The organism is Vibrio sp. V23_P3S9T160 (genome assembly GCF_963886625.1).
Taxonomy (GTDB): domain Bacteria; phylum Pseudomonadota; class Gammaproteobacteria; order Enterobacterales; family Vibrionaceae; genus Vibrio; species Vibrio anguillarum.
Genome location: NZ_CAWPDB010000011.1, coordinates 1 through 57,671, shown reverse-complemented (window position 1 = coordinate 57,671; position 57,671 = coordinate 1). Strand labels below are relative to the sequence as shown.

Here is a 57,671-nt window from a genome sequence, read left to right as displayed (position 1 = left end):
AGATATTGTGGTCACGGCACCCTCAATCCATGCCGTAGCGCCGATATTTGAACATGCGGCTAAAGGTTTAGCAGGCGCTCACGTCACCAGACAATCCCTTACTTGGCAAAACTCGTCATTGACATTTGTGGCACCGGACGAGCTGATTTTGCATCGGCCACAGTGTGATCTCCTATTGGTAGATGAAGCGGCCGCGCTGCCTTTATCAATGTTAAAAAACTGGGTTGAACACTATCATCGTGCGGTCTTTTCTACCACCATTCATGGCTACGAAGGGTGTGGGAGAGGGTTCACGCTTAAGTTTCAAACTTGGTTAGCGCACCATCGAGCTGGGACTCGAACTCTCCATTTAGATCAGCCGATCCGTTGGCGTCAGGGTGATCCGTTAGAAGCGTGGCATTACGATACTTTCCTCCTTCGCTATGATTTAGCTACATTGCCGACGATGACATCAGAACAGTTAGCGACACTTAAAATTGAGCATCTGGATAAGGCTCAACTCATTGCCAACCCGACACGCTTAGCCGCTATTTTTTCGTTATTAGTGAATGCTCATTACCAGACATCACCGAACGATCTATTTCATTTTTTAGCGGACGATAAAGTTCAGCTAGTTGCTGCAATGGTAGGCGAGGTTTGTGTCGGTTGTTTGCTGACAGTACGTGAAGGTGGGCTTTGTAACTCTTTAGTGGAAGAGATCCAACAAGGAAAGCGACGTCCTAAAGGTCATCTAGTTCCTGTTTGCTTAGCTAATCAAGTTGGTATTACGCAGGCAGCGCAGAGTGTTTGTCAGCGCATCATGCGTATTGCAGTTCATCCCGAATTACAAAATCAAGGGTTGGGCAGCCGCTTGATTGAAGCGTGCATGCTGGAAAATGATGCCGACTATTTAGCGACGAGTTTTGGCGTAACGAGCGATTTAATGGCTTTTTGGGCTAAGAACCAATTTGTTCCGATAAAACTAGGGAGCCACAGAGACAGTGCGAGTGGCTGTTTTTCCTTAATCATGGTTCAAGCGAAAAAATTGGATTGGTTAACTCGGGCAGAACAGATTTTCGAACAGCATTTCATTTTCTCTCTATCTGATTCTTTACAAAGTTTAGAGCCGGCTTTGGTTCGGACCATCTTGTCATTGGTCCGAGATCGTGTCGCATGCGCGGATTCAAATGAAGTTAATTTCCTACCTTATTCATTGCTGCGTTGTTACGCACAAGGCGGTGCGGATTATGAGAGTGTGAGTGTATGGATTCATCGGCTAATTACTTCATTGGATAAAGCTGCTCTATCACGATTATCTGATGTACTTATTGTCAAAGTATTGCAAAGGAAAAGCTGGCAAGAGTGTGCCAGTCAATTAAACCTCACTGGACGGAAAATGATTGAGGCTACCCTCCGTCATGACCTTAATCGACTATTAGATGATTTACACTGTAAAGTGGATCATTCAACGCAATGAACTGCAGCCAATTTACAGTGTAAAGCGTGAATAATGTAAGAGTAGACACTTTCTCCAGATGTACTGTGCTCGTCATATGACAAAAAAGTCCTACTACTTACGTCTTAAGAGTAGGATTTTTTGTTCTAGTCACAGAATAAAAAAATCCAAAATATATTAATGGGTTAACCATACGGTCACCCTTATTGTGAGGTTTTTATTTTTGTTCCTACCGTGTTCAATCATTTGCTTAATGAGTATTCCCTCCTACACTCAAGGTCAGGTGTTCTCCTAAAAATAGAATATAAATAGTACTTAAGGATGAGATATGAATTTTTTGTTGGCGGAGTCTTTGGAAATTTCAACGGTATTAGATTCCAAAGCAAACTATCTTCACTGGCTAAGCCTAGCTCCTCCTTTAACGATAGATGCATCACGAGTCAATAGCGTGGATGCTGCCGGTCTGCAACTGCTTGCTTCCTTATTTATGACAGCAGAGCGAGCTGGAATTGAGATCACTTTAGTTAATGCAACAAATACGCTCAATGAAGGTATTGCGCTACTGGCTTTAGAAAGCTTGTTCGCAGAGTAATGAGATTTTGTAAGGAAGGGGCTATGACAAAGATCCTCGCGGTTGATGATTCGGTTTCAATTCGTCAAATGCTAAGCCATACATTGAAAGATGCAGGCTATGAAGTTGAAACTGCTATTGATGGAAGTGATGCATTACGCAAGACACAACAAACCAAATTTGATGTTGTTATTTCGGACGTCAACATGCCAGTGATGGGTGGTTTTGAGTTAGTTAAAGCGATACGTGGTAATGCTCAATATAAGTTTATTCCTATTTTGATGCTAACCACCGAAACGAGTATGGAAAAGAAACAAGAAGGAAAACTCGCTGGAGCTACAGGATGGTTGGTTAAACCGTTCAACCCTGAGACGCTATTGAAAACACTAAAACGGGTCATATAGAACACCGTATTTTATTAAAAGCTTCATTCGTTAAACGACGTTAACTGGCAGGAAGAGCTATGGCTTTAGACATGGAACTGTTGCGCAAGATGTTTTACGAAGAGTGTCGTGAAAATCTTGAAGTACTTGAAAATGTACTGCTTAATCTTGACCCTAATCAGGTTGAGAAAGAGACTATTAATACCATTTTTCGGGCTGCCCATTCTATTAAAGGTGGCGCTGCGACCTTTAGTTTACTGGATATCAGTGAATTTACCCACTCTGTCGAAGCGTATCTTGACCTCGTCCGTAACGAAAAATCAACTCTCACCGCTCAAAGTGTGGACATTTTACTGAAAAGCGGCGATTGCATTCGCAATATGCTCGCGGGGTATGAGAGCCATGATGAGGTTGATAGTGAGCTTCAGCAGAGAGTTAGCCAGTCACTGCATGCTTTACTTACCGACAATTCAACGATTGATCATGAACTAGCAGACCATCACTCGCTTGACGCCGAAGATGAACAGACGTTATCGCTCTTAAAGGCTTCTGACAACGAGAACCACTTAGGCTGGAAAGTCGTTTTTATTCCGCATAGAGAACTTTATTTCAGTGGTAATGATCCACTTCGGTTGCTGCGAGAGCTTTATGAACTGGACGATCAGTGCAGGGCGGAAGCTCAGCTTGAGCACCTTCCCGAATTGGCGGAAATAGAGGCTGAGCTTTGTTATTTAAGCTGGACTATTTTCCTCAGTAGCCAAGTGCAAGAGAGTGATATTCGCGAAATTTTTGAATGGGTTGAAGATGAATGTGACTTAATTGTTGAACCTTTAGTACAAGAATCGACGACCCAAGGTATGATCAGCGAGAGTGAGGAATCTTCGACCGAGGTGCCACCTACGTTTCATGCGAACGCTGTTCCGCCTACCGCATCAGCAGAGCAAGTAGATCTCATAAAACCCATCGATCTCATAAAATCAATAGAGTCTACGCCCGCTGCTGCGTCTAAAGTGGCGAAAGCAGAATCCAGCGTAAGCTCTATTCGCGTCGATATTGAGAAAGTCGACAGCCTGATTAATTTGGTTGGGGAACTTGTTATCACCCAATCAATGCTGACCGAAATCGGCAACGATTTCACCATGGATAAATTAGAAAAGTTGCAAGCAGGCCTAGTTCAGCTTTTGCAAAACAGTAAAGATTTACAAGAAAATGTGCTCAATATTCGCATGCTGCCGATGAGCTTTGCTTTTAGCCGCTTTCCTCGCCTTGTGCGAGACTTGTGCGGCCGACTTGAAAAAAAAGTAGAACTGAACATCATTGGCGAGCATACCGAGCTCGATAAAACCGTCCTTGAACGTATTGTTGATCCATTGGTCCATTTAGTCAGAAATGGTATTGACCACGGAATTGAGCAGCCACACATTCGCCTTGAACAAGGCAAACCAGAAATCGGCACCATTGAACTACATGCTTATCATCAAGGTGGCTCGATAGTGATCGAAGTGAAAGATGATGGAGCGGGGATAAACTGTGAAAGAATATTTCAAAAGGCGCTAGAAAAAGGTGTATTACCTAAAGATACACGGCGTGAAGATATCACCGACAAACAGATCCTTAACCTTATTTTTGCTGCAGGGTTTTCAACAGCAGAACAAGTGTCTGATATTTCAGGTCGTGGCGTCGGTATGGATGTTGTAAAACGTAATATTGAAGAGTTGGGTGGGCATATTGATGTCGAATCCACGTTAGGTCAAGGCAGCCATTTCACTATCTGTTTACCACTCACTTTAGCCATCCTCGATGGGCAATTGATCAAAGTAGGCGGGGAAGTTTACATCATCCCACTGCTCACCATTATCGAATCTATCCAAATCAACCTAGCTAATGTGAAGTATGCCGCCGGTGGGGTTGAGCTGTACCGGCTTCGTGACGAAAACATTCCTATCTTACGTCTGCAAGATGAACTGGAAATGGGATCAAGTGGTGCTTTGCCCGATAGAATACTCTGTTTTGTTGAAGCCGCTGGGTGCCGCGTTGGTTTATTGATTGATGAGCTGCTAGACCAGCAGCAAGTGGTTATAAAGAGCTTAGAGTCAAATTACTGCAAAGTGGCAGGCATATCAGGAGCTACGATTTTGGGAGATGGTTCCGTTTCGCTCATTTTAGATATTCAAGGGTTAATCGCCACGTACTCGAATCGACGTTCAAGTTTATCTCCCAAGATTATTGCCGCTTAGTGAAGGTGACAGGGAAGAGCCATGGAATATGATTATTCACCAAATCATCAACAAGAGAATCAAACACAGAGTGTTTTGAATGCTGTTTATGAAGAAAGAAGCTGTGAGGCCGATTTTCTGAGTTTCCGGTTAGCGAATGAGTTATACGGTGTAGCAATTCAAGATGTTGAAGAGATTCGAGTATGGGAGCCACCTACGCCTATTCCTCGCGCGCCTAGCTTTGTGAAAGGTGTGATTAATTTACGCGGCATGATTGTGCCTATTATCGATCTGCGCCTTCGATTTGGTATGGAGGCTTGTGGCTACTTTCCCACGACTGTGGTGTTGGTACTTCGTAGCCTGCAACAAGAGCGGCCTCGTATTATGGGCTTAGTCGTTGATGCAGTGAGTGATGTGATTGGCCAGGGAGATAATGTGCTGTTTCCTGCCGTGGGGGAAACACCTGCCGCTGCGTATTCGCTCGGTTTGCTCAATGTTGGCGAAGAGGTCATGTCACTGCTCGATACCCAAGGGCTCCTTGATATGCACCGAATACTGAGTGAGGAACCCTGATGTCTAAACAAGAGTTTCTTAGTTTCGTGCTGGATAACGATGAGTACGCTGTGCCAATTCTTGAGGTCCGAGAAGTTCGCGGCTGGAGTGATGTGCGCTCTGTACCCAATGCACCGGATTACTTAGTTGGCTTACTCAATATTCGTGGTGAGTACGTACCGATTGTTGATCTTCGAATTCGTTTTCATCTGCCACCTGCACAGATTGGGGCCACGACAGTTGTTATCGTTTTGAATGACGCGCAACGCAATCCGCTCGGCATTATTGTCGATGGTGTTTCAGAAGTGTATGACTTAGCCGCTGAAGAGATAAAACCTGTACCAGCCTTATCCACCACGGTTGAACCACAATTTATGAAGGGAATTGCTAGTGTGGCTAACGGTCATTTGATCCTAATTAATATCGAGACCCTTTTTTATGTACCTGGGTTAAATCAGACATTCGTAGAAGACGCTATTTTGTGAGGGAATACTCATGGCATTTTGGAACCGCAAACCAGAACCAAAAAAATTTGTTGAGCAGATAGAAGATCCATTGGTCGATGAGAATGAAGGGCTCTCCAATCAGCAGCTTCTTTCTGCTCTTAATGCAGCAAAAACCGCATTGATGATGATTAACCGAGATTTTCAAATCACCTATCTCAATAAGCAGTCATTGATTCTACTCAAGCAGCATGAAGTGCTTTTTCAAAGTGTCTGGCCTGATTTTAAAGCTGAAGAGTCGTCATTGATTGGCTACTGCATCGATGGTTTTCACGTCAATCCACAGCATCAACGCCAAATGTTGTCGAATCCAGCCAACTTGCCTTTCACTACCATGATTACTATTAAAGGAGTGAAGATCGAGCTTAATGTTGGCGCCATTATTGATGAAGACGGTATTTATATCGGGAACACATTAGAGTGGCGTGATGTCACTCAAGAGATTGCAAAAGAGCAAGAAATAGGCCGCTTAGCTTCGGCAGTCGAGGGGATGACAACCAACCTAATGATGGCCGATAAAGAGGGTATTATTCAATACTTAAACCCTTCATTGACCAAGTTGATGCGTACAAGAGAAAGTGAGTTGAGGACAGTATTAACAAGCTTTGACGTCAATAATCTGGTCGGACAAAATATCGATATCTTTCATAAAAACCCGGGCCATCAACGTAGCATTATTGCTAACCCTGATCGTTTACCATTTTCATCCAACATCAAAGTGGGGGCGCTGCAATTTAATTTAACTTGTATTGCGATGCACAATCACAAAGGGGAATACATTGGCCCTGCATTGCAATGGATTGATATTACCGAACAACAAGATGGTCAATACCAAGTAGAGAGCCTCATTCAAAAAGCTATCGCAGGGCAGTTGAATGAACGAATTGATACCACCGTGTACAGCGGATTTATGCGGGAGTTGGGCGAGGGGATTAATAACTTGCTTGATACTTTAGTTTCACCGCTGGCCCAGTGTATTGACGTCATGAGCAAAGTGGCAGATGGCGATTTGAATACCAAGATGGAAGAGGGCAGCCAAGGTGAGTTTGGTCAACTGCAAAATGCGGTCAATACCTCGATTGCTAACCTGCGCGATATGGTTGAAAAAATCACCATTTCTTCTGCCAGAGTGGCTACGGCGTCAACGGAAATCGCGCAAGGCAATAATGATTTGAGCCAACGGGTGGAAGCTCAAGCATCCAATTTAGAAGAAACGGCCGCCAGTATGGAAGAGATGACAGCGACCGTGCGCCAAAATGCAGATAACGCCAAAGGTGCGAACGATCTAGCGAGTGATGCTGCCAAAAAAGCCAGTAAAGGTGGTGAAGTGGTGGGGCAAGCGATCTCGGCCATGTCGGAAATTAATCGTTCGAGTAAGAAGATTGCCGATATTATTGGAGTGATAGACGAGATAGCCTTTCAAACCAATTTGTTGGCTTTGAACGCAGCGGTAGAAGCGGCAAGAGCCGGAGAACAAGGGCGTGGATTTGCTGTTGTTGCTGGAGAGGTTCGAAACCTTGCGCAGCGCAGCGCAGCAGCGGCGAAAGAGATTAAAGGACTGATTAAAGATAGTGTTGAGAAAGTCGAAGAGGGATCGCGTTTAGTCGATGAGTCAGGAGCAACATTGAATGAGATTGTTGACGCTGTAGCAAAAGTATCTGATCTCATCGCCCAAATTGCATCATCAAGTATTGAACAATCGACGGGCATTGACGAAATCAATCGTGCAATTACAGCCATGGATGAGATGACGCAGCAAAATGCCTCTCTTGTTGAACAAACCTCTGCGGCCAGCCAATCGTTGAAAGATGAAGGGAAAGAGCTGATTAGCTTGATGAGCTATTTCACCACCGATGACAACATCAAAACGTTCGAGCCCAAAAGAACAGCCATCTCCGCCCATCAACCCAAACCCAAGGTCAAGAAAGTGGCAGGCATTAAAGCCACCAATAACGTTGCCAATTCTCGGATCAACCTCAATGAGGATGGAGATGAATGGGAAGAGTTCTAACAGATAGCCATCCAATCATGATGAACAATGACCAAGAATTTGAACTCACCGCAAAGGATTTCAAATTCATCCAGTGGTTTATGCACAAAACGGCTGGTATTTACTTGTCGGATGCGAAGCGAGCGATGGTTTACGGCCGTTTGAGCCGTCAGATGCGTCGACGGGGGATTCAGCGTTTCTGTGATTACAAGGAGCTTATTGAGCATAATGAGCAAGAGCGGATCCACTTCATCAATGCGTTAACGACTAACAAAACCCAGTTTTTTCGCGAGTATCACCACTTTGAGTTTTTAGAAAAAGTACTGCTCGATGAGTGGCGATCACAGGGCGTGCGTCATCCTAAAATTTGGTCTGCTGGCTGCTCTAGCGGTGAAGAGCCATACAGCTTTATTGCGTCGCTATACAGCAGCGGTTTATTTGATTTCGCGGACAATGTTGATATCTACGCAACAGATTTAGACACACAGGTTTTGGCACATGCGCAAGCGGGCATTTATACCGATGAGGCTGTGGTTACTATTCCACAGCACTATCTTAAAAAGTGCTTTGTAAAAGGGCGCGGTATCAAACAGGGAAAAATAAAAATCGCCAGTCAATTACAACGTTTTGTCCATTTTCAGCAACTGAATTTATTATCTCCTTGGACGCTACCTAAGAATTTAGACCTCATTTCGTGCCGAAACGTGATGATCTACTTTGATAAACCCACGCAGGAGGCTTTGATCGAAAGGTTCTATGAATGGTTGAAACCGAATGGGATTTTATTTTTGGGTCATTCAGAAAGTGTGGGGCGCTGTGCTGATGTTTTTCATCATCTCGGCCACACCATTTACGTGAAAAAATGAGGAACAATTAATGACCTCGTTGGCGATGCATTTGGCAACCGACAATCGGAATTTCAGCCGATTTTATCATCCCCAACAAAAAGTGGATTGGGTAAAGGTTTTGCCCGGTGGGTTGTACTGTACGATGCGACAAGAGGTCATTTGTACCGGTTTAGGTTCTTGCGTTACCGCCTGTATGTGGGACCAAGCGGCCAAAGTTGGGGGGATGAACCATTTTTTATTGCCTTTTGATAATTATTCACAAATTGCTCACTGGCATCCTGATGATATTGCTTCAACCGCCTCTCGTTATGGTTGCTATGCGATGGAGCTACTGATTAATCAGTTGATCAAAATGGGGGCTGAGCGTCAGCGCTTACGAGTAAAACTCTTTGGTGGAGCACAAATGCTGGGTTTTAAAGCCATGATTGGCCAGAAAAACATAGATTTCATCAAAAACTATGTTGAGCAAGAAAGGCTTATTGTCGAAGCCAGTGACTTGGGGGGTGACGAACCGAGAAAAGTCATTTTCGAACCCATGACAGGTAAAGTGTGGCTAAAAAGAATTCCATTGACCGAAGTGAGCCGGTTAAGTTTTCAAGAAAAGGTTTATGCCACACAGTTGGATCGTAAAGCGCATAAAGAGAGTGATGATGTGGAGCTATTTAAATGAAAAAAATCAAAGTGCTGATTGTCGATGATTCTCCCGTTTTTAGAGCACTGCTCTGCGAGCTGATTAATGCTGACCCTATGTTAGATGTCGTCGCAATGGCACAAGATCCTTACCAAGCCCGAGAGCTTATCAAGCAGCACAACCCTGATGTGCTAACGCTAGATATTGAAATGCCAAAAATGAATGGCGTGCAATTTTTAAAAAATATTATGCGGTTACGCCCTATGCCGGTAGTGATGATTTCAACCTTGACCCAGCATGGCGCTCAAGCCACGTTAGAAGCATTAGAGCTTGGTGCAGTGGATTACTTCCCTAAACCGTCAGTCGAAAACACGGCTGAAATGGCAAGTTATAGGGAGCTGGTGAACGACAAAATAAAAATGGCGGCAGGGGCAAATGTCGTTCAATCGCATCATTCTGCGGCGGTTAATCAGGTCGAACTGATAGCGGCTAGCCACCAAGAGGCGCGTTATCAGTTGATCGCTATTGGAGCCTCAACGGGCGGAACAGAAGCATTAAAAAGCATATTCTCTGTTTTACCAGCAGGGTTGCCACCGATCGTGATCACTCAACATATCAGTGCGATGTTTACTCGCCCCTTTGCAGAGCGTTTGAATCTTTGTAGCGCTGTAGAGGTAAGAGAGTTGTCCGCTAATCAAGCGCCTTTAGTGAATGGATGCGCTTATGTTGCTCCCGGAGATAAGCATCTGATGGTGATAAAAAAAGGCACTCACCTTTACTGTCAAGTTGACGATAGACCTGCGGTCAATCGTCATAAACCCTCAGTAGATGTGATGTTTGATACGGTTGCTGAAAATGTGGGAGACAAAGCCATCGGTATCCTCTTAACCGGGATGGGTAAAGATGGAGCGCAAGGCATGCTCAAAATGAAGTTGTGTGGTGCATTGACTTTAGCTCAAGACGAAAAAACATCAGTGGTGTGGGGAATGCCCAAAGCGGCAGTAGAGATTGGCGCAACACAGAATATCAAAGCGTTAAATGCCATACCACAATGGATTTGTGATGAGCTCTATCGCTAGTGTTGTCTCATTAAATAAGCTCAACATAGAGAATCAAGGAATGGGTGATGATAAATAAAACAGTGACACCAAAAGCAAAATATATTTTAGCTTTAGTTTTGCAGCTAATGGCCCTTTTTGCCGTCATGCTTCACTCCCCTAATTTATGGAGCATGGGGCTAATGATTTTTGCGGCAGCAATACCTTGGCTAGTATTGTCTATGAATTTTAGTGAACAAAACAAAGCTAAAGCTAACCAAAATAAGATTGAAGAAGAGTCCACTCTTGAAACGCAGCAACATCTACAGAGTATTGAAAAACTGTTCAAAGAGACGCTACCTAAAGTGAGTAGCCCTTTAACAATGCAGCACACCGTGATTGAAGGTTCAGTAGAGACATTAAATAACGCATTTTTTGGCTTGCAAGATATCAGCCAAAAACAGAGTCACGTCTCAAGTACCTTGGTCAATAACTTATTGGCAAACCAAGGCAGCGAATATGATCTCACCACCGTACTACCAAAGACTGAGGCGATTATTGATGGTTTTGTACAAATTCTGATTGATATTTCGGAGAAAAGTATTTCAGCGGTACACAGCATTCACGACATGTCAGAAAAATTGGATATGGTCTTTAAACTGTTAAATCAAGTGAGAAGCCTATCGGAACAGACCAACTTATTGGCGCTGAATGCGGCGATTGAAGCAGCGCGAGCGGGCGAGGCCGGGCGAGGCTTCGCGGTCGTGGCTCAAGAGGTGCGCGACTTGTCGGTTAAAGCAAGAACGCTGAATACTCAAATTGAATCAGAAATTAATGTTGCTCAACAAACAGTACAAAGAGCAAACAAAACCGTTGGCGAAATGGCATCGATAGATATGACTCACGTCATTGAATCGAAAGAGAAAGTGGACCACATGCTGCGTGGTGTCCAACAAGTGAATATAGAAATAGAGCAAGAAGTGCAAAAAATTCAAGAATTAGGACAAGAATTAACCCAGCAAGTGAGTAATGGCGTCCGTGCCCTTCAATTTGCTGACATTGTGGTTCAACAAAGTGATTATGCGCATGCGTCTATTGATTATTTGCAAGAAGCAAATGAGTTATTGAACGCTTTACTAACACAAAGCATGACTAAAGCAGCATGGGCAGAACAACTTCACCAATTGACAGAGCGCCTGCACAATCGAAGTGGTCCCGCCGCAATCCAAACTAATATGGACGAAGGCGAAGTCGAGCTTTTCTAGGAGGGAGTACGATGAGTATAGAAACTGAAATAGATAGCAATGCGAAACACATTACTATCGCGATTGATGGTGCTTTTGGCTTTAACCTAGTTAAAGAATTTCGTAATAGTTATTCACCCTATCGAGGTTTTAGATTCACCATTGATTTACGCAAGGTGGATTATATTGACAGTGCTGGTCTTGGCATGCTGCTCAATATGCAGAAATATCTTGAGCAAAGTGATGGCATGATCCGAATTACCAATACCTTACCCCAAATAAGGAAAATCTTACTGATTTCTCGGTTTGATAAAAAATTTAGTATCGAATAATGCTTAAGGAGTGAGCCGATGCGCGTAACGATTGTTGATGACCATAAATCGAATAGGGAGCTGTGTCGGTTTATCTTATTGCCTATTGCCGAGCATATCGATACCTTCGAAAATGGCGCTGATGCTGTTGAGGCGATGCTCGTCATGGACGTCTTACCCGACGTTATTTTGTTGGATGTGATGATGCCAGTTAAAGATGGCTTCACCACCGCAAAAGAGATCCGCGACTCTTTTCCAAATCACCATATCCCCATTATATTTTTGACCGTGCTTGATGATCATGATTCGTTTGAACGTTGCTTATCGCTGGGCGATGATTTTATTCTTAAACCAGTAGAGCGAAGCGTACTGCTCGCTAAAGTGCAGGCTCATTACCGTATTGTGAAAATGCATAATGAAGTCACTCAACAGCGAGATAAACTCAATTATTTCAACGAACAAGTACAATATGACTATGCCATCGCCGAATCCATTTTCACCAACTTAATGGAGGAGATGAGTGCAAAAGTCAGCAATATCTATGGCATCAGTTATATCTCCACACCTTCGACCATTTTTAATGGTGATCTCATCATTGTGGCGAACCGGCCCTATGGTGGCGTCTACATCATGATCGCCGATGCCACTGGGCATGGATTACCTGCCGCGATTTCAACGATCCCTGCTACGCGTACTTTTTTTTCAATGGCTGAAAAAGGGATGTCGCTTGGCGAAATGGTCGCAGAACTTAATAGTGCGCTAGTAAAGTTTTTGCCTGTTGGCATGATGCTTGCCGCCAGTGTATTTGAGATACGAGCCAACGGCTTCGAGGTTTCGTGGTGGGGAGGTGGTTTGCCTGATGGTTATTTACTGGATGAAGAGAGCAACATCGTTCGTCGTCTCGTTTCCACACATATGCCGTTGGGAGTTCTGGATGCTGATGAATTTGAAGTAAATTTAGTTCATCTCAAATTAAAACCTAACCAAACTATCCTCTGTTATACCGACGGTATTACCGAAGCGATGAATGAAAACGGGGAACAATTTGGCCAGTTGCGACTCGAACAAGTTTTGCAACGGAACGGTAAGACTCAGATTTCAGATTTGTACGATGAAGTATGCCAGTTTTCCAATCGTGGCCATGGTGATGATCTCTCAATTCTTTCAATGACATTTCCAATTACCAATAATAATGAAGTATTAGCGTCGCAAAAAAAACAGTTTCTTAGCCATATACCAATGCAAAGTCATCTCTTTTTTCCTGCTTCAATTCTTAAAAAGATTTCAATTATGGTCGAGATGCGTAACATTGTTCGCGGTTTTATCAGTGGTGGCGAGCATCTTGACCTCGTTTGCTCTGTATTGTCAGAACTGTTTGCCAATGCCATTGAGCATGGGTTATTAAAACTTAATTCTTCACTAAAAGATGACCCAGATGGATTTCTCACTTTTTACCAACGACGTGAAGAGTGTATGGATGAGTTAGATGAATCGTTATGGATTAAACTAGACATTGATTATGACCCAACGGTGGGACAATTGAGCTTTTCACTTGAGCATAATGGCGAAGGCTTTGATTACCAACATACGGTTGCAGACGGCAACTGTACACACGGTCGAGGGATTATTTTGGTCTCTAAATTGTGTGAGTCATTGGAATATTCAAAAGATGGTTGCACTGTTAAGGTGACTTACGCCTTTAACAGTAAACATGATTTTCCGATATTGTCTTAATACTGAACAGATTATTTACACTGTAAAATTCTGCGTAACTCATTCTTTCGTTTATTTTTAGGTTATGTGGTTCGTTTCATCGTGACTAAGTGATGTAGCCCTTAATTTGGTTGCCTAAAGATTTAGTCCATACTGTAAATTGTATACACTGCCATACGAACGGAATCTAACCATATGGGTTAAGTAGTATGTGGAAACGCTTAATTTCGCTTTCAGAGGACAAAAAACAAGTCATTGCCCAGTTGCCTGGGACGGAGTCCATCGACAAAAATTTTGACCAAGCAGGCTTGAAAGAAGCATTGTTTGAGTTATCTGCATCGACATTTTTCTTAAATGAAACTGAAGTTACCCGCTTTATCAACTGTGCAAAAGAGGGTAAGGGTGAAGCATTCTCTGGAATCACCATTGCAGAGAAAAAGAACGCTTCGGTTGAGATTGAATTTAGTGATCGAGATATGTTAGCCAGCATGGTCGTGACGGGTGCATATGGTGGCAGAGCATTGCGCGGTAGTGAGTTGGTGTATGCATTGGCTCATTCCCACGTGACAAAAGGCATCAACAAACTGGCTTTAAAGAAAGTGTTAATGGTAAGTAATACCTTGAAGCCAGGGGAAGTATACACTCAACCTGTTGCGCAGGGGCGCGAACCCATTCAAGGTAAAGACGCACAATTTGTTCCTTTGGTTGAGGATGTCAGTAAGCGCGTGTTAGCTCCGACCAAAAAGCAAGGACAGAACAAAATTGATATGCGCAACTTAGGTGAAACCATCACTGTTGGTCAAGATGATGAAGTGATGCGTCGAATTCCTGCAACCAAAGGAACGCCAGGCTATACCGTGCAGGGAAAAGTGCTGGATCCTAAACCAGGTAAAGACTCGGCCTTAGTTGCAGGAAAGGGGTCTTACATCTCACCCAATGATCCGAATGTGCTACTGGCCAGTCAAGCGGGCCTGCCTATCCTGAAAAGTAAAACGGTTGATGTCGATAACGCTTTATGTTTAAACAACGTCAGTGTAGCAACTGGCCACGTGAAATTTAAAGGATGTGTTGTCATCACGGGCGATGTCGAGCCTGGGATGATCGTGAGAGCGACGGGCTCAATCACCATCGGTGGGTTTGTTGAGTCTGCTGATGTTCAAGCCCAAGGTAATATTGATGTTGGTAAAGGCATTATTGGCCATACGGTGTTTGATGATGAAGCAAGAACATGCATTATCAAATCAGGAGGCTCTATCACGGCTAACTATGCTCAATTTAGCGAACTGCAAGCGGCAGATGACATCAATTTAGCGGTTCACAGCATGAGCAATGAATTACGCTGTGGCAATGATCTAAAAGTATTAGATAGTAAAGAGAAGCAAGGCACACTCAGCGGTGGTCACGCGAAAGTTGGTGGTAAGATCGTTTGCTTCAATCTAGGCGTTGAAGGCGATACCGCCACGGCTGTGCAGGCTTTTGCTCGTTATGCTGTGTATAAAGAACGGGTCGCGAAACACAAAGAGCATTATAAACAAGCGCAAGAAGCGACGATGGAAGTGATTCGCCGTGAGATTGAATTTAAGAAAAAGCCTAAAGCGGAACGCTCGGAAGAGGAACTGCTAAAAATTGATGAATTTAAGAAACAGACTAATGATCGTTTAGAAAAAGCAAAATTGGCGTTGGATATGCTGGGAGAGGAGTTTGAGCAATTGCTCGAAATGAATACGATCGAAGTCAAAAATAAAGTTTATACCCATGTTTCGGTGCAATTTGATGATGAGCGGATCATCACCAAGCGGGCTCATGGCGCTAGTATCTTCTCATTTAACCAGTATGAGATTAAATGTGCTTCGATGCTTGAAGATGAAGATGTCGGAGGGATCTAACATTCTTATCTCAGAGTGCTAAGCAAAAAACGAGGTATTTTGCCTCGTTTTTTGCTGATTATGCTATTTCTAGTAAGGTAGCTATTGCACTGATCTCACTTTGCCCTGTTTGAGATCGTTTAACACCATCGATTTAGGACCATCGGCAATGACACAGCCTTTCTCCATCACAATGACGCGATCAACCACATCGAGCATTGACGTTTTATGAGTAATTAATATTAACGTCTCACTTGGTGTCAATTGAGACAGTTGATGTTTGATGTGCATTTCAGAGCGATTGTCCATGGCGCTGGTGGGCTCATCAAGTAGCAAAACGGGTGGGCGTCCGAGCAGTGCACGAGCAATGGCTACCGCTTGCCTCTGACCACCAGACAACAACAAGCCGCCTTCACCCACTTGTCGTTCTAACCCAGCAGGGTCTTGCTGTGTGAACGCGGTAACTCCCGCTCGGTTGGCGGCATCCATCACATCTCTATCATCAACTAATGGACGCCCGAGCGTAATGTTATCGCGAATTGAACCGTAAAATAGGTTGCTGTCTTGAGGTACACAACCAATATTACGTCTCACATCAATGTGATGCAGTTGCGCGATATCGGTGTCATCAATACGAACATTCCCCTCGGTCGGTTGATATAACCCCATAATAAGGCGCTCTAAGGTGGTCTTCCCTGAGCCGATGCGGCCTATGATCGCTACTTTTTCACCCGGATGAATCGTTATACTTAAGTCACGTATTGATGCAACAGGCGCATTAGGGTAGTGAAAAGTGATTTTGTCTAGCTCAATTTTACCTTGCACAATCGGACGATGAATATAGCGTTTACCTTCTTCTTGCTCATCGGGCATTTGCATCACTTGCTCAATGATTTTTAAGGACGATTTGGCTTGGTTGTAGCGTGTTGAAAGTAATGATAGTTGCACCATTGGGCCAATCGCACGGCCGCTGAGCATGGTTGCGGCGATGAGCCCACCCATGGTTAAATCGCCGTTGGATATCAGATAGACGCCTAAGATGATCATACCAACATTCGCGGCTTGCTGAACAAACCCGGCAGTATTTTGAATACCATCAGTAATTCGACGGCTTTTAATGTTCCAGTTCGCCATGTGCGCGACCGCTTCTTCCCAGCGATATTGAAACTGACTTTGAGCGCCAAAGAGTTTCACCGTTTCAAGTCCAGCTAAACTTTCAATCAGGTTGGCGTATTTTTGTGATGCCAGTCGAGAGCCCTCTTCAATCGCCCGTCGTAGAGGTGCTTGGATGAGCAGAGAATAGATAGCAATGATCAGTACACCAGCGATAGGTACCAGCACTAAGCTGCCCGCCATTAGCCAGATCAGCACTAAAAAGAGCAGTGCAAATGGCAGGTCAATCAATGATGAGATGGTTGCTGAGGTAAAGAATTCGCGTATGGATTCGAACTCTTGTAAATGTCGCGCAAACGCACCGACAGAGGGAGGACGAGACTCCATTCTGATCCCCATCACTTTACTAAAGAGCTTGGAAGAGATCAGAATGTCAGATTTTTTGCCCGCCACATCAATAAAATAACTGCGAAGTAGTTTGAGGAGCAGATCGAATAAGAAGATCACAAAAATCCCGCTCGCTAATACCCACAAGGTTTCAAACGCAAGGTTAGGCACGACTTTGTCATACACTAAACGGCTGAACATTGGTGCCGCAATGGCAAACAAATTGATTAAAATGGAAGCGATCAACACATCACGATAAATGTGCTTTGACTGCCATAACGTACCCCAAAACCAGTGGCCATCACGGGTCTTTAATATTTCTGGTGAGCGCTCGTCATAGCGAAACTGTTTTTTCACCATGAAGTAGCGGCCAATATAGCGTTCAGTCAGTTCCTCTAAGGGAATAGCTACGGGGATTAGACCAGACTCCGCAGTGACGACCTCAGCTTCTTGATTCGCTTCGTTGATGCTGCTGAGCACACAGGCTTCACCGCCTTTTAAAATTAAGATAACGGGGAAAACCAATTTTGGGATTTGATCCAATGCTGAGCGATTTTCCTTGGCGATTAACCCCGCTCTTTCGGCTGCTCGAGGAAAGAGAAAAGGCGTCAGTTTCCCATCTGATAAAGGTAGGCCGTTGATCAGTGCTTCTGGGGAATTCGCCAATCCATAATAACGACTCACATAGATAAGCGAATTGAGTAGCGTGTCTTGCATTACATCTGACCTTTTTTATTTATCCACAATAAAGCCTTGGAAGACTTCTATAAAATGCTCGGAAAGGAAATCAAGTTGAGTTTGCGTTTCTACCCTTGACGCAATTGTGGTGATTCCTAAATTGTGTGCTGTGCGAGAAATCGACGTTAAGGTGAATTTTTGCTTTTCATCGTCGAGATGGTGAGTAAATAGATAATCGAGTTTCACGTATTTTGGACGGTACTCGTTGATGTAGTCTAATGATTGGAAATTCCGGCCATAGTTATCGACACCAAAGTCTGCGCCGGCTGCTCTTATGGCATTACAAAATAGCGCCGTATGGTGAGGGGCGTTGAGGAATGCGTTTTCCGGTATTTCAAAGTGTAGGTTCTCACAGATAGAGCGATGCTTCGCCAGAGTCTGAGTGACCCAACGAATAAAACTGGGTTGAGAAAGACTGCTTTGAGCGATATTAATGGCTAATGGTTCGGCTATCTCTCCCGTTTCGAGCTTGCGAATCATCGTTTCAATAACATATTCATCAAAAATATGGCTGGCATTGAGTTGGTCGAGTGCAAATAAGTATTGGTTAGCGCTGTAGCGTTTGCCATCGTGCTCAATCGCTGAAAAAACTTCGCGGTGGAAAGTTTGTCCCCAGCTATTATTGGCTGACTGCAAACGGAAACTGAACCAATCGTTATGGATAGCTTCTTCAACCAATGCTTTCCATTGCTGTTTACCCATCACAGTTTGTTTGGTTTCACTGCTGACAAAGCCGTAAATCAGCTCTGGATTTGCAGTTGCAATGGCTAGCGCGTTGTCGAGCAAGGAAAGTAACTGCGTTGAAGATTTTGGTTCTTTATTATGAACAACGCCTAAAGAGACTTTGGCTGATGCCATACCAGTCGGGTCGGCTAGAGTGTCTTGCACAAAATTCATAATACTATCGGCGATGATTTTGAGTTCACTCTCTTCCATGTTGGGTAAAATAAAGCCAAACTCTTCGGTAGAAATACGTGCCAGAGTCACATCAGGTGAAGTAATCGACACTTTTAGATGCTCAGCCAAATGGCGCACCATACCATCGCCTGCTTCATAACCCTTTTCTTCGTAAAGCTCTTTGATAAACTCTGCTTGCAAAATAGCAGCGCCACCTATGGCACTTTCTGATAGCCAACTACTGAGTTGACTCATGTAATAGGCGCGGTTGCCAAGTTGAGAAACTGGGTCAATATAAGCACGCTCACGCAGTTGCTGCGCTTCTTGCGCCTGAGCTTTGAACGCTTTTTCAACCTGCGCTGACATGCTATTGATACCATCAACTACATAAATCAGATCTTTGGTCGCTGGCCGCGGTAGCGGTTCACCAAAATGGTTGCGTGCGACTTGCTCCATTTTTTCGACAATCATCTGCAGCGGGCGTAAAGCGCGCTTCAGAATGAAAGCGATGGCGGCAAGGCCAATCACAAAAATAGCGCTAAACGCGATAAGTAGCCGAATCAGCGCCTTCCATAATTGCGCATAGGCCTCGCCAGGGTGGCTGACAATTTCGACTTCAGCAAGCTGCATCCAACCACTGGTTACCACGCGTTGATCATGGATCGGTGCAAACAGGTGTAAATTGGTAAACCATTGCGGAACGTTATTAGGTTTTACAGGGTAAGATCGCAGAATCTCTTCGTCATCGTCTAGAAAAATCAATCGTACGACTGAGTAAGAGCTGCCATCAAACAAGGCATTGATAACCGACTCAACCGCAATCTTATCTTTCTTCTCCAAATAAGGTGCCAGCGCCAAACCGACGGTGTTGATGGTGTTGTTGACTTCAGAGCGCTGCTGCTGCTCTAAGTTGTTGCGGGTCGTATTGAATTCAATAATAAAGACTGAGGTCATCAGCATAATGAAGACGGCAATCATTCCCGCGACAAGTTGTTTATATAGCGTCATATTACTTACTCATCGTAACTTACAATTGGTTTATTCAATTTTAGCGAGCGTTCCCGTTCACGTAAGTCATTCCAAAGACTTAATCGTGAAGAGTCTCCTGCAAGCTGGCCATTTTTGGATTTCATTAGCCATAAATTTTTACCGTTAAAGCTGTAGATCGGTAACAGATCACGGCGTGTTGATGCTGGCTTAATCTCAGGGTTTATATTGTCTAAAATTAAGGGCTCGGCATTGGGTGTTGAATAGTACGCAAGAACCATATGAAACTGATTTAATTCAATGGCTTTAACATACACGAGGCGCAACTTTTTATCATCGATACCCAGTTCAAGCAGGGAGAAGTACTTCGCAATTGTGAAATCTTCGCAATCCCCTGCGTTGCTTCCTAGAAACTCAAGTGGTGTCGCCCAGTAGTCATTTTTCCCCCATAAATCGATATCATTAACAAAGTACAGCTGATTGAAAAATCGATTTATTTCGGTCAATTTGTCACGTTCGGGAGCATTTTGGTGTTTGGCAATTTCTTTGCGCCATGTTTCGGCGCGTTTTCCCGCTCTTGTGCCATAGGTAAGCGCGACCGCATCGACCCACTGCTGCTCTTTGGTGTTGAGCGCTTGGGGGGATGAGGGCATAAATAGCAGTAAAACCAGTGGCAGCCAAAACTTCATCAAAAACCGTCAATCATGAATATATTAAAAAGCATAAGTGAACCTTATTCTCTTAGCGCATTTTTTTGTGCACTGAGTATGGGTTTTAGTAGATAATCCATCACGGTCCGTTTACCCGTAATAATATCAACAGAGGCCGTCATTCCTGAGATGATAGGCAGGTTAGCATCATGCCCTAAGCTGGTTTGATTGGTCCTTACTCGGACTAAATAATAGCTTTTGCCTTCTTCATCTTGAGTGGTGTCGGCACTGATATGCTCAAGTGTCCCTTCCAAGCCGCCATATTTGGTGAAATCATAGGCGCTGAATTTTACTATGGCAGGCAATTCTGGTCTTAAGAAGGCGATGTCTTGTGGGGCAATTTGCGCTTCAACAAGCAAGGTATCCTCTGTTGGGACTACTTCAACAATATCCATACCGGGCTGGATAACACCGCCAAGGGTGTTGACGTAAAGCGTCTTAATCGTTCCTGTCACAGGCGATAGCACAACAGTGCGATTTACCTTATCTTCAAGCCCAACGGCTGATTCTGTGATTGCTGAAAGTCTATCTTGGGCTTCGTTCAGTTTGTCTTGCTGCTGTGAGCGAAACTTTTGAGCCGCATCAATACGGTTGAGCACCGCTTCGCGAATCGCTGATTTTAATACTGGGATGTTAAGCTCGCTGGTGGTCATTTCACGGCGAGTATCGTTTACTTGGCGCTGTAGTTTCAGCAGCTCAATTCGTGGCACGACACCTTCGTCTGCTAAAGGTCTAGTGATCTCAAGTTCTTTATTCGCAAAATCATAACTTTGGCGCAAATTTTTCACGCGCGCTTGTATTTCAACCAACTCTTGTAGTTTCTGTTTGACTTGTTGATCTAAAAGAGAAAGTTGGTTGCGTAAGTTATTAAGATCTTGCCGGTAGGCGGCCCTTTGTCTATTAACTAAATCGGGTTGGTTGTCTGTTAACAGCGGTGGAAAGGCGAGTTTGTTATAGTCAATTTTGACGCTATTTTGCCAGTTGTCATCATCAATTTCTTCGTTAATCATCACGCTAGTAATGGAAGCGGATAGCTGTAGAACACTGGCGGTAAGGTTAGCGACTTGTTGTTCACGTTCGCGGTAGTCTGAGCGGAAACGAGTGTCATCAATTAATAACAGTTGTTGGCCTTTTTGCACTCGTTCACCTTCGCGAACCAATATCTGTTTGACTAAGCCTCCTTCCAAGTTTTGAACCACTTGAACTTGCGATGACGGAACGACTTTGCCTTGTCCAACTGTCACTTTGTCGACCTGTGCCCATGAGCCCCAGACGATGGCTAAGAGAAAAAAACAGACCATAACCCAGAGCATCACACGTGCACTGTTGGGCGTGTTCAGTAGCAGAGCCGCCGTTTTGTCGTCTACGTACTCCAATTCTGTCGAAGAGAGCTTGTTATAACTCTTGTTGCTCATCGCTTATCCTTTGCGCCTAATAGTAGTGTATTTCCCTTTTCTACTTAAAGCTGTAGAGGGAGACTACAACTGTAAGTTGTTTGGGTATATTTGCTTGATTTTATTACTTGTCTAGCAAAATGTTAAGGATTTGCCACTCATCATGAGATTACTATTCACCATTTGAATTGATTGTACTTCCTATTGCGTACGTTCTACAGAGTTTAGCTGTGAATTACTGATTTTGTTGAACCTGAGCACTCTTGAGTTATGACGATGATAGGCGCACAATCGTCAAAAATTTCATAAGGAGCAGAGATGGAACTTTCAGACATCCGCCGCGAATACATAAAAGGCGGTTTAAGACGCAAAGATTTGCTTTCAAATCCCATTGAGCAGTTTAACCTTTGGCTGCAACAGGCTATTGATGCCGGTCTTACCGATCCCACAGCGATGACAGTGGCAACGGTTGATGAAAATGGACAACCTTTCCAACGTATAGTGCTATTAAAAAATGTCGAAAAAGACAGTTTTGTTTTCTACACCAATTTAGGCAGTCGCAAAGCGCAGCATATTGAACACAACAATAAAGTCAGCTTGCACTTTCCTTGGCACCCATTAGAGAGACAAGTGCACATCACAGGAACGGCTGAAAAATTGTCGGCTTTTGAAAACATGAAATATTTTACTTCTCGTCCTAAAGATAGCCAAATTGCCGCGATAGCGAGTCGCCAGAGCAGCCGTATCTCAGCACGTGGTATTTTGGAAGGTAAATACTTGGAGTTAAAAAAGAAATTTGAACAAGGTGAGATCCCAGTTCCGAGTTTTTGGGGAGGATATCGCGTTAGGGTTGAATCGATAGAATTTTGGCAAGGTGGTGAGCATCGTTTGCATGATCGCTTCTTGTTTACGCAACACGATCAACAGTGGGACGCTGAACGTTTAGCGCCATAAGGCCCACTTGTTAAAAGTCAGTCGCAATGAATGCCTCATTTATATGGGGCATTCACTATTGAGTACCACGGATAATTGCGTTTTGAGCAAGGTCTTGGGGATGTTTGAGCCATAACCTTGGTCTAGAGCCATATCGATAAGTTGCTCTTTACTGTGGGCTGCAAATTTATGTCGCAATTTTGCTTCATAGCCTTCCACTGTTTTTATCGAAATCTTCATCACCCGAGCAATGTGTTTGGGCTTTTTTCCATAAAGCAGAAGAAAAAGAACCTCAGATTCTCTTGTGGTTAGGGGCCCGGAAATGGGCTCTAGAACACCCGCGGAATGCTGTGTGGTCGTTAAACCTGTTGCCCGACATATCCAATGTCCTACTTCCAAAATTGCGGTATCAGTTAGCTCTTGCCCGAAAAAAATTGTACCTTGAACCTCACCTTGTGCGTTGAACCATGGAGTTTTGGTGAAAATATGAGCGCGCCAAGAACCGTCAGCATAGGGGTGGATATCCAGCACTTTTAACGGTTTTTTTGTGGAGATTACACATCGATCTTGTTGCTGGAATTCTGCGGCGCAAGCGGTTGTCGGGCTTGGCATTTCAAAGTCAGTTAATCCAATGCACTGTTTTGCATCACTAACACCAATTAATTTGCCATAAGCATTGTTTGCGTAAACAAAAACCGAATTAAGATCTTTGCAACCCCAATATCCCGGAAGCTGTTGAAACAATGAAATTTGTTCTGCGCTGAGGAAATTGACCATAGCGGGTTCTCCTAACAATGATATTGATATAATACCAATGGCATGGCGGGTTGTAATCCATAGCGGTATTTGAACATAAAAAAAGCCAGCCTGAAGAAGGGCTGGCATAAATACAAGAATTGCTTCTTGTCGACGTGTAGAAGAGGTTCTATGAATGCTGCGAGGGTGTTGCAAATTCATAGGGATACCACATGGATATCAAATATCAAACGTGTTTGATATTCAACATCACTTTAGACGACGAGAGTGCAATAACAAAGGGGGGAATTCCCCCTTTGTTATATAAATGGCTGAGCTAGTTCAGCTTACCTAAAGTTCCCTAATGACCCTGAAGCCAACATAATTTGCAGAAGTAGCAGGAGCAATAAACAAATTACCATAAGCCGCCGACGTTGCAGGGGAGAAGCTCCATGCTCCACCTTTTGCTTGACCTCTTGAGTCATTTGTCCATTCCCACACGTTACCGACAACATCATAAAGGCCTAGGCCATTGGGAGCGAAAGACTTCACAGGAGAGGTACTTTTATTTGACCAAGGTGTACCACTCCAGCCAGTATTCGCTTTCCCAGTTCCGAAATCATCTCCCCACCAATAGTCTGTTTGTGTACCAGCGCGAGCGGCAATTTCCCACTCTTCTTCTGTCGGCAAACGGTATTTATAGCCAGTTTCCTTACTTAGCCAGCGAGTGTAGGCCTTCGCATCATTTTGGCTAATACACACCACTGGCGAGTTGCTCAACTGCTTAAAACCAGGGTCGCGCCAATAGCTACCTGCAATCGGAGTAATTTCAGATTCGGCGACTGCTGTGCACAGTTTTTGTAGCTCAGCATCAGTTTGGTAGGTGGTTTGATTCACAAAGGTTTCAAATTGACCCACAGTTACGGGGGTTGAACCAATTGCGAAAGCATGATCAAGGAAAACTTGTTTCGATGCGTGCTCGCCAATCAAATATTCGCCTGAGATCAAAGTGACTAACTCAGGAGCTTTAATATCCCCTTTGAGGGAATCAGCAAATTTATGTCCAGGTTTAAGTAGGTTGTCTTTTTCTCGTAGGTTCGCTCTTAATGTATGATCTGAGGTGATTTTCAGCTCTTGATTAAATGAGTAATACCCTTCTTTCTCAATCGTAATCATGTGCGGTCCCACTGGAAGCATCACTTCGACGGGAGTACTACCATAGTTTACATTGTCGATAGAGACTTTATCACTGTATTGGTTCGAGCGAATCGATAGGGTAACCCAAGCAATTTCTTTCTGTTTTTCTGTATTGGCTGAGTATTCGCCTGGGGCGAAACAGTATTGTGATTCGACATTCAGCAACCGACATGGTGTGTTTTCATCCGGTCTTGCATCAAGCTGAACATCTAGTACGGCTTTGTACTTATTGCCATTGTAGAAACCTGAATCTACGGTTTTATGGCGCAGTACATGAATATTAAAAGAGACATTGGCCAGATGTTGTTGGACGAGCTTGGCCTCACTTGTGGCCTCTATTAACTTGGTTTGATACTGGTTTACCGCTTTCTGGAGCGCTAAGTCAGTGGTCTGTTTCGAGCATTGAGCCAATGTCATATCGGCACTACAAGCGTTAGTAAAGCTAACTTTCTCGGTGCTATTCTGTTTGAGTTCATCTCTTAAGCGCTCAACTCGCGCGCGTAATTTATGCTGTTCTAGCTCATTGATATTTTTGCTGACCGTGCTCTGCTCGGCCCTTTTTTGTGCCAGCAGTGCTTCTGACTCTTGGCGTTTTTGCTCAGCTTCTAAACGGTTTTTTTGATTCTGCTTTACATTAGCCCAAGCCGCTTGGTAGGCATTTTGTGAAGGCATGATGTCCAGTTCAGGATCATCAATCATTTTCATGTAATCGCGTTCTAAGTCAGTTTTTGCTTTTGCAAGTGCCTTATCAAGGAGTTGGGCTTGCTTTGTTAGCCTGTCTAACTCACTGTTGTGGTTGTTCACAACCACTTGTTGTTCATGGGTAGCCTTCTGGGCTGCCTGTAATTCGGACTGTTTAGTAAACAACGCATCATCAATGGCAATTACTGAGGAAGGCGTTCCTTCTGCCATCGTCGATGTTGCCACTAAGCAAGGCGAAAGTGCTAATAAGAGAGCGGGTAAACCTTGTCGCATTATTATCTACTTCAGTTAAGTTATTAGTTCATTGTGTCTATTCTAAACGAAAACACCATTTTGTCTGAAGTCATCTTTCAATAACTTAATGACAAAATGGCGTTTTAACCGCATCTTTGTGAATTACGACAGAAAAACAGAGTTTTTTTGAGGTAATTAACCCTCTTTATTCGGTCTTAGCTTTATCCAAACCGTATCATTGCCGTTAATTGTTAATACCCGGTTGTAGGTTTCGTAGCCATCTTTAGAGACGGTAACTTGGTGGCGGCCATTGGGCAAAACAATCTCAACAGGTGTACTGCCGTAGTTAATACCGTTGATGGTTACGGCATCGTTGTATTGATCCGACCTTACGGTCACATTTGCCCACTGTTTGTCATTTTTTTGCGTACCTTCAGACACGCCGCCTTTCAAACAGTATCGAGTTGACACGTTAAGCAGTTTACACGCAGCCACCGCTTCTGGTTTCGCTTGAAGCTGAGCTTGCATTTGGGTGAAGTATTCGTTGTTGCCTTCAAAACCACTGCGAATAATTTGGCTATCTTGTACATGGATGTTAAGTTCCACGCCTTTCAGGTTTTGCTTGGCAATGAGCGATTCGGTTAGGTCATCAAGCAACTTTGCCCGAAACGTTTTTACCGCTTTTTGTTTGGTAAGGTGCTGTCCCTGATTTGAACACTCACCGAGTGTCATTGTCGTTGAACAGGTGGTTTTATAGCCAGTTTCAAGAACACTACTTTCACGCAGTTCGGCTTCGAGACGTTTGACCCTAGCTTCAATGCGTGACTCTTCGAGGTTCGCATACTCATTACTGAGACGAGCTTGCTTTTGTTTTATTTGAGACAAGCGCATTTCAACTTCGGTCATCGCTTGATTATTCTCAAGGCCTTCAGCTTGGTTCTGCTTCACTGATGCCCATGTTTCTTGGTACTTCTTTTGAAACGAGGCTAAATCTGTGTCTGGATCATCTAAAAGACGGCTATATTGTTTGTCCAAAGCAGACTTGGCTCGATTGCGTTTAGCATCAAGTTCTTCACTTTCTCGTTTAATACGAACATGTTCATTTTTAAGTTGTTGAAGCTTAGCTCCCTCTGCTTCGTATTCTGCAGAAATCGCGTCGATTTCCGTCTGTTTAGTAGTCATTTTTTCATCGATAGCGGTGACAGGATCTACCTGAATAACTTCTTCCGCGTACACCGATGCAGATACCCAAAAAGGGCTTAGCGCAAGCAATAGCGCTGGGATGCGACGTGTGATCATAGGTCCCTGCAACAAATTAACGTTTAACCACAAAAGTGGGAAAGACAAACTTTTGACAGCTTTAATGGATAAGCTGTATTCATAATGCAAAATTTATTCCGAACAATAGCAAAATTCACTTAAATCTATTACTAGGTGACTGATTTTGTAAATTTTATAATTGTGCATCTTCATTTTGAGCTAATAGCGAAATATGCAAGTCTCTATTTTCGATCTATTTAGGGGTTTTGGGATTGAACACACATTGACCGTAATTTATGTGCACTTGATCATTGTTCCGTTTTGAAAAATCGATCTCATTTCACCCCTAAACTTAAGCTTCATATGCACTTTGATGTTTAATTTTTAAAAAAACACAGCTTTGTTTTCGCTCCTGATAGTTTTGTTATAACATCAGCTTCTAACCTCAACCATGATGCAGCAATATGAGTGACTTTTCTTCGGCTAAGCTATCTAACTATCAACAAAATGACAAAGTTTTGTCGCCTAGGCCGGCAGAGTTAGTGACATTACCCTCGTACATGGAGTGTCATGATCATAGTTATACCCAAGTCGTTATCGGATTAAAAGGCCAAGCTGAGTTTGAAGTACAGGGTGTAGGCAATTTGGTGGGGCCGGGGCAAGGTTGTGTCGTTACCTCTGGAACTGGCCATGCGTTTGGTGGTGTCGTTGGGCAGTCGGATATCTTAGTGCTTAACCTTCCAATCTCCTGTGGAGATGACCCTTTGCTTCTACAAAAAATGAATGAGTTGTCGAATGCGGATATTTACTTTCAGCTGGATGGGCAAATCCAAAAGCTGATCCAATTGCTAGTTAAAGAGATGCAATCGAGTCCTGATGATTTACTGTTGAGCCGTGCCTGCAATGACACCGTTATGGCATTACTGCAACGCCATATTTCTGTATTTGAAACGCATCGCAAAGAATCTCGTTTTGATCTTGAAGCGATTGATCGTTATATCGATCTGCACCTTGGTCGTAAAATTTCAGTCGCTCAATTAGCGGGCCGCGTTTATTTAGGTGAAAGCCAATTTCATATGTTGTTCAAAGAGCAAATGGGGATCACGCCTCATCAATATTTGTTAGGTAAACGAATTGATATGGCAAAAGATTTGATTGAGCAAGGTTGTTTGAGTTTTGGTCAAATTGCGGAATTAACGGGCTTTTCTGGACAAAGTACCTTCACTCATTCATTTACTCGCTTGCAAGGTATTTCTCCATCGCAATACCGAAAATTGTGTCGTCGCTAATTCTTTATATCCCTGCCTCTTTTTTGTTTGTAATTCCCACATCATTTTTATATTGCTTGCCTTGAACTATCGGCAACACGTGCACCTTTAGTTAAATTTTGGAAACAATGTTGCTATTTTCTGCTTTGTGCATGATGTCAATTGATGTGATTGTGTTTTTATTTTGTTAATAGCCAGAGTTTTTAGCAAAAAACTCGGAGTTTTTGACAAGTATTCTTCTCGCGCTCAAAATACACTGCCAGCCATTGCAGGAAACCCGACCTTTTTCGGGAGTGAGATTGAGGAAAACGCATGTTTACAGCAACAGATGTGTTGAATGCAGAGTTTATCGAGCAACCGCTTGATAAGCTGTGGTCGCTGATCTCTCCACTTTATATGGTGGACGAATCTCAATGGCTGAAGCAGTTATTACCGCTGGCAACAGCTACAGAATCAGAAAAATCGGCGATATTAAATAAAACAACCCAGTTAATCGAAGCGATCCGAGCCGACAAAAAAGCGGTGCAAATGATCGATGCCTTATTACTTGAGTACAGTTTAGATACGCAAGAAGGTATTTTGTTGATGTGTTTGGCTGAAGCTCTGATGCGCATTCCCGATGCGGAAACCGCGGATGCTTTTATTAAAGATCGCCTCAGCGTTGCAGATTGGAAATCTCATCTGAAAAATTCTGACTCTGTCTTTGTCAATGCGTCCACGTGGGGGTTGATGCTGACTGGTAAAGTGATTGGCCTTGCTGATGTGGATACGACTAGTCCAACGCAGGCGGTTAATCGTCTAGTGAATAAGCTTTCTGAGCCAGTGATTCGTAAGGCGATGCACCAAGCGATGAAGGTGATGGGCCACCAATTTGTGCTAGGCCGAACGATTGAAGAAGCACAAAAAAATGGCCGTCCTATGCGTGATAAAGGCTATACATATTCATTTGATATGCTCGGCGAAGCGGCGTTAACCACGGCCGATGCCAATAAATATTTCAAAGATTATTTGATGGCGATTGAGGCGGTTGGCCGCGAGAAATATGGCTTATCAACCAGCCCGGCACCGTCCGTATCAATCAAGCTTTCTGCATTGCATCCGCGTTATGAAGTGGCTAATCAAGAGCGCGTGCTGAGCGAGCTTTATAGCACACTGCTACAGCTTTTAGCCCGTGCTATCGAGCTGGATGTGGCGATCACTATTGATGCAGAAGAAGCAGACCGTTTAGAGCTGTCATTAAAGCTATTTGAAAAGATATATCGCAGTGAACCCGTGAAAGGGTGGGGGAAATTTGGTTTAGTTGTACAAGCTTACTCTAAGCGCGCTTTACCCGTTTTAGTTTGGCTTAATGGGTTGGCGAAACAGCAAGGTGATGTGATCCCACTGCGTTTAGTCAAAGGGGCGTATTGGGATAGCGAAGTGAAGTGGTCTCAGCAAAGTGGCTACAGCAACTATCCGGTATACACACGTAAAGAAGCTACTGATGTAGCCTATTTGGCTTGCGCTCGTTTTCTTTTAAGCGAGGGCGTTCGTGGCCATATTTTCCCTCAATTTGCCAGTCATAATGCACAAACCGTGACCGCGATTGCGGTGATGTCACAACACAAAGATTTTGAGTTCCAGCGTCTGCATGGCATGGGTGATGCTCTTTATCATCATGCAATGAAAGCCTATCAACAATCGGTGCGAATTTATGCTCCAGTAGGTAGTCATAAAGACTTACTGCCTTATTTAGTTCGTAGATTGCTTGAAAATGGTGCGAACAGTTCGTTTGTGCATCGTTTAGTCGATGCCCGTTGTCCGATTGATACGTTAACGCAACATCCCGTCGATATGTTGCTCTCGTTTGATTCTTTACCAAATAACAAAATTCCTTTGCCACCGCACATCTTTACCGAGCGCGTTAATTCCTATGGTGTCAATATTGATATTGAAAGTGAGGCAACGCCTTTTGAAGCGAAAGTAGAATGTTGGCTCAGTAAACAGTGGCATGCTTCTCCTATAATCAATGGTGTTGCTCAGTTCGAAAGCATGATCAAGGCAGGGGTATCGCCGGAAGTTGTGACTGCGCCTTATGACCGTAGGAAGCATGTTGGACAAGTGGTATTTGCCAACCTTGATCATGTTTCCGAAGCTATCTCAATAGCGGAGCAATCCTTTGCTGCTTGGAAGCAAGAAGAGCACAGCGTTCGCGCGGGCAAACTTGATAAACTTGCTGATTTACTCGAAGAGAACTTGGCTGAACTGGTCGCCATTTGTCATCACGAAGCCGGGAAAACCATTCACGATAGCATTGATGAAGTCCGCGAAGCGGTAGATTTTTGTCGCTATTACGCCAAACAAGTTTCCGCGTTAACACCCTTTGAAGTGACGAGTTTTGATAATGAAAAGCGAAAAGTAAGCCGTGAAGGTCGCGGTGTTTTCGTGTGTATTAGCCCATGGAACTTCCCTCTTGCGATTTTTCTTGGGCAAATCACGGCAGCGTTAGTTGCGGGTAATACGGTCGTTGCCAAGCCCGCAGAACAAACCAGTTTGATTGCTTCGCGTGCCGTGGAACTGATGTTGGAAGCTGGCTTTCCTGCTGGCGTTATCCAATTGTTACCTGGACGTGGTGCAGAAATTGGCAGTGCGCTGACTTCTCACCCTGCCATTGCCGGTGTCGCGTTCACTGGATCAACGGCGACCGCACAACGTATCAATCAAGCTCTTGCTCAACGTGACGCCGCGCCAGTGCCGTTGATTGCAGAGACGGGTGGGCAAAACGCGATGATCGTTGATAGTACGGCTTTACCCGAGCAAGTGGTGAGAGATGTGATTCGTTCTGCCTTTGCTTCGGCCGGGCAGCGCTGCTCTGCATTACGAGTGCTATTTGTTCAACAGGATATTGCCGATCGCATCATCAGCTTGATTCATGGTGCGATGAATGAGCTCAAGATTGGTATTCCTTACCTCCACAGTACAGATGTCGGCCCTGTTATTGATGAAAAAGCCAAACAAAAGTTGCTCTCTCACATTGAACAGATGACCAAGACACAGACCAAAGTTGCGCAATTAGAACTCAGTTCGGAGTGCCAACACGGCGATTTTGTACCGCCAGCGGCTTTTGAAATTTCAGATATTCACTGCTTAACCGAAGAGCAATTTGGGCCGATCTTGCATATCGTGTGCTTTAAAGCGCGTGAGCTGGCCGATGTAGTGCAGCAAATTAATCAAACTGGTTTTGGTTTAACCATGGGGATCCATAGCCGCAATGAAACGACGTATCGTTGGATAGAAAAACACGCCCGAGTAGGTAACTGTTACATCAACCGTGATCAAGTGGGTGCGGTGGTGGGCGTGCAACCATTTGGTGGGCAGGGGCTTTCTGGTACCGGACCAAAGGCAGGTGGCCCACATTACTTATACCGTTTTACTCAAACTGAATTTTCTCAGTAATAAAGGCTCAGGAGAATTAGCATGGTTCATCAAGTAACACGTTTTTCTGACGCTTTTTCAGCATGGGAAAATTGGAATATCACCGATTTTGATTCTAAATGTGAGTGCTTACTTTCATTTAAAAATCTACTAGAAAGCGCTATGCCACAACTGGCAACAGTGATTTCTTATCATCTTCATCAGGCATCGGCGCTGTTGGCGCATTCGCATCAATTGATCGGTCCTACTGGAGAAACCAATGAGCTATACACCGCAGGTCGGGGCGTGGCTGTGATCATCCAAGGTGAACACAGTGATAAAGCGCAACAGGCGGTGGCAGCTCAGCTTTGTGCCGCTCTTGTGGCAGGCAATAGCGTCGTCTTATGTAGTGACGATGCGATGTTGATTCGAACACTGCAAGCGGCATTTGAGCAGTCAACACTCCCTACTAATCTCATTCAGTTTACGTCTTTTGATGCTTATCATCCGTTGATGGCGTCGGACGTTCGAAGTGTAGGTTACGTTGGGAACACTTCGGTTGAGCGTAGCCTCAACCGTCAGCTAGCTGATCGTAATGGTGCGATTGTCAGCCTAGTTTCTGAAACGGACTTGAGCGCGATCCCCGTGGCTCATGATCCTCACTTATCGTTGCGCTTTATTACCGAGCGTACTCGCACAATAAATATAACAGCAGTGGGTGGTAATGCGACCTTGCTTGAGCTTGGTAGCGAAACCCATTAATCCTTTCTGTTTTATCCTCTTCTTCGGAAGAGGACATGGAAGGCGATCTTTTAAAGAGGACAAACACAATGGAAAATAGCTTTGCTATTACAACCACCTTTATCCTGTATCTTATTCTGATGCTGGCTATTGGTGTGGTTGCATACCTTCGAACGAAGAACTCCGCAGATTATTTCTTAGGAGGGCGATCACTGGGCCCTTGGCCTGCGGCTTTATCGGCGGGTGCATCTGATATGAGCGGTTGGTTATTGCTCGGTTTACCTGGTTACGCGTACGCCGCTGGTATTGAGGCTTTCTGGCTAGCGGGTGGCTTATTATTGGGCACATGGGCGAACTGGTTAGTGAATGCTAAGCGCTTGCGCACTTATAGCATCACTACAGATTCATTAACATTACCTGAATTTTTATCACGCCGCTTTAATGATAAATCTAAACTGATTCAAACCATTTCAGCCTTCTTTATTTTGCTGTTCTTCCTCTTTTATACCAGTTCTGGCCTTGTGGCTGGCGGTAAACTATTTGAAACGGTATTTGGTTTAGATTATTCAACCGCAGTTATTATTGGCACCATTTGTGTGGTGTCTTATACACTGTTTGGTGGATTTTTAGCCGTTTCTTGGACTGACTTAGTGCAAGGCCTATTGATGGCAGCGGCATTAATGATTGTGCCCATCGCGGCAATCAACGGTGGTTTGGGTCAACTGAGTCAAGATCTATCCGCAATAAACCCAGAGCTATTGACGCTGTGGCATGATGTGAAAGGTGAGCCGTTAACGGGTGTTGCCATTATCTCATTAATGGCATGGGGGCTTGGTTATTTTGGTCAACCCCATATTTTGGCGCGCTTTAAAGCGTCTCGCTCAAATAAAGATCTCACCACAGCACGTCGTATTGCGGTCATTTGGACCGGTTTATCCATGGCGGGAGCCTTGTTGGTTGGCTTAGTTGGGCTTGTTTATGTGACGAACACCGGTTCGCTGGAGCTGGCAGATGGTGAAAAAATCTTCATGCTGCTAGTGAATGCGATTTTCCATCCAGTTATTGCAGGTATTTTGCTTGCGGCTATTCTTGCGGCAATTATGAGTACCGCTGACTCGCAATTATTAGTTTCTTCCTCTGCGTTAGCGGAAGATTTTTATAAGCAAGTCATCAAGCAAGATGCAACGTCGGAGGAGATAGTTCGTGTTGGCCGCTTTGCTGTGATTCTAATTTCTATCGTTGCGTTAGTGCTGGCCATGACACCAGATAGTTCCGTGCTCGGCTTAGTTTCGTATGCATGGGCGGGCTTTGGCGCCGCATTTGGCCCTGCAGTGGTATTGAGCCTTTATTGGTCTCGAATGAACCGCAATGGTGCACTAGCCGGCATTATTGTTGGTGGCGTGACAATTGTGGTTTGGAAACAACTGTCTGGCGGTTGGTTTGATGTGTATGAAATTGTTCCTGGGATCATTTTCTCTGTACTTGCGATCGTTGTGGTGAGCTTAGCGACAGCTGAACCCGAAGAGAGCGTGAGAGCACAGCACGTGACCTTTAAAAAGCAGCTGGTTGAACTAGATTGACATTCATACCGTTGTTCAATAGCTAGCCCCTTTCTGAGGGGCTTTTTTGTACAGGTTAGATTGTGTAGTGTGCTTAGCAGAAAATAAGGAGATTGGGATGGACGTTTTTTGAAGATAGCTCACGAAACACACACTAAAGTTTGAGAAAAATGAACCTGTAGGCGCAAAATGTGTCAATTATCAATAATGATGCAAATTGTAGGGATTATTGGACCATGTCAAAAGCTTATTGCACCTGTTGTCGTAAAGAGACACCACATAAAGTCGTGATGAAGCGCTGTCAGTCAGAACCTTGTTCAACGTGGCAAGGTGTTCAAAAGTTTTTTGCGCTCATTATACAAGGTGAACCTCATTACAAAATGGAAAAGCAAGGTTTTTGCCGAGTGTGTAATCACCCATCAACATTAAGCCACACTGACTTCTCACGCGTCCGCGTTCTCTAAATACTTCCAGCACTGCGCTAAGTTTTTTGGCGTAGTGCGCTTCTCGCTCAAAAGATAATTTTGCTTTTATTCGGCTGACTAAGTTTGATTTAGCGCACATTCACGTGCCGTTCTATTGCACGAGTGTCAAGTATTGGGAACTTAGGCAAAGTAATAATCCATAGTTGTAATACTCTCAAGCCCATTACTTTGGTGAACAAGCTTCAAGGAGCATTGCAATGCAATTGAGTTTAAAGAGAAAAATGGTGTTCTCTGTGGTTGCTGCTATTACATTGACAGCCGCTGCATTGGTTATGGTTGGCTATCAAACCTTTAAAACCGACAGCTGGAGAGCGATTGAGAGTGAAGCGCGTAATACATTACAGGCTCATGCAAAAGGGATTGGTGACTGGTTTAATGGCAAACAAAAAACGCTGCTAGGATTAAAAAACGAAATCGAGCGTAATCCACAATTAGACATTGTTCCTCACCTACGCCAAACCTTGGAGTCTGGTGAATTTGGGCTGAGTTATTACGGTAATGAACAGGGCGATATGATCCGCAATGACGGATCGCGTAACCAAAATGGTTATGATCCTCGTGAGCGTGGTTGGTATAAAGAAGCCAAAGTCGCGGGTAAACCGATCACAACCGCCCCCTACGTCAGCGTTACCATGCAAACCTTAGTGGTGACATTGGCAGAACCTGTCCGTCAAAATGGCCAACTGATTGGCGTCGCCGCTTCCAATTTAGCTTTGGGTAAATTGATCAAGGACGTCTTAGCTATTGAGGTTCCCGGGAAGGGCAATGCTATTTTGGTGAATACCAAGGGGCTAATTGTTGCCCATCCCAATCAAGAGCTTATTTTAAAACCTACCCAAGAAATGGCCTCACAACTGACCATTCAAAGCATATCAGAGGCGGCAAATTCTCAATTACCACTCTTTGTTGATATTGATGGTCAGGCCAAAGTATTGATGGCGCAAAGTATTGAACATACCGACTGGCTGTTGGTTATGGTGATGGACAAAACTGTTCTTGAACAGCCACTCAATGATATGCTATTGAAACAGAGTTTGATTGGCTTGATGATTTTAGTGATCTTGGCATTAGCGACCTCATGGTTCGTCGCTCGTCAGTTGAATGAGTTGAGTAATATTGCTCAAGCTTTGTCAGATATCGCCGAAGGTGATGGCGATTTAACCCGTCGTTTAGCCGTTCGCAGTGACGATGAAGTCGGTATCTTAGCGGATAAGTTCAATAAATTTGTCGATCGCATCCATGTCATGGTGCAAAGCGTGCGTGATGTTTCCGTCTCCCTTAACCAAGGAGCGACACAGGCCGCGAGCTCAGCCAGTCAACGTAGTGAACGGATTCGTACTCAACAAGATGAAATTACTATGGTTGCAACTGCGGTAACTGAAATGGCGTCTGCGACCGCTGAAATCGCGGGCAATGCTGATAATACCGCTAAAAATGCCAATGAATCGGTTGAGCTTGGTGCACAAGGCTATCGCCAGATGCAGCAAAGCAAACAGTCAATCAATCAGTTAGCACAAGAGCTTAGCAGTGCTGTGGGCATCATTGGTGAATTAGAAGTGCACGCTAATGAGATTTCAACCATTCTGTCGACCATTCGTTCGATTGCAGAGCAGACAAATTTGTTGGCCTTGAATGCGGCGATTGAAGCGGCGCGCGCCGGAGAGCAAGGTCGTGGCTTTGCCGTTGTAGCTGATGAAGTCCGAGTGCTTTCTCAGCGTACTCATGCCTCTACCGAGGAGATCCAGTCTAAAATTTCCGGTTTGCAAAAGGTAACGACCAATGCTGTTTCTGTCATGACGGAAAGCCATAAACTGGTCGAAACAAGTGTGCAAGATGTGAACCATACAGGAGAAAGCTTACACGCAATCAGCGAAGCCATTCAGATGATCAGTGATATGGCAACACAAATTGCATCAGCAGCAGAAGAGCAATCTTTGGTGACAGCGGATATTAATGGCAACACCGAATCGGTACGTGAAGTCAGCGACCAACTAGCCAGTGATGCGCAAAATGCAGTGCAACAAGCTCATGAAATGCACCGTTTAGCGAATGAGTTAGATAAAGAAATTTCTCGTTTCAAACTGTAATCATCTCAACGTACTCAAAGTAAAGAGGCGATAAATAGATTACAACCAAGAAAGTGGGTGCTTGCTCACTTTCTTTTCCTTTTTTCTCCTCAGTCTTTTTATTATAACGTTCCTCTATTCTATGTGATTTATATCACAATGCCTTGTGATGATAGGTTGGTTTAACTCTGTAAGCCATTATTGTATGCCATATCACTTCTTTTGAGAGCGCCGTGCAAAACCATGAGCCTAGACCGCATCGACCAACAGATCTTACGTATTTTGCACAGTAAAGGACGGCTTCCCGTTGTTGAGCTGGCAAAGTTGGTGAATTTAACCACATCTCCTTGTTCTGATCGTGTCAAACGCTTAGAAAAGGAAGGGTACATCAAAGGCTACCATGCAGAACTGTGCCCAGAAAAGTTAGGTCTGGATGTACAAGTGTTCATTCATATTCGATTGGATCAAACCAGTTTCTCTATTTTTGAGCGCTTTTCACAAGCAGTGGCGGACATCCCAGAAATTGAAGCATGTTATTCATTGTCCGGTGATTTTGACACCATGATCAAAGTGAGAGTGAAAGATATGAAAGCCTACCAAAGTTTTATGTCTGGCAAGTTGGGTACATTGCCGGGAGTGATTCAAACGCGCAGTGAATTTGTGATTGAAGAACATAAAGCCAGCTTTGGCATTAATCCTGAGCTCATTTCCAAGACGCTGCCTTAGTTGCGAATGAGGTGAAATACGGTGCAAGAAACAGAACAGCAACAGCCCTTAACTAAAGACGTTACGACACTTTTTACTAGATTAAAACAGCAGACAATAGCAGAGCCGTATCCTAGCCTTGAGCAAAGACGTATTTGGTTGCAGCGCTTAAAAAACGCGTTACTCAGTGAACAGGCCGCGCTCGTTGAGGCCTTAAATCGGGATTATGGTTATCGAAGTCGCTTTGATAGTACGGTTTGCGATCTGCTACCGGCCGTTTCACACATTAATTACACGCTAAAACACCTCAAATCGTGGACAAAATCGCAATCGCGTCATGCAGGTTGGCTATTACTGCCGTCGACAGTGAGCGTTCACTATCAACCCTTGGGTCTTGTGGGGGTGATTGTACCTTGGAATTTTCCTATCGTGCTCAGTATGGCTCCATTAGTCACCGCATTGGCAGCAGGTAATCGCGCTATGGTCAAATTGAGCGAACATACGCCCTGCACCAACCAAGTGTTGATGCGTATTTTTGCGACGGTCGATGAAGCGGTTGATATTGTAGAAGGCGGGGCTGACGTTGCCGCACAGTTCAGTGCGTTACCCTTTGATCATCTGTTATTTACGGGGTCAACACCGGTAGGTAAATTGGTTGCCCAAGCGGCTGCGAAAAACCTAACACCAGTAACGTTAGAGCTTGGTGGAAAATCCCCCGTGATCATTGCACCTGATGCTGACCTTGCGCGCAGCGTTGATAACATCATGCTTGGCAAAGCCATCAATGCAGGGCAGATCTGTGTTGCTCCTGATTATGTTTTACTGCCGGAAGGCAAACAACAAGCCTTTATGGAGCTCTATCTGCAACGCTTTAAGCGCTATTTTTCCACTAAAGATGGCTACGATACGTCACATATTATTAATCAAACCCAGTTTGATAGGCTGCAACAATACTTAGACGATGCTAAACAAAAAGGGGCCACATTGCATCCCGTAGAAGGCGATGCAAAAGCGGGAACGTATCAATTTTTGCCTTGCTTAGTGACGAATGTGAAGGTTGATATGTTGTTATCCCAACATGAGATATTTGGCCCCATACTGCCGATATTGAGCTATCACAGTTTGGATGAAGCGATAGCTTATATCAACGCTCGCCCACGTCCGTTAGCTTTATATTTAATGAGTGATGATCACGAGGTGATCAAACAGGTTAGTACACAAACGCATAGTGGTGGCCTAGCTGTGAACGATACTCTGTTACATGTGGCCGCCGATGATGCCCCCTTTGGCGGTATTGGCGATTCTGGGGTTGGGCACTATCACGGGATTGAAGGTTTTAAGACCTTTTCACACGCCAAAACCGTATTGTTTTCTAAGCGTTGGTTGCCACGTAGCCAGTGGATGCTGCGTTATCGTTTAGTGATGCTGGCAATATTACGCAGGCTATTTATTCGCTAATCAATGGACCACACATTTTTAATATCAGGCCATCCCCAGTTGGTCAGTGCAACGTCTTTGAGCACACCCTGAAAACGTAATGTTTGCTTATGGTGGAACAAAGGGACGAGGCAGTATTCGTTGATCAAACTCGATGCTAGCGGTTCCAACGCGATAAGGTAGTGTGTCAATGGTGTCGTTGATCGAATGTCGATTAACGCTTTGAGCAGCCATTGGCTCTCTGCAGGGCCAATGCAATGGTGCAACATTGGGTTGCCAAATAAGTGACTAAATGCACTGAAATGCCGGTTGTCATCTAAATTAATATTGGTGATAACTATGGTCTCGTACAATTTGCCTTGCTGGGCCAGAAAATTCAATTCTCGGTAGGAGTAAATGTTGACGGCAGCAGCCAGCCCCATCTCCTCTAAAATATGTTTCACACCGAAGGCGCAATGAATCAGTACCGTGTAGTCATAGACGGCAATCGAGATTTGATTTGGCAGGCTTGCTTTGGGCGCTGGTGGTCGCACCACAGGTTGCCATACTGGCAGTAGGTTACTGGCAACGACTGCGTCAAACTTAGCTGGTTGTTGTGCTAAATAGTGCTCTAGTTTTTCTCCAGATATCTCGGTAGCTAGGTAGCGTTTCTGATTTTCATTAAGAGGTGAATGAGCACCTTGATTGAACAAAATAAACATGCAGCCATCTTCCACTCTTGATGACTGATTAGAGGTGATGATCGCCAGTTCTTCAACGTTACTCAGCTCTACATCGTGGTGGCAAGAGATGTTTTGTAGCTGATTTTTTTGCTTAATGTGCATGCCTTGAGGGTACAACTCGTCTTCATTTAAAATCCAAATTGTAACGTGATCCGTTAAAGCTCGGCAGCCATAGAATTGGTCAAATGCGCTTAAAATGAGTTTGTGAGGTGAGTGATCTTGAACTTGAAATGGGCCACAACCTGTCACCATTGGGGAGTATGCATTGTTCACTTGGCTGGCTGGTTGAATTGAATATTTGACGCCAGAGAGCAACCCTGCAAATCCTAAATCAGATTGATTAAGAGAAAATACTACTTTTTGTGGTTGTGGTGCGCTTACATCAACCAAATGCGCGAGCTCTTTTTTGTACTCTTCCAAACTAGAGAGTTTGGCAAATAAACTCACGATCGTATTAGCATCAATCGGTGAGCCATCGTGAAACGCTAATCCGGGGCGAAGATAAAATACCCACTGAAAATGTTGCGCATCATACTCCCAGTGATGGGCTAATTCTGGATGAAAGCGTCCTTGTTCATCACACTGGATGAGGCAGCAATAGATTTGCCTGAGCAGAAATCGCTCACTACTACGTTGTATTTGATGGGGCACTAGCCGTTCAAATGGTCGTTTATACGTCAGTTGAATGTGTAAGCGACCTTCGCGAATAGATGCGCCGGAAGTACTTTGCAACAAACGCCCAAACACTACCTCATCATTATCTAGTATGGTTAAGGCTTTTTCATATTTCCCAGCCAAAATTTGCTCTTTCGCGAGCGTTTGTTTGATTGTGTCTAAATCGAGGTTCAGGCGCAGTATCGAGCGTTGGTTACGTCCGACTTTGGGTTGCCAATTGAGCCAACCTTGTTGCTGCATTTTAGCCACCAGATTTCGTGCATGACGCGGTGAGGTGAATAAACATTCTGCAACCTGTGTTAACGACACTTTAATCTCTTGACCCACACCAAGCACGGTCAGGCGTGTGTAATAACGTAATAAAGTAAGATCAGACACTCGCAAATCCTCTGGATGAAAGGGAAGAGATAGGCAGTTCAGTTCTTCGCACGGCCTTGCGCTTTGCCCTCCTTGATGGTCAAGTTGTTTGGGTATAGTAGCGAATTTATGAAGAACCAAATAAGAAATATTAATGATTATTTGTTCCTCATTTATTGATTTTTAGTTTTTAAATATCGTTTTAAGGCTAATTTCGATGATATGAGGAATTAAAAAATAAAAAATTCTCAGTTTTTGTATTCCTTGTTTTGATTCACAATCAACGCATCGATAGCTGAGGAGGTGAATGATGAACGACCCCATAACGACTGACACCAAACAGCCAACACCGCTGGCGATCTATTACCGCCAGCGTTTAGAAAAATCACGTAACCCTATAGAGGTAATGGCGATTTTAGCTCTGATTCATTTATGTCACTGGTGACCATGAATAAAGGCATCTTGCATACCCTAAACTCTTGAGTTAGCTATGCTCCTGTTACCCCCAACTGCATAATTGCAGGATGCCTTTCCTTTTCGATATACATCACTTTTTCTTCGTCCTACTTTTCATCTTTATCGTAAACGACTACCATGACATCGCTTTTTTAAAGCCAATTTATATTTTAAATTCTCAGGGCGGGGTGAAATTCCCCACCGGCGGTGTGTTTGTTTTTTCAGTTGAGAAGGCAGATGAGCCCGCGAGCGCTCGATGTATCGAGGTCAGCAGATCTGGTGAAAAACCAGAGCCGACGGTTATAGTCCGGATGAGAGAGAATGAAGAGACGCCAGTTAGTTCGCTAGCTGGTGCAATTTGTTTTGGATTTGATCCCTCATAGCAGCCCTGATTCTGGTGATTTTTTAGGAGTACAACCATGAATCAGCTATCTCTACTTGCCAAATTTGGCGACCCTATTACTCGTGTTGAAAACGCACTGTCTGCGCTTAAAGAAGGGCGAGGTGTGTTGTTGCTTGATGATGAAGATCGTGAAAATGAAGGCGATATCATTTATGCGGTTGAGTCACTGACCACACAACAAATGGCACTGATGATCCGTGAATGCAGTGGCATCGTCTGCCTATGTTTGACCGATGAACAGGCTAATCAACTGCAACTGCCCCCGATGGTCATGCATAACAATAGCGCAAACCAAACCGCTTTTACTGTCTCGATTGAAGCAAAAACAGGTGTAACTACGGGCGTTTCAGCGCAAGACCGAGTGACCACAATAAAAACCGCGGCCCGCTTTGATGCTAAAGCCGATGATCTTGCACGCCCCGGCCATGTTTTCCCACTTCGTGCTCGGGCGGGGGGCGTTTTGGCTCGTCGTGGGCATACAGAAGGGACGGTTGATCTTATGCAAATGGCGGGTTTAATGCCTGCGGGTGTATTGTGTGAACTCACCAATCCTGACGGTTCCATGGCCAAAACACCCGAGATCGTTGCGTTCGGGCAAAAGCACAATATGCCTGTATTGACGATTGAAGATATGGTGCTGTATCGAACAAGGTATGATTTCAAATTAGCCTAACTGTGATGGCCCAGAGAGATAAAGCTTCTTTGGGCCAGTCGGCATCTTCTCTATTGCTCTACATCTAGTAAAATAGATAGGTGTCCGATCGCTCTTCTGCTACAGTGGCGCGCTATTTCTTCACAGTCTGTCATCTTGATGGCACTGGAAATCTAACCCTAGGATCTATTTTGACCAATAACGATATTTTACGCCGTATTCGCTACACTTTTGACTTTAAAGACTCAGCTATGGTTGAGATTTTTGCTGCGGCGGACGGCTGCGTTACTCAAGAGCAAGTGACTACTTGGCTAAACAAAGAGACGGAATCTGTGTTGAGTGATGTGGATCTAGCGATATTTCTCAATGGTTTAATCAATACAAAGCGTGGTAAACGCGATGGTGAACAACCTCAGCCTGAAACACGCTTAACCAATAATATGATTTTCATGAAATTGCGTATTGCGCTGGATATGAAAGCAGAAGATATTTTAGACACATTAGCTTTCATCGATTTTCGTTTAAGTAAGCACGAGCTCAATGCATTTTTCCGCAAGCCTGACAATAAACACTACCGTGAATGTAAAGATCAGATCCTGCGTAACTTTTTAATGGGTGTTCAGCGTCAGTTGCGTCCAGAAGATAAACGCGAATATCAAGAAAAAATCGATTAAACCAAAGAAATCTCCTGTAAGTCATTAGGGATCTCTTCATTGAAAAAAGCCATGTTGACATGGCTTTTTTACTTTTTTACTTAGTGATCAACGATCTTCATTCTGACGCTTACGAATATCAGTTTTACCTCTTCTTGCTAAACTTTAAAGCGGTCCACCAACTCATAGAGTTCGTTGGCTCGGCTATTCAGCTGTTGGCTACCCGCTTGGTTCTGATTAGCCAGTTCAGCCGATTGACTACTTTGATCAGATATCACCACAATACGCTCTGATATCTCTTGCCCAACAATACTTTGCTCTTCTGTTGCCGTTGCGATCAGTGCGTTCATATCCATAATCGTGGCAATAGAGTCTTGAATTTTTTGTAATGCTGTCGATGCGGCATTGGCTTTTTCTACGGTGCTTAAGCTACGGCTTTGGCTTGAATCCATCGCTTTAACTGCGGCATCAGAGGCATTTTTCAGTTGCCCGATCATGGCATGAATTTGCCCTGTACTGTCTTGGGTACGGCTGGCTAATTTTCGGACTTCATCCGCTACCACGGCAAATCCTCGTCCTTGCTCGCCCGCGCGAGCCGCTTCAATCGCTGCGTTTAACGCCAGTAGATTGGTTTGTTCCGCAATATCTTGGATAACCGCAAGTAGAGACGAAATGTTTTTCACATCGCCTTCCAGTTTTGAAATCACAAGGCTCGCTTCAGCGACCTCTTTGGCGAGATCCTGTACCGATTTTGCGGCTGAATCAACAATTTCATGGGCATCTTTGGCGTTGTCGTCAGCATCTTTTGCTGATTGAGCGGCATGATGGGCGTTGTTCGAGATCTCTGTTGCAGTCGTGGTCATTTCTGTCATCGCTGTCGCTACTTGATCGGTCTCTTCACGTTGCCCTGATGCAATGGCGTCAACTTGTTGTGCTCGTTGTGTCATGTCATTGGTTTCATCCACAACCTGTTGCCCAACTTGGTGCACGCGCGCAATGATACTTTGCAAGCTGGAGACAAAGGCATTGAAGTTATCACTTAATCTTGCAAATTCAGGGGCGTTGAATTTTTCCATTCTTGCAGTTAAATCAGCGTCACCGTTTGCAAATGAACGAATCGATAAATCAAATAGCTCGAGAGGACGCATGATACTGCGATTTAAAATGATGGCGAAAAAACCGACGATGAGGATAATGATCAAGCTCATCAAACCGATATTGACTAAACTGCTTTGCATATTTTCCGCAGCGAGTGTTTCCATGTTGGCGATTACAGCATCAATGTCATCGGTGTAAAAGCCAGTGCCTATCATTAGATCCCACTGTGGCAAATAGGTAGAATAGGCCAATTTAGGTAGTGGTGTCGTCTCTCCCGGCTTGGGGAAATAGTAGGTAGTGAACTTATCTACTTTGGCATTTTTGATTAAATCTTGGATTAAATAGTTGCCATGCGTATCTTGCATGTTCCAAAAGTTATCGCCTAAACCAGCATTACTTTGGCCCAGTAGTAGTCGATCCCCTTTGCTATTGTAGCCAAAGATATAGCCACTATTTTCAAACGCGATGTCACGCAGTATGGTGATGGCTTCGCTGAGGGGAGCGTTCTTTTGTTTGAGTGATTTGAGCGCTGTATCGGCAATTTGCAGATATGAACGCAGCTCATTTTGTTTCATCTCCATCATGCTAGCGCGGGTAGCAGCCATTTGTTCGTGATTCAGTTTTTGTGTTTCTGAAAAACTGAGATACATCATACTTAACGAAATAATCAGTAGCGGAACAATGGATAGCACGTAGAGTCTTTGGCGAATAGTCAGGCTCATGGTTATTTCCTGTTGTTATGTTATTGGCCTTGGTACTTTAACTGACGGTTGACATGCTCGTTGTTGTTATAAATATAGCTTAGCTAAGTTTGCGGCACCGCGTCTTACAAAGAGCATATTTTCATATGAAAAATGGGTGTTATGTCAAATTGGAATGCTAAGTAGAGTTGTTATGCCCTCTATGACTTGCCAGTGGCTTTCATTTCACTGGTTTAAGCTTAATTTCTATATAGAGTATAGATAGGCTGTGATATACTCCGCGCCCACTTTACTTTCGAAGAGCCAGTGACCATGAGCCTGAAAAATGAAATTCAACAACTCAATAACCGTTTAGATACGTGTCGCCATAAGCTCGATGCGGCTAAAGGTCGTGGCGATCAAGTAATGATCAGCAAATTTACCGATGAAGTAGAACAACTGACGAAAAAGCTCGCTCAAGCAAAACACAAGCAAAATTATACGGTGAGCAAAGAGCGTAAGAGTTTGCTCGATATGCCATTTTCTCGTGAGTTGACCAAAGCCGAACAGGCCGATTTAGGTCAATTGAAAAAGTCAGTTAAAGGTTTAATCGTGGTACACCCGATGACAACAATGGGCAAAGAACTGCGTTTAGAAGTGATGACTGGTTTCGCTCCAAAAACCTTCTAACCATCATTTTTTACGATCAAAAAGAGCCAGATTATCTGGCTCTTTTTGATCGTACCTGCGACTCAATAGCCCATAAGTTGCAATAAATTCTCGGCGGTGTGGATTGCCTCTTTGCGGTTAGCAATATTCAGTTTTTGGTATAGGTTGCGGATGTGGGTTTTTATAGTGGTTCCTGCGACATCCAACTCTTGTGCAATTTGTTCATTGCTAAACCCAGAGTAGATAAGCCCCAATACTTGCCATTCACGTTGAGTGAGTGGGCTGGTACGAACCAGTTCAGGAATATTTGGGTGATTAACCAGCTTCTCAACAAACTCTTCGTCGAAATGGACTGATCGGCTGCGCTGAGTGGTAGAGATCTCTTTCATTAACTGTTGTGCGCGGTGGCGTTCCAGATCTCCCAATTCGGATCGGCTAGAGAGTTTTTCCAACAAGTGGCCGATCTGCGAACCATCGATTAAAAAGTTACCCACCATACCCGTCTGATTGGTTAGCTGTAGCGCCTCTTTGAGTTTTTCTTTCGCCACTTCTTCATTGTGCACTGTGGTGGCTAGAACGGCTTCGAGGATCAAATTACGGTTTAGGTCAGTAATCAACTGATAAGTTTGCGCTTCGTGCTGCATAAACGTCAAAGTTTGAGTCGCATCTTCCAAATGACCTAAGTGAATCTGAACTCGAGCAATATTGCGCCATTGAAGCTGTGAAAAGTGATTGCATGCTTTTTCTGGTCGAATGGTGGTCTTGAGCCACTGCAACATTGCTTCATCATTGCCACGAGCTTGCCAAAATAGAATCAGTGAGAGCGAAGCATTCGCCGTCCAGTCTACGTGATAAGTCGATTGTTTTAGTAAGTGCTGTATTTGTTCGATGAACTTACCCGCTTTATCGAGTTCACCGCGGCCAATAGCAATACGTGCCAGCATAGAATAACTGTGCAGATGTTTGCTTGGAGAGTGGTTGCCCAATACGCGTAGTCCTTTATAAGCGCATTCTTCCGCTTCATCCAAGCGGTTCCAGCACCACAGGATTTGGGCACGTATCCGTAGTAAGAACTCATGCAATGGCACTTGCTGCAATTGCTGCTCTTCAATTAATTTGAAGGCAATATCCTGCACTTCAAAAGCGGCTTGCACATAACCTTGGGCAATCAAGATCTCGCTTTGCTGTAGTAATGCCCATAGCGCTTGATGGTAAACCTGATACTGGCGTGCCAGCTTTTCGGTTTGTTGCATCATCGAGAGTGCACGGCTTAATTGACCGAGCACGTGGTTCACTTCGCCGACGACTGAAGTGGCGACAATACGACTGCGGTAAACGGTGTGATCCAGTTGGCTCAGTGCTAACTCCGCAAGTTCTAAGGCTTTTTCTGGCTCATTTTGGTTGATCGCGACTTGAGCACGTAGGGCATTGAATTCGCCTTGTTCTTTGGTGCTTAGCTGAACATTGAGCGCTTTCATCTCGTTGGTCGATTTGGTTAGCAGATCCCCAACGTCAAAGTAGCGGTGCTGACTTTGAGCCAGCCAAGCTTGTAGCATACACAGTTTAGGCTCGCGATAGAGTTGGGCCGGAGAGAGTTGGTTAATGGCCTCTTCGAGAGCCAAAAGCTCGCCTTGGTTGAACATCTTCCAGCCAAATTGCGTCAAGATAGTAGCGAGTAAGTCAGTATCGTTGGCGAGAGTGGCGTGACGCAACGCTTGATGAGGTGTGGCTTCTTGCAACCAAGCGTGCGCGGCGGCACGGTGTAGATCGTGTTCCTGCTGCGGGATGCGCGCCAAGCGTTCATGAGAGAGGAATTCCGCAAATAAGTTGTGGAACCGGTACCAGTTGTGCTCACCTTCCAGTGGATAAATGAATAAACCATAGCGGTTGAGCGACTCAATCATGCTCAGCGCGTCGTCACGTTTGGTGAGTGCAGAGACTAACACGTCATTAAAGTGATCGAGCACCGAGCATTGCATCAAAAATTGGCGCGTTTCTTTATCCAGCAGATCAAACACTTCCTCAACTAAGTAATCCCATAAATGTGCATGATTAAACTGCGATACCGACTCCGCTGTTTGAGCCAACGTGCGCTTTTGGTGCTGTGCTTGTAAGGCAATCAATTGCAGTGCAGAGGGCCAGCCTTCGACATAGGTGCACAAGTTGTTGGCAGTATCATCATCCACGCCATCAGAGACCCGTTGATTAAAGAATCGTGTTGTTTCTTCGGTATCAAAGGCGAGTAGCTCGTTACCAATTTCGATCATCAAATCGCGTACGCGCAAGTTGGCCGTGCCTAATGGTGGTGTGGCACGGCTAGTGACGACCAGCGTTAGGTTGTCTGGCATGTGTTTGAGGAAAAAGCGCATCGCTTCGTGGATATCGTCATCGGCGATCAAATGGTAATCATCGAGAACCACATAGCACTCTTTGTTAAAGCCAGACATTTCCGAAAACACTTCACTAAATAGCGAGTGTAAAGAAGAGAACTGGCGTCGCTCGGCCAGTTTCTGGGCATTTGGACAACTTTGCTGAGTCGCTTTATTAATCGCTTGCAGTAAGTAGTTGATAAATCGGAACGCATCATTGTCGCTTTCATCGATGCTATACCAACCCACATTGGTTTTGTCTGATAACCATTGCGCTGCCATGGTGGTTTTTCCATAACCTGCAGGCGAGCGAAATAGCACGAGTTTGTAGCAAGGTGCTTGGGCAAGCAGCTCTAACACACGCGGGCGAACGATGGCGTTGTGTAGGCGGCCGGGACGAGTAAGCTTAGAAGGTATCCACATCTTCCAGATTCCATTTATTGTTCTTGTTACTGACTTAAAAGCTGATCGCAGCTTTGGAGGTGCTTAGTAAGAAGAGCATCATTATTTAGGAGTACACAAGTGAACTATCACTCATTTTGTGTGGATGTTACTTGATGTCGTGACGCACGTTTATTGATCCATCCCGAGATTCTTGCAGGATTCACATTTACTCATCATCTACGCCCTGTAATTGTGACTTGAATCACTAAAACTTCTTTGTTATGCGCTATATAAAAACTGAGCATGTACAAAATCTCATGTAATTTGTAAATGAAGCTCATTTTTTTGAGAGCCAATTCTCATATTGAGAGATTGATATTCCCGATCGAAACCTTAGCGTCATGAGCGGTATTTAGGCTAGTGAGCAAGGTGATGTGATCACAATCACTGCTTATGAACCGCTATGTGCAACGAATGAGAGATAGATCACTGCGACTCTGGTGCTCGCCCTCTACGCCCTGAGCCCTCCTCCTAAACGAGGTCATTTTTAGGAGGATGCCGACCTTGCGTAGCTGATGCACGATATGCCGAAGATGAATTAAAACGACTAAGTGAGATTTCGCTAATGAAACCTACGCAACAGAAGAAGTTTGATAAAGCTTCGTTCCAAGACAACGTAAAGAAACACCTGACTGCCACCTACGCTACCACCATTGAAAATGCAGATAGCCGTTCATGGTATCTTGCAATGGGGCGCGCACTGGCTGAATTAACGATGTTTGATCTACTCGAAACTGAGCAAGACGAGCGCATTGTTAACGCTAAGGGTCTGAACTACTTATCACTTGAGTTCTTGATTGGCCGTTTAACGGGCAACAACCTCATCAGCATGGGCCTGTATGAGCAAATCACGGAAGCGATGGCTGATTTAGGTCAGAACCTAACGGATTTATTAGAAGAAGAACGTGATCCATCCTTAGGTAATGGTGGTTTAGGGCGACTTGCGGCATGTTTCATGGATTCGTGCGCTGCGCAAGAGTACCCAACCGTAGGCTATGGTTTACATTATGAATATGGTTTGTTTAAGCAATCTTTTAGTGAGGGCCACCAACAAGAAGCTCCTGATGAGTGGCGTTGTGTTGAAGGCTACCCGTGGGAAGTGGCACGACCACATCTAGCACAAGAGATTGGTTTTTACGGCCATGTTGACGTTATCAATGACAATGGTGTGGAAAAACGCCGTTGGATTCCGAGTATGTTTGTCCAAGCAATGCCTTGGGATTTACCGATCGTCGGCTATGAAAGCGACACGGTTTACCCACTTCGTTTATGGGAATGTCGCGCAATTGCGCCTTTCTCACTGGCTGATTTCAACAACGGTAACTACTTTGAAGCACAGCATGCCTTGATTGATGCAGGCAACATTACCAAAGTACTTTATCCAAACGATAACCACGAAAAAGGCAAGACACTGCGTTTGATGCAGCAATATTTCCATAGCGCGGCGTCAATGCGTGACATTTTGCGTCGTCATGCGGCGGCGGGTCATGACATTGCTGATCTTCCTAAATATCAAACCGTTCAGCTAAACGATACTCACCCAACGATTTCCATTCCTGAATTGATGCGTATCTTGATTGATGAGAAAGGCATGGGCTGGGATGAAGCATGGGCGATCAGCTCAAAAACGTTCGCCTACACCAACCATACGCTACTGCCTGAAGCACTCGAAACGTGGAGCGAGTCGTTGATCCAGCGTTTGCTTCCTCGCCATATGGAAATCATTTACGAAATCAACCACCGCTTCCTGCAAGAAGTACGAGCCAAGTGGCCGGGTGATGTGTCGAAACAGCAAAAACTCTCCATCATTCAAGATGGTTTCCACCGTGTAGTGCGTATGGCAAACCTTTGTGTGGTTGGCTCTTACGCTGTGAACGGTGTGGCGGCGCTGCACTCGGAGTTGGTAAAACGCGATCTTTTCCCAGAATTCCACGAGCTTTACCCAACACGTTTGCACAACGTAACAAACGGCATTACGCCGCGTCGCTGGTTGAAATTTTGTAACCCAGGTTTGTCGGCGCTTATTTCGGAAAAAATTGGCACTGAGTGGCCAGCGCACCTTGACCAGCTAGAAGCGATTGCGCAATACGCTGACGATGCGAAATTCCAAAAAGAGTTTATGGCGGTTAAGAAACACAACAAGCAGCGTCTGGCTGATTGGGTATCAGAGAACATGGGTATTGAGCTTGATACCAATGCCATCTTTGATGTGCAGATCAAACGCTTGCATGAATACAAACGTCAGCATTTGAATATGTTACATATTCTCTCTTTGTATCATCGTTTAGTGAATGACCCAACGTTCGATATGACGCCGCGCGTGGTGTTCTTCGCGGCTAAAGCGGCACCGGGTTACCACCTAGCTAAAGAGATCATCTACGCCATCAATAAAATTGCGGAAAAAGTAAATAACGATCCGCGCATTGGTAACAAGCTAAAAGTAGTTTTCATTCCTGATTACCGCGTGAGCATAGCTGAAATCATCATTCCTGCTGCCGATGTATCCGAGCAAATTTCTACCGCAGGTAAAGAAGCATCCGGTACCGGTAACATGAAAATGGCGCTAAATGGTGCTCTAACCATAGGTACGATGGATGGTGCAAACGTGGAAATTCGTGAGGAAGTGGGTGATGACAACATCTACATCTTCGGTTTGGAAGTGGACGGAGTCGAAGCATTAAAAGCCAGTGGTTATAACCCATATGATTACTACAATGCGGATCCGCTGCTTAAGGCTTCACTGGATTTGTTGGTGGGTGAAGAGTTTACCCCAGGCGCTCCGGGTAAATTGAAAGCCACGTTCGATAGCTTGCTTGATGGTGGTGATCCATACCTAGTGCTGGCTGACTTCGCTTCGTATGTACAAGCGCATCAGGCGATGGACAAGCAGTACCGTGACCAGGCTGGCTGGGCGAAGAAAGCGATTCTTAACACCGCGTTGGTGGGTAAGTTCAGCTCTGACCGCAGTATCCGTGACTACGTTAACAACATCTGGAAATTAGAAACCGTTAAACGTTAATTTTCAAGTAAGCCAAGGCCTTAGGGCCTTGGCTCTATGATGACTCATTATAATAAAACCCTACCCATTTGAAGGGGAAAGAAGTCCCTTCGGAGAAAGCGATGAAACAACTAAACGCATTAAAACAAGTAGCGGCGATGGCGAACATTGCCGACAGCTACATAAGCGCGTGGGGCGACGAAGCGAAAGTGGAAGATGAAACCATTATCCGCTTATTGGCGTCTTTGGGCTATGACACAACCAATGATGAAACTCTGCTGAAATCAGCAGAAAAGAAACACAAAAAAGATGTATTAGATCCTGTTCTCGTTATTCGTGAAGGTGAAGCGGTGGAAGTGCCACTTTATCTAGGTGCCAGCGCACGTGAAAGCGAATTTAACTGGCGCTTAGAAACCGAGCAAGGAGAGGTACTTGAAGGCTATCTTCAATCGCAAGTCGTTCGTGATGAACGCGCTGAGGGTGGCCCTTTAGTGTTTGCATTGCCAAGCGATTTGGCATGGGGATATCACAAACTGTTGGTGACACGGAAACGCCGTAAAGCACCGTATGAGCTCACGCTGATAGTGACGCCAAAAGCCTGTTACAAACAAGCACCTATTACTGAAGGTAAAAAATTGTGGGGCCCGAGTGTGCAGCTTTACACGCTGCGTACTCAGCACAACTGGGGTATTGGTGATTTTGGCGACTTAAAACAGTTAGTGGCGGATATTGCCTCTCGTGGCGGCGATTTTGTCGGCCTTAACCCGATTCATTCTCTCTTTCCTGCAAACCCTGAAGGAGCGAGTCCTTACAGCCCATCGTCACGCCGTTGGCTCAATATTTTATACATTGACGTGAGTTCAGTGCCTGAATTTGCTTTGAGTGCGGATGCGCAGCAAAAAGTAGGCAGTGCGGAGTTTCAGCAACGTCTTCAGAAAGTACGTGAAGCGCATTGGGTAAACTATACAGAAGTTGCAACATTAAAAATGAGTGTCTTGCCACTCCTGTTCACCGAATTTAAAAAACGCCATTTAGATAAAAATAGCGATCGCGCACAAGCCTTTTTGAATTTCGTTGAAGAAGGTGGTGAGAGCTTAGTGCACCAAGCGGCATTCGATGCGCTGCATGTCGATTTACATGCCCAAGATCCGAATGTATGGGGTTGGCCGGTTTTCCCTGAAAAATATCGTCGTTTTGAAAACAGCGCAGTACAGAAATTTATCGAAGACAATCAAGATAAAGTTCACCTATACATGTACTTGCAGTGGATTGCTGATGGCCAAATTAATGAAGCCCAAGCACTCGCGGAAGAAAAAGGCATGGCGGTCGGCTTATACCGCGACCTTGCGGTGGGTGTGGCTGATTCTGGCTCTGAAACTTGGGCTGATGCCGGTAACTTGATTTTAGACGCCAGCATTGGCGCACCGCCCGATATTCTTGGGCCACTGGGTCAAAATTGGGGCTTACCACCGCTTAATCCACAAGTATTACAATCAACCGCTTACGATGCTTATATCAAGCTGCTGCGCGCCAATATGAAACATTGTGGTGCGCTGCGCATTGACCATGTACTTGGTTTACTGCGCTTGTGGTGGGTACCAAAAGGTGAAAATGCCACTAAGGGTGCTTACATCTACTACCCAGTACAAGATATGCTCGCGATTTTAGCGTTGGAATCTCACCGCCATCAATGTAGCGTGATTGGCGAAGATTTGGGTACAGTACCTGATGAAATCGTCGATATTTTAGCCGACGCGGGTGTTCACTCTTATAAAGTGTTCTTCTTTGAAACCGCAGACGATGGCGGCTTTATCTCACCGAAACATTACGCCGCTCAGTCGATGTCGGCACTGTGCACACATGATATGCCAACGTTGCGTGGTTTCTGGCATTGCGATGATCTCAAAATGGGGAGCGAAATTGGTTTGTACCCCGATCAAGCCCAGCTCGAAGCCTTGTTTGAGGACCGTTTGAAATGTAAACAAGGCATTTTGGATTCGGTGGCATGGCATGGTTATTTGCCTGAGGGTGTGGGGCGCGATGCAAGCCTTGTTCCAATGGATTCGTATTTAAGTGAGGCGCTGCAATTGCACGTTGCATCTGGCGCATCGACCTTGTTAAGTATTCAGTTAGAAGATTGGTTGGAAATGGATAAACCCGTTAATATTCCGGGTACCGTTAATGAGTACCCTAACTGGCGTCGTAAACTTTCAATGAATTTGGATGAAGTATTTGCGCGTGATAATGTCAATCGCATTGCTGCACGTTTAACGGAAGTGCGAGCGAGTGTAAGTAAATAATCACTTACTGAATAAACCTTGATGTGACTTAGTGTTATCTTTCTTAATCATGGCATGAAGAATTTTAGTCTAGGTCACTCAATGTAACAGCAGAGTTCGGTACACTGAACCTCGCTAGTATGCCCGCCATTTTAGCGGGCATTTTTATACGTTTAAAGAAAGTTAGGTTAGGAGTAGGGATATGAAAACAAAAAAGCTTTCAAAGCTAAAGCAGGCATATAGCCAACTTTCCCATGCATCATTTACAGATCCATTCTCATTTTTAGGCCCTTACCTTGCACCCGATCAAGGTGCGCTACGCGTTTGGATGCCGGGTGCCGAAAAAGTTGAGCTGGTGGTGGAAAATCAACCCCGCATTCTACTTGAGCGTGAAGATGAGTCGGGTTTCATCCTCAAATCAGACATTGATCTACGTTTTACCCACTACCAATTGGCGGTCGATTGGGCAGGTGTCGAACAGCTCATCGATGACCCATATCAGTACCATGGTTTATACGCTGAATATGATGATTTACATACGCCGAAATCGATGTATCACCACATGGGTTCGCAGTTCGTGACCATGGAACGTGGTGGTAAACAAATCTCAGGTATCCGTTTTTTAGTCTACGCACCGCATGCAAAAGCGTGCAGTTTGATTGGCGCATTTAACCAATGGGACGGACGTCGTAATCCAATGCAGCGCCTTGATTACGGTATCTGGGGAATTTTCATGCCCGACTTACCCGAAGGTACGCAATACAAATTTGAATTGAAAGGGCCTCATGGTGAAGGGTTACCGCATAAAGCCGATCCTTGGGGTCACTATGCCGAGCAGTACCCTTCATTTGCCTCGGTAACATACGATCATCGTCGCTATGAATGGCAAGACAGTACGTGGCAAGCTCGCCCCATCACCGAAAAGCGCAAGCAAGCGCTCTCTTTCTATGAGTTGCACGTGGGCTCTTGGCGTCGTAATTCGGCGGGTGAATTTTTAAATTATCGTGAGTTGGCCGATCAACTGGTGCCTTATTTGGTCGATTTAGGCTATACCCATGTAGAGCTTATGCCCGTTTCTGAGCATCCATTCTATGGTTCTTGGGGCTATCAACCTGTTGGCTTATTTGCGCCAACGAGCCGTTTCGGTACGCCTGATGATTTTAAATATTTCGTTGATCAATGCCACCAAGCCGGCCTTGGTGTGGTGCTCGATTGGGTTCCCGCACATTTTCCTGCCGATAGTCATGGCTTAGCCAATTTTGATGGCACTCCTTTATTCCATGACCCTGATCCACGCCGCGGCTGGCATCAAGATTGGAGTTCGTATATTTACGACCTTGGCCGCGAACATGTGCGCCGTTTCTTAGTCTCGAATGCGTTATATTGGTTTGAACAGTTCCATATCGATGGCATTCGAGTAGACGCCGTTGCTTCGATGCTCTATCTCGACTACTCACGCAGCCATGATCAGTGGATCCCAAATGTGGATGGCGGCAGAGAAAATTACGATGCGATTGCCACCTTAAAGTGGATGAACGAAGAAGTGTACAAACACTTCCCGAATGCTATGACCATTGCTGAAGAATCAACAGCTTTTCCCGGCGTTTCAGCGCCAACCTTTATGGGTGGCTTAGGCTTTGGTTTCAAATGGAATATGGGCTGGATGCATGACAGTTTGGCCTATATAAAAGAAGATCCTGTCCATCGTAAATACCATCACAACGTCATCACCTTCCCGTTAGTCTATGCACACAGTGAAAACTATGTGTTGTCGCTATCGCACGATGAAGTGGTGTATGGAAAAGGTTCGATCCACAACAAAATGCCCGGCGATGAGTGGCAACAAACGGCAAACTTGCGTGCTTATATGGGTTACATGTATGGCCAGCCGGGTAAAAAACTCAACTTCATGGGCACTGAATTTGGTCAAACGGCAGAATGGAATCATGATGACCAACTTCAGTGGTTCTTATTGCAGTTTGAACGCCATCAAGGAGTGCAGAATTTAACGCGAGATCTCAATAAGATGTATCAAGCCGAGCCTGCACTTTTTGAGTTAGACAGTGAGCCTCGTGGCTTTGAGTGGCGCTTACAAGATGCGGCCGATGCGAGCATTCTTGCGCATGAGCGCATGAGTGACTGTGGTGAACGTATTTTAATTATCACCAATTTTACCCCTGTTCCTCACCAAGCGTTTCGTTTAGGTATGCCTGTCAAAGGTGAGTATCAATTACTGCTTAATACAGATGATAGACACTATGGCGGTAGCGGTTTTGAAGTCAAAAACCGTGTACTGACTGAAAACGTTGAGAGTGAGGGTTTAGACCAATCTATTTTGGTCTGTGTACCGCCACTGGCAACTCTCTACTATAAGCTAGAGACAAGGGTATAGTTGTCAACCCCATTGCAATTTAATGAGTTGAAGGGTTTCTTGTGAAGTCTCAACATCAAAATCCCGATTTACAGTGTGAATCGGGATTTTTACATCTGGCTGTCTCAGAATGAGGGTAAGTTTTTACCCATCGAAGCAATATCTTGCTCATGCTGGGCAGGTTTTTGCTCAATCAAAAATACATACAATATAAGTGTTTGATTTTAAATGGTAATAGAGTTGGCACTGACTTTGCTCTATGACGAGTGAACTTGTTTCATACCATTCATCATTAAAGTAAGGAATTTGCAATGCCAACTCCATGTTATATCTCTATCGAAGGCGAAACTCAGGGCCTGATCACTGCTGGTGCTCTGTCTACTGATTCAATCGGTGATGCGTTCGTTGAAGGTCATGAAGACCAAATGTTGGTTCAACAATTTGACCACGTTGTAACTGTACCGACTGATCCACAATCAGGTCAGCCTTCTGGTCAACGTGTTCACAAACCATTTAAATTCACCGTAGCGCTAAACAAAGCGGTTCCTCTTCTTTATAACGCACTGGCGTCTGGCGAGAAGATGAAATCGGTTGAGCTAAAATGGTACCGCACTTCTATCGAAGGTAAGCAAGAGAACTTCTTCACTACTACACTCGAAAGCGCGTCTATCGTGGACATTCACTGTGAAATGCCACACTGCCAAGATCCAGCGAACGGCGACTTCACACAAAACGTTACGGTTTCTATGTCTTACCGTAAAATCCTGTGGGATCACGTGAATGCGGGTACTTCAGGCTCTGACGACTGGCGCAAGCCTGTTGAAGCGTAATCACGCTTAGTTTTTGGGTCGCTCACTCGTGTTTCATGTCCTTGGGGTGAGTGGCCCACACCAAAACCTTAAGCTCAGTACGTAGCCTAGTTATGTATTGAGCTTAAGGTTTTTCGACATTCAAATGTGGAAGGTAAAAAGATGGCAAGGTTAAGTTTTAGGCTCACCGTGGAGGGTTTGGCAGACGACACGTTAGTGGTACGTGAATACCAAGGCGTGGAATCGCTGTCTGATAGCGCGCAAGCGGGCCTGCATTGCTACGGTTTTCGCTATGAGATAAAACTGGCCAGTCGCCAATCTGGCTTAACGGCGCTGGAGCTGGTGGACAAAACCGCTCAGCTTGAGATGTTGCGTGATGGCCTTGTCGTGCAGCGCGTGCACGGCATTGTGCGCCAGTTCAGCAAAGGTGACATCGGCCATCATCACACCTTTTACTCACTTACCTTAGTCCCGGCATTAGAGCGGCTATCACTGCGCCAAAACAGCCGTATTTTCCAGCTCAAAACCGTTCCCGAAATCCTCTCCATCGTACTGCAAGAAATGGGCATTAACGACTACGCCTTCTCGCTGAAGCGCGAGTGTGCACAGCGTGAATTCTGCGTGCAGTACCGTGAGACGGATATCGACTTCTTGCACCGCTTAGCCGCCGAAGAAGGCTTGGTGTATCACTTCATTCATGAAGAGGGGAAACACACCCTCTTTTTCAGTGACGACAGCCAAAGCCTGACGAAGCGAGAAACGCCTATCCCTTACAACGCCCTCGTAGGTGGCGTGGTGGAGAGCCCTTATGTGTCGCAATTAACGCAACACAGCCAAACTGAAGTGAGCCACAGCGCGCTGCAAGATTACAGCTTTAAAAAGCCGAGCTACTCGTTTGCTCAGCAAGCGCAAGGGCGCGAGATGGATTACCAGCAAGCGACCTACGAGCACTTTGATGCACCGGGTCGCTTTAAAGACGACATCAGCGGCAAAGCCTTTAATCAAATTCGCTTAGAGTACCTACGACGAGAAGCGCGTACCGCGAGCGGAAAAAGTAACCACCCCGGTTTACAAGCGGGCACAAAGTTCGACTTACAAGAGCATCTTGACGACAGCGCGAACCGCGACTGGGTTGTAGTGCAAGTGCATCATCAAGGGCGTCAGCCACAAGCATTGGAAGAAGAGGGCGGCAGTGGCGCGACCACGTACAGCAACCAATTCACGCTCATTCCTGCTGATGTCACGTGGCGTGCGACACCGCAAGCCAAACCTCAAGTGGATGGCCCTTGCATGGCATTGGTGGTGGGGCCTGATGGCGAAGAAATCTTCTGTGACGAACATGGCCGCGTCAAACTGCATTTCCCGTGGGACAGATATTCCAACGGCGATGAACACAGCTCATGCTGGGTGCGCGTCTCACAAGGTTGGGCTGGCAGCCAATATGGCATGATAGCCATTCCGCGCATTGGTCATGAAGTCATCGTCTCGTTTCTCAACGGCGACCCAGACCAACCGATAGTGACAGGCCGTACCTACCATGCCACCAACAAAGCGCCGTACACACTGCCGGATAACAAAACCAAAACCGTGCTGCGCAGTGAAACGCACCAAGGAGAAGGGTTTAACGAGCTGAGTTTTGAAGACCAAGCGGCGCAAGAGAAAATCTACCTACACGCGCAAAAAGACTTAGATGCCTTGGTGCTCAATGACGCCACGGCGCACATCAAGCACGACCAGCACCTCACGGTGGATAACGACCAGTTCACGTACGTTAAACATAACCAGCACCTCACGGT

General features: G+C 44.8%; 42 protein-coding genes and 1 riboswitch (1 of these 43 running past the window's edge). Of the genes, 31 read left to right on the top strand and 11 right to left on the bottom strand.

The genetic code is table 11. The annotated features are described in order from the left end of the window. The 14 genes from AACU59_RS00720 to AACU59_RS00655 form a co-directional block, all read left to right on the top strand. On the top strand, nucleotides 1-1,456 hold the 3' portion of the coding sequence (locus AACU59_RS00720; protein WP_094144593.1) for a tRNA(Met) cytidine acetyltransferase TmcA. It extends 608 nt beyond the left edge of the window; only the last 1,456 of its 2,064 coding nucleotides appear in the window; the start codon falls outside the window, past its left edge; it ends in the stop codon at nucleotides 1,454-1,456. A gap of 307 nt (nucleotides 1,457-1,763) precedes the next feature. Then, nucleotides 1,764-2,027, top strand: coding sequence for an STAS domain-containing protein (locus tag AACU59_RS00715; protein ID WP_094145796.1), 264 nt, complete (start codon nucleotides 1,764-1,766; stop codon nucleotides 2,025-2,027). 23 nt (nucleotides 2,028-2,050) lie between these two features. Beyond that, entirely contained in the window at nucleotides 2,051-2,410 is a 360-nt protein-coding gene (locus AACU59_RS00710; protein WP_094145795.1) for a response regulator, read from the top strand. A 59-nt stretch (nucleotides 2,411-2,469) separates the two neighbouring features. Further along, nucleotides 2,470-4,626, top strand: coding sequence for a chemotaxis protein CheA (locus tag AACU59_RS00705; RefSeq protein WP_094145794.1), 2,157 nt, complete (start codon nucleotides 2,470-2,472; stop codon nucleotides 4,624-4,626). A gap of 21 nt (nucleotides 4,627-4,647) precedes the next feature. Then, complete coding sequence (locus AACU59_RS00700; protein WP_017044938.1) at nucleotides 4,648-5,178, top strand: chemotaxis protein CheW; 531 nt, start codon at nucleotides 4,648-4,650, stop codon at nucleotides 5,176-5,178. Further along, nucleotides 5,178-5,642: a chemotaxis protein CheW gene (locus AACU59_RS00695; protein ID WP_094145793.1), complete on the top strand. Its 465-nt coding sequence runs from the start codon at nucleotides 5,178-5,180 to the stop codon at nucleotides 5,640-5,642. The genes AACU59_RS00700 and AACU59_RS00695 overlap by 1 nt, the downstream gene beginning before the upstream one ends. 10 nt (nucleotides 5,643-5,652) lie before the next feature. Then, nucleotides 5,653-7,671: a methyl-accepting chemotaxis protein gene (locus AACU59_RS00690; protein WP_094145792.1), complete on the top strand. Its 2,019-nt coding sequence runs from the start codon at nucleotides 5,653-5,655 to the stop codon at nucleotides 7,669-7,671. Continuing rightward, nucleotides 7,656-8,516: a CheR family methyltransferase gene (locus AACU59_RS00685; RefSeq protein ID WP_017044936.1), complete on the top strand. Its 861-nt coding sequence runs from the start codon at nucleotides 7,656-7,658 to the stop codon at nucleotides 8,514-8,516. The genes AACU59_RS00690 and AACU59_RS00685 overlap by 16 nt, the downstream gene beginning before the upstream one ends. Nucleotides 8,517-8,526: 10 nt before the next feature. Next, the gene (locus AACU59_RS00680; protein WP_094145791.1) at nucleotides 8,527-9,168 is read left to right on the top strand and encodes a chemotaxis protein CheD; all 642 of its coding nucleotides are present in this window, start codon (nucleotides 8,527-8,529) and stop codon (nucleotides 9,166-9,168) included. Continuing rightward, nucleotides 9,165-10,208, top strand: a complete 1,044-nt coding sequence (locus AACU59_RS00675) for a protein-glutamate methylesterase/protein-glutamine glutaminase (RefSeq protein WP_017042334.1) — start codon at nucleotides 9,165-9,167, stop codon at nucleotides 10,206-10,208. The genes AACU59_RS00680 and AACU59_RS00675 overlap by 4 nt, the downstream gene beginning before the upstream one ends. A 44-nt stretch (nucleotides 10,209-10,252) precedes the next feature. Continuing rightward, on the top strand, nucleotides 10,253-11,431 hold the full coding sequence (locus AACU59_RS00670; protein WP_094145790.1) for a methyl-accepting chemotaxis protein: 1,179 nt from the start codon (nucleotides 10,253-10,255) through the stop codon (nucleotides 11,429-11,431). Nucleotides 11,432-11,442: 11 nt separating this feature from the next. Then, nucleotides 11,443-11,742, top strand: a complete 300-nt coding sequence (locus AACU59_RS00665) for an STAS domain-containing protein (protein WP_013868210.1) — start codon at nucleotides 11,443-11,445, stop codon at nucleotides 11,740-11,742. Between the two features lie 18 nt (nucleotides 11,743-11,760). Then, nucleotides 11,761-13,455 (top strand): ATP-binding SpoIIE family protein phosphatase, encoded by a 1,695-nt coding sequence (locus tag AACU59_RS00660; protein WP_094144867.1) that lies wholly within the window; start codon nucleotides 11,761-11,763, stop codon nucleotides 13,453-13,455. A 188-nt stretch (nucleotides 13,456-13,643) separates the two neighbouring features. Next, complete coding sequence (locus AACU59_RS00655) at nucleotides 13,644-15,320, top strand: DUF342 domain-containing protein (RefSeq protein WP_094124559.1); 1,677 nt, start codon at nucleotides 13,644-13,646, stop codon at nucleotides 15,318-15,320. An 81-nt stretch (nucleotides 15,321-15,401) separates the two neighbouring features. Here AACU59_RS00655 and AACU59_RS00650 read toward each other — a convergent pair whose 3' ends face one another. Genes AACU59_RS00650 through AACU59_RS00635 form a run of 4 tightly spaced genes read right to left on the bottom strand, consistent with a single transcriptional unit; the run spans nucleotide 15,402 to nucleotide 21,546 of the window. Beyond that, nucleotides 15,402-17,516, bottom strand: a complete 2,115-nt coding sequence (locus AACU59_RS00650; protein ID WP_013868207.1) for a type I secretion system permease/ATPase — start codon at nucleotides 17,514-17,516, stop codon at nucleotides 15,402-15,404. 15 nt (nucleotides 17,517-17,531) lie between these two features. Then, nucleotides 17,532-19,442, bottom strand: a complete 1,911-nt coding sequence (locus tag AACU59_RS00645; RefSeq protein WP_013868206.1) for a bifunctional diguanylate cyclase/phosphodiesterase — start codon at nucleotides 19,440-19,442, stop codon at nucleotides 17,532-17,534. Nucleotides 19,443-19,447: 5 nt separating this feature from the next. Then, nucleotides 19,448-20,110, bottom strand: coding sequence for a transglutaminase-like cysteine peptidase (locus AACU59_RS00640; RefSeq protein WP_202598905.1), 663 nt, complete (start codon nucleotides 20,108-20,110; stop codon nucleotides 19,448-19,450). A 44-nt stretch (nucleotides 20,111-20,154) separates the two neighbouring features. After that, nucleotides 20,155-21,546 (bottom strand): HlyD family type I secretion periplasmic adaptor subunit, encoded by a 1,392-nt coding sequence (locus AACU59_RS00635; RefSeq protein WP_094144596.1) that lies wholly within the window; start codon nucleotides 21,544-21,546, stop codon nucleotides 20,155-20,157. Between the two features lie 297 nt (nucleotides 21,547-21,843). Here AACU59_RS00635 and pdxH point away from each other — a divergent pair, with 297 nt between their 5' ends. Then, a complete protein-coding gene (gene pdxH, locus AACU59_RS00630) occupies nucleotides 21,844-22,479 on the top strand; it encodes a pyridoxamine 5'-phosphate oxidase (RefSeq protein WP_017042341.1) in 636 nt (211 codons plus the stop codon). Nucleotides 22,480-22,518: 39 nt separating this feature from the next. On the opposite strand, the gene AACU59_RS00625 is transcribed toward pdxH, so the two are convergent. The 3 genes from AACU59_RS00625 to AACU59_RS00615 all read right to left on the bottom strand — a co-directional run bounded on the left by AACU59_RS00625 (nucleotide 22,519) and on the right by AACU59_RS00615 (nucleotide 26,625). Continuing rightward, nucleotides 22,519-23,235 (bottom strand): helix-turn-helix transcriptional regulator, encoded by a 717-nt coding sequence (locus tag AACU59_RS00625; protein WP_017044931.1) that lies wholly within the window; start codon nucleotides 23,233-23,235, stop codon nucleotides 22,519-22,521. A 309-nt stretch (nucleotides 23,236-23,544) separates the two neighbouring features. Continuing rightward, entirely contained in the window at nucleotides 23,545-25,365 is a 1,821-nt protein-coding gene (locus AACU59_RS00620; RefSeq protein WP_094144597.1) for an SUMF1/EgtB/PvdO family nonheme iron enzyme, read from the bottom strand. A gap of 156 nt (nucleotides 25,366-25,521) precedes the next feature. Continuing rightward, nucleotides 25,522-26,625: a PEGA domain-containing protein gene (locus AACU59_RS00615; RefSeq protein ID WP_176428352.1), complete on the bottom strand. Its 1,104-nt coding sequence runs from the start codon at nucleotides 26,623-26,625 to the stop codon at nucleotides 25,522-25,524. 425 nt (nucleotides 26,626-27,050) lie between these two features. On the opposite strand from AACU59_RS00615, the gene AACU59_RS00610 reads away from it, so the two are divergent. The 4 genes from AACU59_RS00610 to putP all read left to right on the top strand — a co-directional run bounded on the left by AACU59_RS00610 (nucleotide 27,051) and on the right by putP (nucleotide 33,568). After that, nucleotides 27,051-27,875 (top strand): AraC family transcriptional regulator, encoded by an 825-nt coding sequence (locus AACU59_RS00610; RefSeq protein ID WP_017042345.1) that lies wholly within the window; start codon nucleotides 27,051-27,053, stop codon nucleotides 27,873-27,875. Between the two features lie 291 nt (nucleotides 27,876-28,166). Then, the gene (gene putA / locus AACU59_RS00605) at nucleotides 28,167-31,289 is read left to right on the top strand and encodes a bifunctional proline dehydrogenase/L-glutamate gamma-semialdehyde dehydrogenase PutA (protein ID WP_094145574.1); all 3,123 of its coding nucleotides are present in this window, start codon (nucleotides 28,167-28,169) and stop codon (nucleotides 31,287-31,289) included. 21 nt (nucleotides 31,290-31,310) lie between these two features. Further along, nucleotides 31,311-32,009: a 1-pyrroline-5-carboxylate dehydrogenase gene (locus tag AACU59_RS00600; RefSeq protein WP_017042347.1), complete on the top strand. Its 699-nt coding sequence runs from the start codon at nucleotides 31,311-31,313 to the stop codon at nucleotides 32,007-32,009. A gap of 68 nt (nucleotides 32,010-32,077) precedes the next feature. Next, the gene (gene putP, locus AACU59_RS00595) at nucleotides 32,078-33,568 is read left to right on the top strand and encodes a sodium/proline symporter PutP (protein ID WP_017044927.1); all 1,491 of its coding nucleotides are present in this window, start codon (nucleotides 32,078-32,080) and stop codon (nucleotides 33,566-33,568) included. Nucleotides 33,569-33,901: 333 nt separating this feature from the next. Here the strand turns inward: putP and AACU59_RS18145 are convergent, their stop codons facing one another. Continuing rightward, nucleotides 33,902-34,111: a hypothetical protein gene (locus tag AACU59_RS18145; protein WP_202598904.1), complete on the bottom strand. Its 210-nt coding sequence runs from the start codon at nucleotides 34,109-34,111 to the stop codon at nucleotides 33,902-33,904. Nucleotides 34,112-34,229: 118 nt separating this feature from the next. Here AACU59_RS18145 and AACU59_RS00585 point away from each other — a divergent pair, with 118 nt between their 5' ends. From AACU59_RS00585 to AACU59_RS00575, 3 genes are all read left to right on the top strand, one after another. Then, a complete protein-coding gene (locus AACU59_RS00585; RefSeq protein ID WP_013868194.1) occupies nucleotides 34,230-36,119 on the top strand; it encodes a methyl-accepting chemotaxis protein in 1,890 nt (629 codons plus the stop codon). Between the two features lie 222 nt (nucleotides 36,120-36,341). Further along, nucleotides 36,342-36,824: an Lrp/AsnC family transcriptional regulator gene (locus tag AACU59_RS00580; RefSeq protein WP_010317305.1), complete on the top strand. Its 483-nt coding sequence runs from the start codon at nucleotides 36,342-36,344 to the stop codon at nucleotides 36,822-36,824. Between the two features lie 21 nt (nucleotides 36,825-36,845). Continuing rightward, the gene (locus AACU59_RS00575; RefSeq protein WP_094145895.1) at nucleotides 36,846-38,261 is read left to right on the top strand and encodes a coniferyl aldehyde dehydrogenase; all 1,416 of its coding nucleotides are present in this window, start codon (nucleotides 36,846-36,848) and stop codon (nucleotides 38,259-38,261) included. Here AACU59_RS00575 and AACU59_RS00570 read toward each other — a convergent pair. Then, on the bottom strand, nucleotides 38,258-40,156 hold the full coding sequence (locus tag AACU59_RS00570; protein WP_094145894.1) for an SgrR family transcriptional regulator: 1,899 nt from the start codon (nucleotides 40,154-40,156) through the stop codon (nucleotides 38,258-38,260). The two genes, AACU59_RS00575 and AACU59_RS00570, sit on opposite strands and share 4 nt — an antisense overlap. 145 nt (nucleotides 40,157-40,301) lie before the next feature. Between AACU59_RS00570 and AACU59_RS00565 the strand changes: the two genes are divergently transcribed. The 3 genes from AACU59_RS00565 to AACU59_RS00555 all read left to right on the top strand — a co-directional run bounded on the left by AACU59_RS00565 (nucleotide 40,302) and on the right by AACU59_RS00555 (nucleotide 42,179). Next, entirely contained in the window at nucleotides 40,302-40,439 is a 138-nt protein-coding gene (locus AACU59_RS00565; RefSeq protein ID WP_013868191.1) for a hypothetical protein, read from the top strand. A 181-nt stretch (nucleotides 40,440-40,620) separates the two neighbouring features. After that, a riboswitch (FMN riboswitch) is annotated at nucleotides 40,621-40,777 on the top strand. Between the two features lie 92 nt (nucleotides 40,778-40,869). After that, nucleotides 40,870-41,526 (top strand): 3,4-dihydroxy-2-butanone-4-phosphate synthase, encoded by a 657-nt coding sequence (gene ribB / locus AACU59_RS00560; protein WP_094123326.1) that lies wholly within the window; start codon nucleotides 40,870-40,872, stop codon nucleotides 41,524-41,526. A gap of 170 nt (nucleotides 41,527-41,696) precedes the next feature. Then, a complete protein-coding gene (locus tag AACU59_RS00555; RefSeq protein WP_038148283.1) occupies nucleotides 41,697-42,179 on the top strand; it encodes a YehS family protein in 483 nt (160 codons plus the stop codon). A 137-nt stretch (nucleotides 42,180-42,316) separates the two neighbouring features. Here AACU59_RS00555 and AACU59_RS00550 read toward each other — a convergent pair whose 3' ends face one another. Further along, nucleotides 42,317-43,978 (bottom strand): methyl-accepting chemotaxis protein, encoded by a 1,662-nt coding sequence (locus tag AACU59_RS00550; protein ID WP_017042354.1) that lies wholly within the window; start codon nucleotides 43,976-43,978, stop codon nucleotides 42,317-42,319. A 291-nt stretch (nucleotides 43,979-44,269) separates the two neighbouring features. Between AACU59_RS00550 and AACU59_RS00545 the strand changes: the two genes are divergently transcribed. Continuing rightward, nucleotides 44,270-44,626: a YibL family ribosome-associated protein gene (locus tag AACU59_RS00545; RefSeq protein ID WP_026027197.1), complete on the top strand. Its 357-nt coding sequence runs from the start codon at nucleotides 44,270-44,272 to the stop codon at nucleotides 44,624-44,626. 62 nt (nucleotides 44,627-44,688) lie between these two features. Here AACU59_RS00545 and malT read toward each other — a convergent pair whose 3' ends face one another. Then, nucleotides 44,689-47,397 (bottom strand): HTH-type transcriptional regulator MalT, encoded by a 2,709-nt coding sequence (gene malT / locus AACU59_RS00540; protein ID WP_017046883.1) that lies wholly within the window; start codon nucleotides 47,395-47,397, stop codon nucleotides 44,689-44,691. 586 nt (nucleotides 47,398-47,983) lie between these two features. Between malT and AACU59_RS00535 the strand changes: the two genes are divergently transcribed. From AACU59_RS00535 to AACU59_RS00515, 5 genes are all read left to right on the top strand, one after another. Continuing rightward, on the top strand, nucleotides 47,984-50,437 hold the full coding sequence (locus tag AACU59_RS00535; RefSeq protein WP_013868184.1) for a glycogen/starch/alpha-glucan phosphorylase: 2,454 nt from the start codon (nucleotides 47,984-47,986) through the stop codon (nucleotides 50,435-50,437). A gap of 101 nt (nucleotides 50,438-50,538) precedes the next feature. Continuing rightward, nucleotides 50,539-52,716, top strand: a complete 2,178-nt coding sequence (gene malQ, locus AACU59_RS00530) for a 4-alpha-glucanotransferase (RefSeq protein ID WP_094145639.1) — start codon at nucleotides 50,539-50,541, stop codon at nucleotides 52,714-52,716. Nucleotides 52,717-52,897: 181 nt separating this feature from the next. Next, nucleotides 52,898-55,087, top strand: a complete 2,190-nt coding sequence (gene glgB / locus AACU59_RS00525) for a 1,4-alpha-glucan branching protein GlgB (protein ID WP_094145640.1) — start codon at nucleotides 52,898-52,900, stop codon at nucleotides 55,085-55,087. A 290-nt stretch (nucleotides 55,088-55,377) separates the two neighbouring features. Further along, a complete protein-coding gene (locus tag AACU59_RS00520; RefSeq protein ID WP_013868180.1) occupies nucleotides 55,378-55,896 on the top strand; it encodes an Hcp family type VI secretion system effector in 519 nt (172 codons plus the stop codon). 141 nt (nucleotides 55,897-56,037) lie between these two features. Next, a partial coding sequence (locus tag AACU59_RS00515; protein WP_141195625.1) for a type VI secretion system Vgr family protein occupies nucleotides 56,038-57,671 on the top strand: 1,634 nt, incomplete at its 3' end.

What these genes read in the sequence shown, in the direction of transcription:
- AACU59_RS00715 (WP_094145796.1), top strand. Translation starts at nt 1,764, where the DNA reads ATGAATTTTTTGTTGGCGGAGTCTTTGGAAATTTCAACGGTATTAGAT.
- AACU59_RS00710 (WP_094145795.1), top strand. Translation starts at nt 2,051, where the DNA reads ATGACAAAGATCCTCGCGGTTGATGATTCGGTTTCAATTCGTCAAATG.
- AACU59_RS00705 (WP_094145794.1), top strand. Translation starts at nt 2,470, where the DNA reads ATGGCTTTAGACATGGAACTGTTGCGCAAGATGTTTTACGAAGAGTGT.
- AACU59_RS00700 (WP_017044938.1), top strand. Translation starts at nt 4,648, where the DNA reads ATGGAATATGATTATTCACCAAATCATCAACAAGAGAATCAAACACAG.
- AACU59_RS00695 (WP_094145793.1), top strand. Translation starts at nt 5,178, where the DNA reads ATGTCTAAACAAGAGTTTCTTAGTTTCGTGCTGGATAACGATGAGTAC.
- AACU59_RS00690 (WP_094145792.1), top strand. Translation starts at nt 5,653, where the DNA reads ATGGCATTTTGGAACCGCAAACCAGAACCAAAAAAATTTGTTGAGCAG.
- AACU59_RS00685 (WP_017044936.1), top strand. Translation starts at nt 7,656, where the DNA reads ATGGGAAGAGTTCTAACAGATAGCCATCCAATCATGATGAACAATGAC.
- AACU59_RS00680 (WP_094145791.1), top strand. Translation starts at nt 8,527, where the DNA reads ATGACCTCGTTGGCGATGCATTTGGCAACCGACAATCGGAATTTCAGC.
- AACU59_RS00675 (WP_017042334.1), top strand. Translation starts at nt 9,165, where the DNA reads ATGAAAAAAATCAAAGTGCTGATTGTCGATGATTCTCCCGTTTTTAGA.
- AACU59_RS00665 (WP_013868210.1), top strand. Translation starts at nt 11,443, where the DNA reads ATGAGTATAGAAACTGAAATAGATAGCAATGCGAAACACATTACTATC.
- AACU59_RS00660 (WP_094144867.1), top strand. Translation starts at nt 11,761, where the DNA reads ATGCGCGTAACGATTGTTGATGACCATAAATCGAATAGGGAGCTGTGT.
- AACU59_RS00655 (WP_094124559.1), top strand. Translation starts at nt 13,644, where the DNA reads ATGTGGAAACGCTTAATTTCGCTTTCAGAGGACAAAAAACAAGTCATT.
- AACU59_RS00650 (WP_013868207.1), bottom strand. Translation starts at nt 17,516, where the DNA reads ATGCAAGACACGCTACTCAATTCGCTTATCTATGTGAGTCGTTATTAT.
- AACU59_RS00645 (WP_013868206.1), bottom strand. Translation starts at nt 19,442, where the DNA reads ATGACGCTATATAAACAACTTGTCGCGGGAATGATTGCCGTCTTCATT.
- AACU59_RS00640 (WP_202598905.1), bottom strand. Translation starts at nt 20,110, where the DNA reads ATGAAGTTTTGGCTGCCACTGGTTTTACTGCTATTTATGCCCTCATCC.
- AACU59_RS00635 (WP_094144596.1), bottom strand. Translation starts at nt 21,546, where the DNA reads ATGAGCAACAAGAGTTATAACAAGCTCTCTTCGACAGAATTGGAGTAC.
- pdxH (WP_017042341.1), top strand. Translation starts at nt 21,844, where the DNA reads ATGGAACTTTCAGACATCCGCCGCGAATACATAAAAGGCGGTTTAAGA.
- AACU59_RS00625 (WP_017044931.1), bottom strand. Translation starts at nt 23,235, where the DNA reads ATGGTCAATTTCCTCAGCGCAGAACAAATTTCATTGTTTCAACAGCTT.
- AACU59_RS00620 (WP_094144597.1), bottom strand. Translation starts at nt 25,365, where the DNA reads ATGCGACAAGGTTTACCCGCTCTCTTATTAGCACTTTCGCCTTGCTTA.
- AACU59_RS00615 (WP_176428352.1), bottom strand. Translation starts at nt 26,625, where the DNA reads ATGATCACACGTCGCATCCCAGCGCTATTGCTTGCGCTAAGCCCTTTT.
- AACU59_RS00610 (WP_017042345.1), top strand. Translation starts at nt 27,051, where the DNA reads ATGAGTGACTTTTCTTCGGCTAAGCTATCTAACTATCAACAAAATGAC.
- putA (WP_094145574.1), top strand. Translation starts at nt 28,167, where the DNA reads ATGTTTACAGCAACAGATGTGTTGAATGCAGAGTTTATCGAGCAACCG.
- AACU59_RS00600 (WP_017042347.1), top strand. Translation starts at nt 31,311, where the DNA reads ATGGTTCATCAAGTAACACGTTTTTCTGACGCTTTTTCAGCATGGGAA.
- putP (WP_017044927.1), top strand. Translation starts at nt 32,078, where the DNA reads ATGGAAAATAGCTTTGCTATTACAACCACCTTTATCCTGTATCTTATT.
- AACU59_RS18145 (WP_202598904.1), bottom strand. Translation starts at nt 34,111, where the DNA reads ATGTGCGCTAAATCAAACTTAGTCAGCCGAATAAAAGCAAAATTATCT.
- AACU59_RS00585 (WP_013868194.1), top strand. Translation starts at nt 34,230, where the DNA reads ATGCAATTGAGTTTAAAGAGAAAAATGGTGTTCTCTGTGGTTGCTGCT.
- AACU59_RS00580 (WP_010317305.1), top strand. Translation starts at nt 36,342, where the DNA reads ATGAGCCTAGACCGCATCGACCAACAGATCTTACGTATTTTGCACAGT.
- AACU59_RS00565 (WP_013868191.1), top strand. Translation starts at nt 40,302, where the DNA reads ATGATGAACGACCCCATAACGACTGACACCAAACAGCCAACACCGCTG.
- ribB (WP_094123326.1), top strand. Translation starts at nt 40,870, where the DNA reads ATGAATCAGCTATCTCTACTTGCCAAATTTGGCGACCCTATTACTCGT.
- AACU59_RS00550 (WP_017042354.1), bottom strand. Translation starts at nt 43,978, where the DNA reads ATGAGCCTGACTATTCGCCAAAGACTCTACGTGCTATCCATTGTTCCG.
- AACU59_RS00545 (WP_026027197.1), top strand. Translation starts at nt 44,270, where the DNA reads ATGAGCCTGAAAAATGAAATTCAACAACTCAATAACCGTTTAGATACG.
- malT (WP_017046883.1), bottom strand. Translation starts at nt 47,397, where the DNA reads ATGTGGATACCTTCTAAGCTTACTCGTCCCGGCCGCCTACACAACGCC.
- AACU59_RS00535 (WP_013868184.1), top strand. Translation starts at nt 47,984, where the DNA reads ATGAAACCTACGCAACAGAAGAAGTTTGATAAAGCTTCGTTCCAAGAC.
- malQ (WP_094145639.1), top strand. Translation starts at nt 50,539, where the DNA reads ATGAAACAACTAAACGCATTAAAACAAGTAGCGGCGATGGCGAACATT.
- glgB (WP_094145640.1), top strand. Translation starts at nt 52,898, where the DNA reads ATGAAAACAAAAAAGCTTTCAAAGCTAAAGCAGGCATATAGCCAACTT.
- AACU59_RS00520 (WP_013868180.1), top strand. Translation starts at nt 55,378, where the DNA reads ATGCCAACTCCATGTTATATCTCTATCGAAGGCGAAACTCAGGGCCTG.